The 57,135-nt window shown below is 41.1% G+C and carries 64 protein-coding genes and 1 riboswitch (2 of these 65 only partly in view); of the genes, 51 read left to right on the forward strand and 13 right to left on the reverse strand.

Translation table 11 applies throughout. The annotated features are described in order from the left end of the window. The 3 genes in view from ACWF5P_RS09440 to ACWF5P_RS09450 are tightly spaced (at most 32 nt apart) and all read left to right on the forward strand, a layout consistent with a single transcriptional unit that may run on beyond the window. On the forward strand, positions 1-258 hold the 3' portion of the coding sequence (locus tag ACWF5P_RS09440; RefSeq protein ID WP_101222497.1) for an ABC transporter substrate-binding protein. The gene continues 738 nt to the left of window position 1, outside the view; 258 of the gene's 996 nt are visible here — the last part of the coding sequence; its start codon lies beyond the left edge, outside the window; it ends in the stop codon at positions 256-258. 32 nt (positions 259-290) lie between these two features. Beyond that, the gene (locus ACWF5P_RS09445) at positions 291-1,322 is read left to right on the forward strand and encodes an ABC transporter permease (protein ID WP_054400237.1); all 1,032 of its coding nucleotides are present in this window, start codon (positions 291-293) and stop codon (positions 1,320-1,322) included. Then, entirely contained in the window at positions 1,297-2,091 is a 795-nt protein-coding gene (locus tag ACWF5P_RS09450) for an ABC transporter ATP-binding protein (protein WP_101222496.1), read from the forward strand. The genes ACWF5P_RS09445 and ACWF5P_RS09450 overlap by 26 nt, the downstream gene beginning before the upstream one ends. 168 nt (positions 2,092-2,259) lie before the next feature. Here the strand turns inward: ACWF5P_RS09450 and ACWF5P_RS09455 are convergent, their stop codons facing one another. Further along, positions 2,260-2,802: a MerR family transcriptional regulator gene (locus ACWF5P_RS09455; protein WP_434167363.1), complete on the reverse strand. Its 543-nt coding sequence runs from the start codon at positions 2,800-2,802 to the stop codon at positions 2,260-2,262. Positions 2,803-3,085: 283 nt separating this feature from the next. Between ACWF5P_RS09455 and ACWF5P_RS09460 the strand changes: the two genes are divergently transcribed. Beyond that, on the forward strand, positions 3,086-3,517 hold the full coding sequence (locus ACWF5P_RS09460; RefSeq protein ID WP_434167362.1) for a VOC family protein: 432 nt from the start codon (positions 3,086-3,088) through the stop codon (positions 3,515-3,517). 72 nt (positions 3,518-3,589) lie between these two features. Here the strand turns inward: ACWF5P_RS09460 and proC are convergent, their stop codons facing one another. Beyond that, a complete protein-coding gene (gene proC, locus ACWF5P_RS09465) occupies positions 3,590-4,435 on the reverse strand; it encodes a pyrroline-5-carboxylate reductase (RefSeq protein WP_057278877.1) in 846 nt (281 codons plus the stop codon). A 513-nt stretch (positions 4,436-4,948) separates the two neighbouring features. On the opposite strand from proC, the gene ACWF5P_RS09470 reads away from it, so the two are divergent. From ACWF5P_RS09470 to ACWF5P_RS09480, 3 genes are all read left to right on the forward strand, one after another. Next, positions 4,949-5,917, forward strand: coding sequence for an MBL fold metallo-hydrolase (locus ACWF5P_RS09470; protein WP_434167361.1), 969 nt, complete (start codon positions 4,949-4,951; stop codon positions 5,915-5,917). Between the two features lie 23 nt (positions 5,918-5,940). Further along, on the forward strand, positions 5,941-6,732 hold the full coding sequence (locus ACWF5P_RS09475; RefSeq protein ID WP_434167360.1) for an SDR family NAD(P)-dependent oxidoreductase: 792 nt from the start codon (positions 5,941-5,943) through the stop codon (positions 6,730-6,732). Between the two features lie 157 nt (positions 6,733-6,889). After that, positions 6,890-7,417, forward strand: a complete 528-nt coding sequence (locus ACWF5P_RS09480) for a DUF3221 domain-containing protein (protein WP_101222489.1) — start codon at positions 6,890-6,892, stop codon at positions 7,415-7,417. A 50-nt stretch (positions 7,418-7,467) separates the two neighbouring features. Here the strand turns inward: ACWF5P_RS09480 and ACWF5P_RS09485 are convergent, their stop codons facing one another. Further along, entirely contained in the window at positions 7,468-8,127 is a 660-nt protein-coding gene (locus ACWF5P_RS09485; protein ID WP_452444814.1) for a C40 family peptidase, read from the reverse strand. A 412-nt stretch (positions 8,128-8,539) separates the two neighbouring features. Here ACWF5P_RS09485 and ACWF5P_RS09490 point away from each other — a divergent pair, with 412 nt between their 5' ends. From ACWF5P_RS09490 to ACWF5P_RS09500, 3 genes are all read left to right on the forward strand, one after another. Next, the gene (locus ACWF5P_RS09490; RefSeq protein WP_101222487.1) at positions 8,540-9,799 is read left to right on the forward strand and encodes a Y-family DNA polymerase; all 1,260 of its coding nucleotides are present in this window, start codon (positions 8,540-8,542) and stop codon (positions 9,797-9,799) included. A gap of 26 nt (positions 9,800-9,825) precedes the next feature. Then, positions 9,826-10,158 carry a YolD-like family protein gene (locus ACWF5P_RS09495; RefSeq protein WP_101222486.1) on the forward strand — a complete coding sequence of 111 codons (333 nt, stop codon included), beginning with the start codon at positions 9,826-9,828 and terminating at the stop codon, positions 10,156-10,158. A gap of 209 nt (positions 10,159-10,367) precedes the next feature. Further along, entirely contained in the window at positions 10,368-10,691 is a 324-nt protein-coding gene (locus ACWF5P_RS09500) for an iron-sulfur cluster biosynthesis family protein (protein WP_101222485.1), read from the forward strand. Positions 10,692-10,734: 43 nt separating this feature from the next. Here the strand turns inward: ACWF5P_RS09500 and ACWF5P_RS09505 are convergent, their stop codons facing one another. Next, positions 10,735-11,634 (reverse strand): alpha/beta fold hydrolase, encoded by a 900-nt coding sequence (locus tag ACWF5P_RS09505; protein ID WP_434167358.1) that lies wholly within the window; start codon positions 11,632-11,634, stop codon positions 10,735-10,737. Between the two features lie 130 nt (positions 11,635-11,764). On the opposite strand from ACWF5P_RS09505, the gene ACWF5P_RS09510 reads away from it, so the two are divergent. Both ACWF5P_RS09510 and ACWF5P_RS09515 read left to right on the forward strand, forming a co-directional pair. After that, the gene (locus ACWF5P_RS09510; protein ID WP_101222483.1) at positions 11,765-12,025 is read left to right on the forward strand and encodes a YqkE family protein; all 261 of its coding nucleotides are present in this window, start codon (positions 11,765-11,767) and stop codon (positions 12,023-12,025) included. A gap of 163 nt (positions 12,026-12,188) precedes the next feature. Next, positions 12,189-12,626 (forward strand): transcriptional regulator, SarA/Rot family, encoded by a 438-nt coding sequence (locus ACWF5P_RS09515; RefSeq protein WP_434169696.1) that lies wholly within the window; start codon positions 12,189-12,191, stop codon positions 12,624-12,626. Between the two features lie 45 nt (positions 12,627-12,671). On the opposite strand, the gene ACWF5P_RS09520 is transcribed toward ACWF5P_RS09515, so the two are convergent. From ACWF5P_RS09520 to mciZ, 3 genes are all read right to left on the reverse strand, one after another. Beyond that, a complete protein-coding gene (locus tag ACWF5P_RS09520) occupies positions 12,672-13,097 on the reverse strand; it encodes an Ohr family peroxiredoxin (RefSeq protein WP_434169695.1) in 426 nt (141 codons plus the stop codon). 258 nt (positions 13,098-13,355) lie between these two features. Continuing rightward, positions 13,356-14,264 carry an aldo/keto reductase gene (locus ACWF5P_RS09525; protein ID WP_427572087.1) on the reverse strand — a complete coding sequence of 303 codons (909 nt, stop codon included), beginning with the start codon at positions 14,262-14,264 and terminating at the stop codon, positions 13,356-13,358. Between the two features lie 56 nt (positions 14,265-14,320). Continuing rightward, the gene (gene mciZ / locus ACWF5P_RS09530; RefSeq protein ID WP_076365517.1) at positions 14,321-14,482 is read right to left on the reverse strand and encodes a Z-ring formation inhibitor MciZ; all 162 of its coding nucleotides are present in this window, start codon (positions 14,480-14,482) and stop codon (positions 14,321-14,323) included. Positions 14,483-14,557: 75 nt separating this feature from the next. Here mciZ and ACWF5P_RS09535 point away from each other — a divergent pair, with 75 nt between their 5' ends. Beyond that, positions 14,558-15,109, forward strand: coding sequence for an NUDIX hydrolase (locus ACWF5P_RS09535; RefSeq protein ID WP_452444815.1), 552 nt, complete (start codon positions 14,558-14,560; stop codon positions 15,107-15,109). Next, on the forward strand, positions 15,110-16,291 hold the full coding sequence (locus ACWF5P_RS09540; RefSeq protein ID WP_101222478.1) for an endonuclease Q family protein: 1,182 nt from the start codon (positions 15,110-15,112) through the stop codon (positions 16,289-16,291). A gap of 37 nt (positions 16,292-16,328) precedes the next feature. Here ACWF5P_RS09540 and ACWF5P_RS09545 read toward each other — a convergent pair whose 3' ends face one another. Further along, positions 16,329-16,892, reverse strand: coding sequence for a GNAT family N-acetyltransferase (locus tag ACWF5P_RS09545; protein ID WP_452444816.1), 564 nt, complete (start codon positions 16,890-16,892; stop codon positions 16,329-16,331). Positions 16,893-17,031: 139 nt separating this feature from the next. Between ACWF5P_RS09545 and spoIIM the strand changes: the two genes are divergently transcribed. The 17 genes from spoIIM to lysA all read left to right on the forward strand — a co-directional run bounded on the left by spoIIM (position 17,032) and on the right by lysA (position 32,761). After that, positions 17,032-17,679, forward strand: a complete 648-nt coding sequence (gene spoIIM / locus ACWF5P_RS09550) for a stage II sporulation protein M (RefSeq protein ID WP_101222476.1) — start codon at positions 17,032-17,034, stop codon at positions 17,677-17,679. Positions 17,680-17,798: 119 nt separating this feature from the next. Continuing rightward, complete coding sequence (fur, locus tag ACWF5P_RS09555) at positions 17,799-18,257, forward strand: ferric iron uptake transcriptional regulator (protein ID WP_101223459.1); 459 nt, start codon at positions 17,799-17,801, stop codon at positions 18,255-18,257. A 159-nt stretch (positions 18,258-18,416) separates the two neighbouring features. After that, positions 18,417-18,644: a YqzK family protein gene (locus tag ACWF5P_RS09560; protein WP_101223458.1), complete on the forward strand. Its 228-nt coding sequence runs from the start codon at positions 18,417-18,419 to the stop codon at positions 18,642-18,644. 5 nt (positions 18,645-18,649) lie between these two features. After that, positions 18,650-19,543: a site-specific tyrosine recombinase XerD gene (xerD, locus tag ACWF5P_RS09565; RefSeq protein WP_452444817.1), complete on the forward strand. Its 894-nt coding sequence runs from the start codon at positions 18,650-18,652 to the stop codon at positions 19,541-19,543. 284 nt (positions 19,544-19,827) lie between these two features. Then, on the forward strand, positions 19,828-21,030 hold the full coding sequence (gene deoB / locus ACWF5P_RS09570; RefSeq protein ID WP_101222474.1) for a phosphopentomutase: 1,203 nt from the start codon (positions 19,828-19,830) through the stop codon (positions 21,028-21,030). Next, positions 21,031-21,843: a purine-nucleoside phosphorylase gene (locus tag ACWF5P_RS09575; protein WP_101222473.1), complete on the forward strand. Its 813-nt coding sequence runs from the start codon at positions 21,031-21,033 to the stop codon at positions 21,841-21,843. A gap of 66 nt (positions 21,844-21,909) precedes the next feature. Continuing rightward, positions 21,910-23,214, forward strand: coding sequence for a pyrimidine-nucleoside phosphorylase (locus ACWF5P_RS09580; RefSeq protein WP_434167356.1), 1,305 nt, complete (start codon positions 21,910-21,912; stop codon positions 23,212-23,214). A 206-nt stretch (positions 23,215-23,420) separates the two neighbouring features. After that, positions 23,421-24,587 carry a serine hydrolase gene (locus tag ACWF5P_RS09585; protein WP_434167355.1) on the forward strand — a complete coding sequence of 389 codons (1,167 nt, stop codon included), beginning with the start codon at positions 23,421-23,423 and terminating at the stop codon, positions 24,585-24,587. 131 nt (positions 24,588-24,718) lie between these two features. Further along, positions 24,719-25,069, forward strand: a complete 351-nt coding sequence (gene spoIIAA / locus ACWF5P_RS09590; RefSeq protein WP_034308142.1) for an anti-sigma F factor antagonist — start codon at positions 24,719-24,721, stop codon at positions 25,067-25,069. A 1-nt stretch (position 25,070) separates the two neighbouring features. Then, complete coding sequence (gene spoIIAB / locus ACWF5P_RS09595; protein ID WP_053346844.1) at positions 25,071-25,511, forward strand: anti-sigma F factor; 441 nt, start codon at positions 25,071-25,073, stop codon at positions 25,509-25,511. Between the two features lie 13 nt (positions 25,512-25,524). After that, complete coding sequence (sigF, locus tag ACWF5P_RS09600) at positions 25,525-26,292, forward strand: RNA polymerase sporulation sigma factor SigF (RefSeq protein ID WP_101222470.1); 768 nt, start codon at positions 25,525-25,527, stop codon at positions 26,290-26,292. 291 nt (positions 26,293-26,583) lie between these two features. Next, complete coding sequence (locus ACWF5P_RS09605) at positions 26,584-27,873, forward strand: NCS2 family permease (protein WP_230177095.1); 1,290 nt, start codon at positions 26,584-26,586, stop codon at positions 27,871-27,873. Positions 27,874-28,025: 152 nt separating this feature from the next. Next, positions 28,026-28,649 (forward strand): stage V sporulation protein AA, encoded by a 624-nt coding sequence (locus ACWF5P_RS09610; RefSeq protein ID WP_363320591.1) that lies wholly within the window; start codon positions 28,026-28,028, stop codon positions 28,647-28,649. Next, on the forward strand, positions 28,639-29,061 hold the full coding sequence (locus ACWF5P_RS09615; protein ID WP_034308131.1) for a stage V sporulation protein AB: 423 nt from the start codon (positions 28,639-28,641) through the stop codon (positions 29,059-29,061). The genes ACWF5P_RS09610 and ACWF5P_RS09615 overlap by 11 nt, the downstream gene beginning before the upstream one ends. Positions 29,062-29,104: 43 nt before the next feature. Next, positions 29,105-29,686: a stage V sporulation protein AE gene (locus ACWF5P_RS09620; RefSeq protein WP_057278873.1), complete on the forward strand. Its 582-nt coding sequence runs from the start codon at positions 29,105-29,107 to the stop codon at positions 29,684-29,686. 4 nt (positions 29,687-29,690) lie between these two features. Then, on the forward strand, positions 29,691-31,157 hold the full coding sequence (locus ACWF5P_RS09625; RefSeq protein WP_434169694.1) for a spore germination protein: 1,467 nt from the start codon (positions 29,691-29,693) through the stop codon (positions 31,155-31,157). A gap of 275 nt (positions 31,158-31,432) precedes the next feature. Next, the gene (gene lysA / locus ACWF5P_RS09630) at positions 31,433-32,761 is read left to right on the forward strand and encodes a diaminopimelate decarboxylase (protein WP_402938249.1); all 1,329 of its coding nucleotides are present in this window, start codon (positions 31,433-31,435) and stop codon (positions 32,759-32,761) included. Between the two features lie 38 nt (positions 32,762-32,799). On the opposite strand, the gene ACWF5P_RS09635 is transcribed toward lysA, so the two are convergent. Then, entirely contained in the window at positions 32,800-33,669 is an 870-nt protein-coding gene (locus tag ACWF5P_RS09635) for a DUF1002 domain-containing protein (RefSeq protein ID WP_230176973.1), read from the reverse strand. A 580-nt stretch (positions 33,670-34,249) separates the two neighbouring features. On the opposite strand from ACWF5P_RS09635, the gene ACWF5P_RS09640 reads away from it, so the two are divergent. Then, entirely contained in the window at positions 34,250-34,594 is a 345-nt protein-coding gene (locus ACWF5P_RS09640) for a GNAT family N-acetyltransferase (protein WP_101222466.1), read from the forward strand. Positions 34,595-34,622: 28 nt separating this feature from the next. On the opposite strand, the gene ACWF5P_RS09645 is transcribed toward ACWF5P_RS09640, so the two are convergent. Together ACWF5P_RS09645 and ACWF5P_RS09650 are read right to left on the reverse strand one after the other, a co-directional pair. Beyond that, positions 34,623-35,159, reverse strand: a complete 537-nt coding sequence (locus tag ACWF5P_RS09645) for a DUF309 domain-containing protein (RefSeq protein ID WP_434167354.1) — start codon at positions 35,157-35,159, stop codon at positions 34,623-34,625. Positions 35,160-35,325: 166 nt separating this feature from the next. Then, on the reverse strand, positions 35,326-35,418 hold the full coding sequence (locus ACWF5P_RS09650) for a YjcZ family sporulation protein (RefSeq protein WP_081108854.1): 93 nt from the start codon (positions 35,416-35,418) through the stop codon (positions 35,326-35,328). A gap of 214 nt (positions 35,419-35,632) precedes the next feature. Between ACWF5P_RS09650 and ACWF5P_RS09655 the strand changes: the two genes are divergently transcribed. The 18 genes from ACWF5P_RS09655 (at position 35,633) to ACWF5P_RS09740 (ending at position 54,008) form a co-directional block, all read left to right on the forward strand. Further along, complete coding sequence (locus ACWF5P_RS09655) at positions 35,633-36,400, forward strand: segregation/condensation protein A (protein ID WP_434167353.1); 768 nt, start codon at positions 35,633-35,635, stop codon at positions 36,398-36,400. Further along, positions 36,387-36,968 carry an SMC-Scp complex subunit ScpB gene (scpB, locus tag ACWF5P_RS09660; RefSeq protein ID WP_076365560.1) on the forward strand — a complete coding sequence of 194 codons (582 nt, stop codon included), beginning with the start codon at positions 36,387-36,389 and terminating at the stop codon, positions 36,966-36,968. The genes ACWF5P_RS09655 and scpB overlap by 14 nt, the downstream gene beginning before the upstream one ends. Positions 36,969-37,023: 55 nt before the next feature. Next, on the forward strand, positions 37,024-37,440 hold the full coding sequence (locus ACWF5P_RS09665) for a hypothetical protein (protein WP_402897485.1): 417 nt from the start codon (positions 37,024-37,026) through the stop codon (positions 37,438-37,440). A gap of 22 nt (positions 37,441-37,462) precedes the next feature. Beyond that, a complete protein-coding gene (locus ACWF5P_RS09670) occupies positions 37,463-37,951 on the forward strand; it encodes a YpuI family protein (RefSeq protein WP_101222461.1) in 489 nt (162 codons plus the stop codon). A gap of 121 nt (positions 37,952-38,072) precedes the next feature. Further along, positions 38,073-38,948 carry a Fe-Mn family superoxide dismutase gene (locus ACWF5P_RS09675; RefSeq protein ID WP_434167352.1) on the forward strand — a complete coding sequence of 292 codons (876 nt, stop codon included), beginning with the start codon at positions 38,073-38,075 and terminating at the stop codon, positions 38,946-38,948. A gap of 837 nt (positions 38,949-39,785) precedes the next feature. Beyond that, positions 39,786-40,349 carry an alkyl hydroperoxide reductase subunit C gene (gene ahpC / locus ACWF5P_RS09680; protein ID WP_034308115.1) on the forward strand — a complete coding sequence of 188 codons (564 nt, stop codon included), beginning with the start codon at positions 39,786-39,788 and terminating at the stop codon, positions 40,347-40,349. A 178-nt stretch (positions 40,350-40,527) separates the two neighbouring features. Beyond that, complete coding sequence (locus ACWF5P_RS09685; protein WP_434167351.1) at positions 40,528-42,174, forward strand: FAD-dependent oxidoreductase; 1,647 nt, start codon at positions 40,528-40,530, stop codon at positions 42,172-42,174. Between the two features lie 159 nt (positions 42,175-42,333). Then, complete coding sequence (locus tag ACWF5P_RS09690) at positions 42,334-43,494, forward strand: serine hydrolase (protein ID WP_434167350.1); 1,161 nt, start codon at positions 42,334-42,336, stop codon at positions 43,492-43,494. Further along, positions 43,487-44,080, forward strand: a complete 594-nt coding sequence (locus tag ACWF5P_RS09695) for a nucleoside recognition domain-containing protein (RefSeq protein WP_101222457.1) — start codon at positions 43,487-43,489, stop codon at positions 44,078-44,080. Before ACWF5P_RS09690 ends, ACWF5P_RS09695 begins: the two co-directional genes overlap by 8 nt. Positions 44,081-44,093: 13 nt before the next feature. After that, positions 44,094-44,621 carry a spore maturation protein gene (locus ACWF5P_RS09700; RefSeq protein WP_397315852.1) on the forward strand — a complete coding sequence of 176 codons (528 nt, stop codon included), beginning with the start codon at positions 44,094-44,096 and terminating at the stop codon, positions 44,619-44,621. A gap of 302 nt (positions 44,622-44,923) precedes the next feature. Then, positions 44,924-45,664, forward strand: a complete 741-nt coding sequence (rluB, locus tag ACWF5P_RS09705) for a 23S rRNA pseudouridine(2605) synthase RluB (protein WP_034308106.1) — start codon at positions 44,924-44,926, stop codon at positions 45,662-45,664. A 208-nt stretch (positions 45,665-45,872) separates the two neighbouring features. Continuing rightward, a complete protein-coding gene (gene resA / locus ACWF5P_RS09710) occupies positions 45,873-46,403 on the forward strand; it encodes a thiol-disulfide oxidoreductase ResA (protein WP_144478468.1) in 531 nt (176 codons plus the stop codon). An 18-nt stretch (positions 46,404-46,421) separates the two neighbouring features. After that, positions 46,422-48,071, forward strand: a complete 1,650-nt coding sequence (gene resB / locus ACWF5P_RS09715; RefSeq protein WP_101222454.1) for a cytochrome c biogenesis protein ResB — start codon at positions 46,422-46,424, stop codon at positions 48,069-48,071. After that, positions 48,064-49,242, forward strand: coding sequence for a c-type cytochrome biogenesis protein CcsB (gene ccsB, locus ACWF5P_RS09720; RefSeq protein WP_434167349.1), 1,179 nt, complete (start codon positions 48,064-48,066; stop codon positions 49,240-49,242). Before resB ends, ccsB begins: the two co-directional genes overlap by 8 nt. A gap of 295 nt (positions 49,243-49,537) precedes the next feature. Then, positions 49,538-50,254 (forward strand): response regulator, encoded by a 717-nt coding sequence (locus ACWF5P_RS09725; protein ID WP_101222452.1) that lies wholly within the window; start codon positions 49,538-49,540, stop codon positions 50,252-50,254. Continuing rightward, complete coding sequence (locus ACWF5P_RS09730) at positions 50,251-52,044, forward strand: ATP-binding protein (protein WP_101222451.1); 1,794 nt, start codon at positions 50,251-50,253, stop codon at positions 52,042-52,044. The genes ACWF5P_RS09725 and ACWF5P_RS09730 overlap by 4 nt, the downstream gene beginning before the upstream one ends. A gap of 214 nt (positions 52,045-52,258) precedes the next feature. Next, positions 52,259-52,819: an RNA polymerase sigma factor SigX gene (gene sigX, locus ACWF5P_RS09735; RefSeq protein WP_101223453.1), complete on the forward strand. Its 561-nt coding sequence runs from the start codon at positions 52,259-52,261 to the stop codon at positions 52,817-52,819. Then, complete coding sequence (locus ACWF5P_RS09740; protein WP_434167348.1) at positions 52,785-54,008, forward strand: hypothetical protein; 1,224 nt, start codon at positions 52,785-52,787, stop codon at positions 54,006-54,008. The genes sigX and ACWF5P_RS09740 overlap by 35 nt, the downstream gene beginning before the upstream one ends. 132 nt (positions 54,009-54,140) lie before the next feature. On the opposite strand, the gene serA is transcribed toward ACWF5P_RS09740, so the two are convergent. Further along, positions 54,141-55,715: a phosphoglycerate dehydrogenase gene (gene serA, locus ACWF5P_RS09745; protein ID WP_434167347.1), complete on the reverse strand. Its 1,575-nt coding sequence runs from the start codon at positions 55,713-55,715 to the stop codon at positions 54,141-54,143. Between the two features lie 340 nt (positions 55,716-56,055). Continuing rightward, positions 56,056-56,191: riboswitch (FMN riboswitch) on the forward strand. A gap of 165 nt (positions 56,192-56,356) precedes the next feature. On the opposite strand from serA, the gene ACWF5P_RS09750 reads away from it, so the two are divergent. Further along, a complete protein-coding gene (locus ACWF5P_RS09750; RefSeq protein WP_434167346.1) occupies positions 56,357-56,938 on the forward strand; it encodes an ECF transporter S component in 582 nt (193 codons plus the stop codon). A gap of 123 nt (positions 56,939-57,061) precedes the next feature. On the opposite strand, the gene ACWF5P_RS09755 is transcribed toward ACWF5P_RS09750, so the two are convergent. Beyond that, on the reverse strand, positions 57,062-57,135 hold the 3' end of the coding sequence (locus tag ACWF5P_RS09755) for a ferredoxin (RefSeq protein ID WP_133347639.1). It continues 175 nt past the right edge of the window; the window shows 74 of its 249 coding nt (coding positions 176-249); the start codon falls outside the window, past its right edge; the stop codon is at positions 57,062-57,064.

The following is a 57,135-nucleotide window of genomic DNA, read 5'->3' on the forward strand; positions in this document are numbered from 1 at the left end:
CAAGATATCCCATTGTTTGTCGGCGAACTTGATTCCGTGAATGCTGGCGGTTTTGCAGCATATGGCTTCAGTTACTATGACATTGGTTATGAAGCGGGGCAAAAAGCGGTTGAAATCCTGAAGGATGGTAAAAAACCTGGAGATATCCCGGTTCAATATCCACAAAAACTGAAATTGGTCATCAATGAAAAAGCAGCAAAAGATATGGGTGTTGAAATAAAAGAAGAATGGAAAGCAGATGCTGAGTTTGTAAAATAAACTCTGCTTTTGTTCGGGGAAGGAAGAAAAAAATGTTCTCAGCCTTATTCAACTCTTTTGAGTCGGGAATGATTTATGCGATCATGGCACTAGGTGTTTATTTAACATTCAGGATTCTCGACTTCCCGGATATGACTGTGGAAGGCAGTTTTGTGACAGGGGCCTCTGTTGCCGCGATTATGATCGTTAACGGTTACTCGCCGATCGTTGCCACGTTGAGTGCCATGGTGGCAGGGTTCATCGCTGGGACGATAACGGGGTTCCTGCATACGAAAGGGAAAATCAATCCTCTCTTGGCGGGTATCTTAATGATGATTGCGCTCTACTCGATCAATTTGAGGATCATGGGTGCATCCAACATTCCGTTGCTTTCCCAAACAACCATTATCACGAATATCCAGGATGCCTGGGCTGGCACCGGGTTGGACAATTTGTTGAATGGTCTTTTATCATTCGTGGGTCTCGGTGACAGCCTGCCGAAAACGTGGGCCATATTAATCGTTATGCTGATTGTGGCTGTAGTCATCCAAGCAGGAATGTCAGCCTTTTTAAAAACGGAAATTGGTCTTGCCTTACGGGCGACTGGTGATAATGAGGCCATGGTCAAGAGTTTTTCCGCCCATACCGGCAACATGAAGATCCTGGGACTTGCAATCGGAAATGCACTAGTGGCTTTTTCGGGTTCCTTGGTTGCCCAATATAACGGTTTTAGCGATATAGGCATGGGGATTGGAATCATTGTCATCGGATTGGCATCCGTCATAATCGGTGAGGCTCTATTTGGTGCAAAAACGATTGCACGTGCTACGCTGGCAGTCATAGGAGGGGCGATCATTTACCGAATCGTCGTAACTTTGGCACTTCGCGTTGAATTCCTTGAAACGGGTGATGTTAAATTAATTACGGCACTTATTGTGGTCGGGGCACTTGTCATTCCTAAAATTTCTGATAAGCAAAAGGAAAAAAACCGGAAGAAAAGGCGGCTTAAAGAAATACAGATGCGCCATGATGGGACTTTACCGAAAGGGAGGGAAGAATATGCTTCAGTTAAATCAGATTTATAAAGTTTTCAATGAGGGAACGCCAGATGAAAAGTTAGCCCTTGGAAATCTGGAACTGCAGATGACAAAAGGTGAATTTGTAACAGTCATCGGAAGTAATGGAGCAGGTAAATCGACGTTGATGAATATGATTTCCGGTAAAATTCTCCCTGATGCAGGTGAAGTCATCATCGATGGTGAAAACGTATCGGCCATTGAAGAACATGCTCGTGCCAAAATGATTGGCCGTGTTTTTCAGGATCCCATGCTGGGGACGGCACCACATATGACTATTGAAGAAAATATGGCGATTGCCTATGGCAGAACCAATAAAAGAGGTTTAGGCTTTGGGGTGACGAAAAAACGGAAAGAACTTTTTAAAGAGTGTTTGGGCACCCTTCATTTAGGCTTGGAAAATCGGATGACTGCAAAAGTGGGATTATTATCAGGAGGGGAGCGCCAGGCACTATCATTGCTGATGGCGACCTTCACCGACCCTAAAATCCTGCTACTTGACGAACATACAGCAGCACTTGATCCTTCACGGGCAGAGCTCGTTACAAACCTGACAAAGGAAATTGTCGAAAAGAACCAGTTAACGACGTTGATGGTGACTCATAATATGCAGCAGGCAATCGATCTTGGAAATTCCTTGATTATGATGGATAAGGGACAGATCATTTTTGAAGCCAGAGGCGCTGAAAAGCAGAAGCTAACCGTCGAAAAACTGCTTAACGAATTCCAGCGCATTAAAGGCGAAAAAATGCTCAATGACCGTGCAGTGTTGATTTAAGATGATGAAAAGGCCCGACCCAGATAGATTAATATTGGGTCAGGGCCTTTTTATTTTGGGGTAATTAATAAGGTCAGGTCCTATTACTGAAGTCCTGTTACTGAAGAAATGTTTTGCTTAAGAAAAATGGCTATCGTGGGTGTTCATGAGCAATCTTGAAAAACGATGTCAATCGCTGTCGGCTGTGCTCCATGATGAACTATCGTTCTTTCTGTTTCCAAAAATCATTTTTATGAATGGCCTTTTCTTCGTCTTTTTAGTGGCAGCAGCTTCTTCAGCCGCGAGGAAATAATCAAAGTTTTGACCCATTGGTTTTTCTAGCGCTTCGATACGGGCTTCAAGCTTCTTAACGAGTTTGTGCATTTCTTCCATTTCACTTCTGTGCTGTAAAAGCTGATAGGATACAACATCGTCCGCTTTTGTTTTCAGGCCATTTTCAAGCCTGTTGACCCGTTCAAGCAGTTGATCATTCGGTTCGGGGTGTTTCTGGATGGTTGCTTTTCTAAGCTTCTTCTCTGAGATGCTGACCTTTTGGAGAATGATGCCCTCGTTCAGCTGATCTTGGATTTTTCTCAATAATGCAATGTCTTCATCCGAAAACTGGTAGTGGCCAAGCTGATTCCGTTCTACTTCCATGTTCAATTGGGTGACCCAGCGTTGAATCGTACTATGGGAAACATTCAGTAACCGGGCAACTGCACTTGTATTCATCGAGATTCCCCCTTTTGGTTGTTGAATTCGATAAGTATAAGGAAATTCCTTTACAGTTGACAAAACATGTATTCATTCGGCAAAGAAAGTGGAATTCCTACGTAATTTGCATGAGGGGCAATCCAAGGTGGAATTCCATGTGGACAGCTTTTTGTAAATGGTAGCGTTGTTAGGAACTTTTAGAAGCATTTGTGATGGCATGGATGATGGTAATCAAGCTAAAAAGGGAAATGTGATGCAGATGTCGAATTTACCCTTAAAACATGGAAAAAGGAGGACCAGTATGAACAGGATCAACATTATTACTTTAGGTGTCAGGGATATTGCTGAATCATTAAGGTTTTACCGGGACGGGTTGGGATTTCATACAACGGTTAAAGAGGACGAACCCGCAATCGTTTTTTTTAATAATGCCGGAACGAAACTTGCTTTGTATCCTTTAGAGGAGCTAGCAAAAGACATCAATGAGAAAGAACAGCCTAAGAAAAATGGTTTCCCGGGACTTACGCTTGCTTATAATGCTAAATCAATTGAAGAAGTGGATGATGTGATCAACAAAGCTGAAAAGGCCGGGGGAACAATCGAGAAATCACCTCAGGATGTTTTTTGGGGAGGGTACAGCGGATATTTTTCAGACCCCGATGGTTACTATTGGGAGGTTGCGTATTCGAAGGATTGGAGTTTTGATGAAAATGATATGCTGATTATAAAGTAACGCACACTTCGGAAGGGTTACCCCTTAGAAAAAAAGGGCTGTTGCCTTGCAACAGCCGATCATCATCATGCCTTACTGCGAAACGACATATTTGGCTAGTTCTTTACTTATTTGATTGCCCATCCGCTTCGATTGCTCAGTCGCTTCTTGTACACAGGCAATGAATGCTTCTTCCACTTGATGTGCTTGAAGTGCTTTCAGACCTGCTTCAGTCGTTCCGCCTGGTGAAGTTACTTCCTTTCTTAGTACGGCAGGCGTTTTAGGTGATTTCTGTAACATATCGGCCGCACCCATCAGTGTCTGGAGAATCAATTGCTTAGCGGTTTCGGAATCGAGACCTATTTTTTCTGCTGATTTTTCCAATGCCTCGACCAAGTAATAAATATAAGCCGGACCGCTGCCAGATAAGCCTGTTACCGCATCTAGCTGGGTTTCTTCGACAACTGCCACTGTACCTACCGTTTCAAAAAGGGTAATCGCCGTTTGTAATTGCGCTTCTTTCGTATGACAGTTAGCCGCAAGGGCCGTTGCTGATTTCCCTACAGCTGCCGATGTATTAGGCATGGCACGGACAATCGAGAACCGTTTGTTGGCGATACCTTCCAAGCTTGTTGTATGAACCCCGGCAACAACGGAAATGAACAGCATTTCTTCACGAATATATTCTTTTATTGATTGCATTGTTTCTAAAATATCTTTCGGTTTCACCGCCAGCACGACAAGGTTGGCATCCTGTACTAATAGCTGCAGCGATCTTGTGGCAGTTACACCATATTGGTTCTTTAAATAATCGAACCGATCATCATTTGATTTATTTGTTACAAAAATATTTGCCGGTTCAATTACCTGTTGGGTCACCAGCCCCGAAATGATTGCTTCTGCCATCGATCCAGCTCCGATAAATGCGATTTTCTTCATATTTCCCGCTCCTTTTTCTTTTAAAGTTTTCGGCCTTTTTTAAAAAAACAAAAAGACCCCTCATCCAATAAAGGACGAAAGGTCTAGCTTCCGTGGTACCACCTTTGTTCAACTTTCCCATAATAAATAAACAGAAAAGCTGCACTTGAATCCTCTAACGCGGGAATTACGTCAGGTTTTCCTGAAGGCTCATAAGGTAGGTTCAATAATGAGGGGGCGATGAAGCCTTTCAGCACATTCCGAGCTTCACTCTCTTTACGCCATCAATAATTTACTTGGCCTTAATCAAAGCCATGCCGTCTTTAATTACTTGTGATTATGAAGGATAAATTAGCACTCTGTCAATGATAATATATGCATGGACGAGAAAAAATAGACATGAATTATGTGAAAATAATGACAGTAATTAAAAATACATGTAAAATGGTAATTATACATGATAAGTATACTTAGAATTCTGTTTAGTGTATAAAAAGTTTTATATAAATATAATTTTCTAAGGTGGAAAAGATTATGGTGAATTGGAATGGAGATATTGCAAAAATTACTTTGCCTACGCCGTTTGCAGTGGGTGATGTGAATGTTTATGTAGTTAAAGGGGATGCTTTAACGCTAATCGATACTGGAGTGAAAACAAAACGATCAAAAGAAGCCTTGACTAATGGGCTTGGGGATTTGGGTCTGAAACTGACTGATATCGAACAAATCATTTTAACCCATCATCATCCTGATCATGCTGGTGGACTCGATTTCTTTGAAAAAGAGATCCCGGTTTATGGACACAAAAACAATCAGCGCTGGCTGACCATCAGTGATGAATTCCTAGAAACCCATAATCGTTTTTTCCTTGATTATGCCGCAAAGTTCGGAGTGGCAGAAGAGCTGAAAAATAAACTGATCCACAATCGCGACGAAATCAGTTTCCTTAGTGAACGGAAGCTGCATGGATATTTGGCTGAGGGAGATGAACTTCCTGGTCTTCCAGGCTGGAAAGTGATCGAGACTCCAGGGCATGCGCAAAGCCATTTATCCTTTTACCGCGAAAGTGACGGGGTCATGATCGTTGGCGATCATTTGCTTGCCAAGATCTCACCTAATCCATTAATGGAACCACCTTTACTTCCCGGAGGCATGAGGCCTCGTCCGTTACTGCAGTATAATGCATCACTTCAGAAATTATTGGATTTTTCCATATCCACCGTTTACTCCGGACATGGATCTGAAGTGGATGGTGATGCGGTTGCCGACTTGATTCACTATAGATTCGAGCGGCAGCATAACCGTGCCATGCAGGTGAAAAGCATGCTTCAAGATAAGCCTTTATCGGTCTTTGAAGTATGTCAGCAGTTGTTTCCGAAAGTATACCTTCAGGAAGTGGGCCTGACACTTTCGGAAACGGTCGGTCAGCTGGACTATTTAGAAGACTTGGGTGAAGTCGAAACAGAAATTCAATCAGGGGTCATTCTGTATTCAATCGCTTAATGTTTGCAAGGAGGCTCACTTTTTTGAATAAGTTGCAAGGCAAAGTCATTGTTATTACTGGAGCTTCCGGAGGGATTGGCAAGGAAGTTGCCATTCAAAGTGCAAAGCAGGGGGGGCGTCTAGTCCTCTTGGCCAGAAGTATGGATAAATTACTACAGCTAAGGAATGAATTGATCACCCGATATGGAATTGATGCATATGCCTATAAGCTTGACGTGGCAGACACTGATCAGGTGGCAAATGTATTTAATGACATCCATGCGCAAATAGGTGAAGTGGATGTGTTGGTCAACAATGCCGGTTTCGGCACGTTTAAAGAAGCGCAGGATACGGAATTAAATGAAACGAAAGCAATGTTTGCTGTCAACGTCATTGGATTGATGGCCTGCACAAAGCAGGTTCTTCCGTATATGAAGCAGAGAAAATCGGGGCATATCATCAATATCGCTTCACAGGCCGGTAAAATCGCCACTCCTAAATCAACATTGTACTCATCGACTAAGTTCGCGGTTCTTGGCTATTCAAACGCACTTCGGCTTGAGCTGATGGAAGATCATGTTTTTGTGACCACCGTTAATCCTGGCCCCATAGAAACGAATTTCTTTAACATTGCCGATGAATCAGGTACATATTTAAAAAATGTTGAAAAATTCATGCTTAAGCCTGGAGATGTCGCTGCTAAAATCGTATCGGCGATGCTGACCAATAAGAGGGAAATCAATCTCCCTGGCTGGATGAATTTTGCTGGGAAATGGTATAACATGTTTCCAAAAATCACCGAAACATTAGGAAAAAAAGCATTTTTTAAAAAGTAAGCAACTTTCGATGTCGGACAAGGCGAAAGATGGTCTAATATAATAGACAAAAGGGGAATGTCGATGACATTCCCCTTTTTTGAAATAACCGAAGTTTTCATATGAATTGGTAACTATTTCATGGGGGATCCGTCTATTTCTAGTAGGAGGGATTTGTATGAAGAGGATTGTAAACCTTTATATATCCATATTCGTTGCCTTTATTCTGGGTAGCTGTCAATCCCCTGATTGGAACAGGGATGATGCCGTCGGTAAGGGGGAAGAAGGTTTCATTACGGATCTTGACGATAAAAGGATTTTGATTAAAAGGACGTATTATAAGGTGACCACTGATACATCCATTCAAGATCAACATGGTAACGCTCTCGATTATTCCGACCTGGAAATCGGGATGAAAGTGAAACCATGGCACCGGGGCGGGGTGAAGAAATCATTTCCTGGGAAAGCGGAAGCGGAACTGATTCTTGTTTTGACGGATGTAAAAAGCTTGGCCGAACAAAGGGCGGTCACTGCTGCCCTCAATCATGTCAGTAAAGCGGAAAGTCAGCGATTCATGGTTCTCGAAGTCGTCCATTTACCGTCAGAGCATGTTTATAATATCGAAATGATGAACCGTTCCAACTTGGACGCTTCATTCATGGTGACAGTTGAGGATTTAACGGATGAAATATTATATATAAAATAAAACAACCGGGCTGAATCACTATGAATTCTGTCCGGTTGTTTTATGGGATTTTATAAAGTTTTCGCACCTAAATATTTTGGTTTCCAATAAGAATTATCCATATCCGTGATGGTTATTCCTTTAGAAGAAGTAGCACTGATGAATTGACCATTTCCGATATAGATACCAACATGGGATACCCCTGTTCTTCCAGAAGAAGTATCAAAGAATACAAGGTCACCCTTAGCTGGTGAAGATACTTTTAAACCTGTATTGGAATAAAGCAAGGATGTTGTACGCGGTAAGGTGATTCCTTGTGATTTCTGGAATACGTAATAGACGAAGCCTGAGCAGTCAAATCCAGTTGGTGTTGTACCGCCCCATTTGTAGGGTTTGCCTATTAAGGTTTTTGCATAGCTGATCAAGCTTGTATTATTGACCTTATAAACACCAAGCTTATTAAATGTGTTACGGCCCGCAATTCCGTCGGCAGTCAGCCCTTTAGATTTTTGGAATTTTTTTACTGCTGATACAGAATAGGTGCCGTAATATGTAGTCAGTGAACCTGAATATGTGAAATAACCTTTGGTTTTTAAAAGTTGTTGTAGTTGTTTGACATCACTATGTGTCATTCCGGGTCTGAGGGTTTGATCTCCAATATTTGCAAAGGCTTGCAGCGGGGTTAGCATCATGGCAGAAGCAACAGCAGCTGAAGCGATCCATTTCTTCATAATTTTCATTTCCTCTCTATCTATCTCTCTATATTCTTAACAATATTATCCTACAATACCATTATGACAATTAGACATAATTTTGGTTACAGTTTTATTACAAAAAATGAGTAGTAAGACTAAATTTAAAATAGACGAAAGACTGTTGAAAAGGGTGAAAAAAATTAAAAAAACTAAGTATAAGGATCCATTAAAAATTATTCAAGCTACGAATTGATTCTTTTTAAAAAAACTATTTGGATATTAAGTTTAAATATGGTATTTTAACCATTTTTAGTATCTATTATATTTTTCAAGGAAATTACATTAAAAAGTAGAAATTTGTATGAAAACTTCCATTGAATAAGAACGTATATTCGGTTAAAGTTATGAATATAATAAAAGCGAACATATATTCTTGTTAGGGTGAGAAGTGATGGATTATGGGACGATGCCGAAACAATCAATTATGTGTATCGATATGAAAAGTTTTTATGCAAGCTGTTCAGCGGTCATGCTTGGTCTGGACCCGCTTGATTGTTATCTGGCGGTGGTTGGTGATTTGAAGAGGACAGGGAGCATTGTGCTTGCGGCTTCTCCAAAGATGAAGAAGGAATTTGGCATCAAGACAGGTTCGCGGATGTTTGAGATCCCGAATGATCCGAGGATTGTCGTCGTTGAACCTAAAATGGCGACCTATTTAAGGGTTTCGACGGAAATCACCCGCTTGTTCAACCGTTATGTGCCCAAAGAAGCGATTCACGTATATAGTGTGGACGAAAGTTTTGTGAAAGTCGATGGTGCCGCTTCTTTATGGGGAGATGCCCGGATGATAGCTGAAAAGATAAAGGATGAAATCGAACGGGAATTACAGCTCCCCTGTGCCATTGGAATTGGACCGAACATGCTTATGGCAAAACTTTGCCTTGATTTGGAAGCCAAACATAATGGGATTGCAGAATGGAAGTATGAGGATGTGCCAAGCAAACTTTGGCCGATTTCCCCACTTCGTGAAATGTGGGGGATCGGCAGGCGCGTAGAAAAAACCCTTCATGGAATGGGAATATTCACGGTTGGACAGCTTGCCAATTATGATCTTGAATTACTTGAAGCGAAGTTTGGAATTATGGGCAATCAGCTTTACCACCATGCTTGGGGAATAGATTTATCCGATATGGGGGCAGCGATCATCGAAGGGCAGGTAAGCTTCGGCAAAAGTCAAATCCTGCTGCGGGATTATAAGGAGGAGCATGAGGTAAAGCAGGTCATGCTGGAAATTTGCGAAGAAGTTGGAAGAAGGGCACGCACCCATCGCAAGGCAGGAAGGACGGTGAGCCTAAGCATTGGTTACAGCAAGGATGAGTTCGGCGGAGGTTTCCAACGTTCGCGTTCAATTAGCGAACCGACCAACATTACGATGGAGCTATATAAAGTTTGCCTGGAGCTTTTTCATGAGAACTATAAGCAAAAAACGGTTCGGAGCATAGAGGTCAGGCTCTCGAATATTGTGGATGATAACGAAATGCAGCTGACTTTATTCGATGCTTCGCGCTGGAAGAAGCGGGAATTGAGTTACACGGTTGATCGAATCCGCCATAAATATGGAGCCAAATCGTTATTGCGTGCCGTTTCGTATACAGAAGCAGGTACAGCCGTTTACCGAAGCAAGCTGCTTGGTGGTCATAAGGCGTAAGGTTGACTTTGAAGGGAGGGAAAAGAATGATACGTGATCGCGGCCGTATCAAATGGACATCGATGATGTTGCCGGAGCATGTGAAGATGCTTCGGGATTGGGTGGTGGAGGATGGCTATGAAACGAAACGCATCCTGGATGAGCAGCAACTGGAAGAAATGAATGCGGTAATGGGGGAAGCGATGGAGGAAAGAAAGGATGTCACGATTGCTCATTATGAAGGCAACCGGTATCAGCTGTTAATCGGCAGGATCCATTATTATAATGAGCTCACCCAAAAGCTTCATATCGTCGATCGGTTTCAGCAGGCTCACTATATCAGGCTTTCCGATATCGCGGATGTAAGGATAATGGAATGATGAGCGGAAGGGCTGTTCCCAAGGGACAGCCTTTCAAAACGGTATCGTGATGAAAGGTATCACGGAGGAGTATGAGAATCGGCATTTGTTAGCACGGTTAATGAAGAAAGTGATTTTCGTGTCGGCTGAAGCTTGCAAAGGAAGGCAGTTTCTTTAACAGAAGCGTATTTATCGTTTATAATGGGGGAAACATCGGGAGGCGTGCAATCATGTATATTGAATGGACGGAAACAGCGGCTGAGAAAATGGCCGATAAGGTACAGGGACAAGAAGGATATTTACAGTTGAAATATGATACTGATGGCTGTGGCTGCGTGGTAAGCGGTGTGACCGCGCTATGGTGGGTCAACGAACCTGAAGAAGGTACCGAAAAAGTGGAAACAAACGGGATTCCACTATATGTGGAGAAATCAAAAATGATTTTTCTTGATGAGGTCATGAAAATAGACTTTGTTCCGGAAGCGAACAGCTTTCAATTAAAAAGTCCGAATCAAATCTTGAATCCAAGGATGAGTTATTTTAATAAAATCTGACTAAAAAGCAAAGAGGGGATCTTGGATACCCTCTTTTTTCTTCTCAGACAAGTTTTAGAAACTGATCGATTTGATCTTCATATTCTTTTGGATTTTCATTATAAGATTGAGCGTGGGCCCCTTTTTTAGCGATGTAAAGCTGCTTTGGGCCCTCTTTTGCTGCATATAATTCCGCTGTCATGGAAGCGGGAATGAAACTGTCATTTTCACTATGGATGAAGAGCACCGGGTTTCGGATATTTTTTATATAATCGATTGGGGACACTTCGTTGGTCCAATATCCGTCACGGAGTTTGATGAACATACGCCCAAGCGGAAACACTGTCCAGGAAGGAAATGGGACTTCATGCTTGAGCTGGTGTTTGATTTGATCCTCGAAATTTGAAAATGGACAGTCGGCAACGTAAAAATTAGCACCGTCTTCAAGCATTCCGGCATATAAAAGCAGGGTTACGGCCCCCATGGATTCACCATGAATGCCAATATGAAGGTCGGGACCTTTACGTCTTTTCAATTCATCGATTACGGCCTTCAGGTCGAATTTTTCATAATGTCCGTAACTGCTCGTCTTGCCACCGGAATCCCCATGCCGGCGGTGGTCATAAATGATTGCGTTGAAGCCCCGCTTAAGAAAAATATTCATGTACTTAATCGAATTGACTTTGTTTTCCGTCACACCATGAGAAATGATCACCCACTTATTGGTGTCATGCGGTTCGATAAACAAGCATTTCAAGGAATATCCGGATGGTGACGATACCCAAATTTCCGTTTTAGGCAGATTATCAAAATCCTCCCGGATCAGGCGTTTAGCCATGATTTCACGATTCTGGATAAAATCATCTTCCTTCTTTTTCATGTACATGATCCGATTGGAAAAATAAATGCCGACGCCGATGATATACGATAGGATTCCGGCGAGTGTAAACCACCATTTCTTCATGAAAGGTCCTCCTAGGTTGATTTTCTTTATTTTACCATGTGGGAAATGGGAAAACACTGTTGAAAACGATGACGAGGAAAACGGCAGTCGTGATATAATAATTTCATAAATGGGCAGGGAGGTATTAAGGATGAAAAAGAAACAGCCGCGAAATCAAACTCAAAGCAAAAACCAAGATAAAGATTCATCTTCATTGAAACTTGGTGATATGATCAATCAAGATATCATGTCCCAGCTTCGTCAAAAGCAAAAGGAACTTAATGAGGCTGAACAAGAAAAAAGGGCAGCGGAAGAAGAAAAGAAACGCGAAGAAAGAAAGCGGCGGGAGAAGAATAAATCATTTGAAGAACTATTGGGTGAAAGCAATCTGAACTGGAAGAACTATAAATGAAGGACAGGGAGCAGTTTAAGTTTTAAGTGGGCTGGCTCCCTTTTTCTGTTCAGGAAGACCATTCCTTGCTGATATTCCTTTATTTTATAAAGTATAACGATTATATTAAAGATAAGTTCGATATGCTTTCATATCGGATGGACTACTATTAGCTGGTGATATGATGCAAAATAAAATAGAAAAAGTACTGGAAGACCAATTATGTTTCCTGCTTTATGCAAGTTCGCGGGAAATGACGAAGAAATATAAACCGCTGCTTGATAAACTTGAAGTGACATATCCTCAATATCTTGTCCTGCTTCTATTATGGGAACAGGATACACTTACAGTAAAAAAACTTGGGGAGCTCCTTGCCCTCGACTCAGGAACGCTTACTCCCATGTTGAAACGAATGGAGCAGAATGGCTTGATTGTCCGTGAACGTTCGACTGAAGATGAACGGTCTGTCATGATCAAGCTGACGGAAAAGGGACTTGGTTTACAGGAAGAGGCCTGCTTCATTCCCGATCGCATTTCAGCTATGTCGGGTGATGATAAGAAGGTGCTTGAGGATTTAAAAGCTTCACTGCTCCAACTATTGAAAACTTTACAGCAATTTTAGCAAAGAAAAGACGCTTGGGGTTCCCCAAGCGTCTTTTTGTCGGATTTAATCTACATCTATTTCAAAGGCGACGTCCACATTGCCGTTGATTGCTTTTGAATAAGGACACATTTGATGTGCTTTATGAACAAGGGTTTCGAATGTCGCCTTATCGACCCCGGAACCCTTCACAGCCAAAGTTACAGCCAAGCTGTACTGATGCATCTCACCCATCAATAGGCTGACGCTTGCGGTGACCTTGGAATTGAAGGGAACGCGTTCAATTTTACCAACTGATTGCAAAGCACTATCAAAACATGCAGCATATCCAGCTGCAAAAAGCTGTTCCGGATTAGATGCTTCAGGCATCTGTTTAGCCCTTGGTGTTCCAGGCATCGCAATATCAACCGTGAAGTTGCCGTCAGCAGAAATTGCCGTTCCTTCTCTTCCACCATCAACTGTTACAGACGTTGTAAATAATGTTTTTGTCATCATTTTTTCTCCCTTTATCTTTTTATTTTTAATTGTGCACAACTGAATTGTACAATATTAATTTTGGGATGTCCAATGAAAAGTTTAAAACCGTTAAATGGGTTTGGAAAGGAATTAGAATGATCGGAAACTTGAAAGCTGTACAGAAGAGAGTATGGCGAAAAAAACGATGGAATGGAAAAAGGCTGCCTATCACGTTGTTAAACGGAGATAGTGCAGCCTAATTTATTTGAAACATTTAGTTTAGTTCCATTCTTTTTAATCCCGGTGACTTTCATATTTGTTCGCTTTGGTCAACTGCTTTAAGATATCCAACTCGGTTTTGGACAGTGAAGGACTGTTAGCGGCCTGGCAGTTCTCACGGAGCTGCTGTACTGAGCTTGCTCCTGGTACAACGGTAGCGACGCTTGGATGGGACAATACATATTGAAGTGCCGTTTCATTCAACTTCCTATCGGAAAGTTTGTCCTTTATTTCCGGAAGCAAATCTTTAAGTTCGTGATAGCTATAGTCAAGGTATCCATCCTCATTTGCCTTTTCAAGCATTTTTTCACTGAGCAGCCCTTTGGCAAGGGGGCCACGGGCAATAATGCTGATCTGTTTGTTGGCCAAAAGGGACATCCACTCTTCTGGGCGGCGGTCGAGTAGATTAAACTGCATCATCACGGAATCAAGCTTAGACTTTTCCGTGAATTCCTTGATCACATTCGGACGAATCGAGGAAATTCCATAATATCGGATATAGCCTTCTTTTTTCAAATCTTCAAATGCTTCTACCGTTTCTCCGATATTGTCTGAAATGGTGCCGCCATGTAACTGATAAAGATCAATATAGTCAGTTCCCAATCTCTTTAAGCTATCTTTTACTGCCGTTTTAATATATTCGCCAGATGGATCCCAGCTCCAGGAATCTTTGTTTTCATTCCAGCGGTTTCCGACCTTGGTGGCTATGTATACCTTATCGCGGACCGATTTTAAATTCTTTCCGACGATTTCTTCATTCATGCCGAAATCATATAAGTCAGCAGTATCAAAATAATTGATTCCTTCATCTAAAGCGGCCTGTATGATTTCGGATGCCTGATTTTCAACAGTCCCCAATGACATGCATCCGAGCCCGATTTCAGAAACTAGCAAGTCTGAATTTCCTAGTCTGCGTTTTTTCATGTTATCCACTCCCTTACATTTCATTGTAAAGGAGAAATCCATTTCACTCAAAGAATTCACTTGATCCGTTTTAAAGGAGTGGGCGGCACCTGATCGTGTATGTCGGCTATCCAATCATTGATATAGACATATTGATTTTGCAATTGTTTTAGTTTTTGAAGGATTTCCCAACTCTTTCCGGATAAAGTAACGCTTTTTTCCAGTACGTAAACTTTCATTAAATCGCCCTCCATCTCTATTATGGTAAAATGTATGAGGAATCATGCTGCAATTAGAACAGAGGAGTGGTCAGGATGAAAAAATTTGAAGAAAAAACGCTGTCTTCGGAAAAAATCTTCACAGGAAAGGTAATCAGCCTGCAAGTGGATGATGTAGAGCTTCCTGATGGGAAAACGGGTAAACGTGAAATAATCAAGCATCCGGGAGCGGTTGCCATCATAGCTCTCACGGCAGAAAATAAAATCATCATGGTTGAACAGTACCGTAAAGCGCTGGAGAGAAGCTTGGTGGAAATTCCTGCAGGAAAGCTGGAAAAAGGCGAAGAACCGGTTCTGTCGGCTAAACGGGAGCTGGAAGAGGAGACAGGTTATGAATGTGAAAAAATGGAGCACATCATATCCTTCTATACATCGCCAGGTTTCGCCGATGAATTGGTCCACCTATATGTGGCCCACAATTTGAAAAAGAAAGAAAATGCAGCCCCGCTGGATGAAGATGAATTCGTCGAGATGATTGAACTCACGCTGGAGGAAGCCCAAACTTATATGTATGAAGGGAAGATCAAAGATGCCAAAACGGCATATGCAGTTCAGTATCTACAGTTGAAAAAGGTGATGAAATCGTAAATGAAAGAGTTTTACGCTGACCTGCATATCCATATAGGCAGAACGAGAAGCGGAAGGGCCGTGAAAATAACAGGTGCTAAAACGTTAACCTTCAGCAATGTGCTGCAAGTGGCAAGTGAAAGGAAGGGCCTTGATCTAATCGGGATAATCGATTGCCATTCTCCTGAAATTATCGAAGAAATCGAAGCGGGGATGCTGGACGGCGAAATCACGGAGAAGATTGAAGGAGGACTTCAATACAAGAATACAACCATCATTCCAGGCTCGGAGATTGAAATTTATGATCAGAATTGTAATGGACCGATCCATGTCCTCGCTTATTTTCCCACTATAAAAGCGATGAAGGAATTCTCCTCATGGATGAGCGGACATGTTAAAAATATTACCTTGAGCTCCCAAAGGATTTATTGTGATGGAAGAACACTGCAAAAGATCGTGAAATCACTGGGCGGCCTGTTTATCCCGGCACATGTTTTCACCCCATTTAAAAGCTTATATGGAAAAGGGGTGCGATCCAGTCTTACAGAAGTATTCGATCCGGAGCTGATTGATGCCATCGAACTTGGTTTAAGTTCTGATACAGAAATGGTCAAGGATATCGAGGAGTTGGACTCCTATGTATTCGTAACAAATTCCGATGCCCATTCGCTTGGGAAAATCGCTCGGGAATATCAAAAAGTCCTGCTTGAGGAACCAAGTTTCAATGAGCTGGCAAAAGCCCTTAAAGAAAAAGGGAATCGTAAGGTGACCGTTAATTATGGATTGAACCCCTTATTGGGAAAGTATCATCAAACTGTATGTTCAGGGTGCTTACACCAGGTATTGAGGGATAGTGAACAATGTCCCGAATGCGGTAATAAATCCATTATAAAAGGGGTATCGTCCAGGATTGAAGAGCTCTCCATTTCCGGGACGGACGGAAGAAATGGCAGGGAAAGGCCGCCGTATATCCACCAAGTACCACTTGATTTCATCCCGGGACTCGGTCCTAAATCCATGGAAAAACTGCTGGTGGCATTTGGAACAGAGATGAATATCCTACATGAAGTTACGCTTGAACAGCTCAAGGAAATCGTTCCTGAAAAATTGGCGGGCTATATCGATTCTGCCAGAAAAGGGACGCTATCTTTTGAAGTGGGGGGCGGAGGAAAGTACGGAAAGGTCAAAAAGGAATTAACCTGAAAAAAGTCCTGACAGATGGAGATCTGTCAGGGCTTTTTTAGTTAGTTGTTTTTGCATAAATGGAGGTGTCCCGCACTTCCTTGCCATCTGCACTAAGAAAGTCATTACGCAAAATTCCTTCAAGGATATACCCCAGCTTTTCGGGAATCCGTTTGCTGGCGATATTATTAGGATCACAGCGGATCTCGACCCGCTTTGCTCCATAATGGTAAAAGGCGAATTTGGTTAACTTTTCTACCGCCTCCGTTATGTAGCCTTGTTTACTGTATCTCGTATCAATCCAATAGCCAATTTCGAATTTGGGGATATCCCAGTTAATTCGGTGCAGACCGGTGGAGCCGATGAATTGATCGTCTTCTTTCCTATAAATATGGAGTCTGATATCCTCTTTTAAAATGAAATCCGAAAAGGACTTAAGGACATTCTGTTCAGAAGTTTCCAAAGAAACATCTTGATGGGCAAACGGCAGCCATTGTTTCAATTCAGGTTTGGAATGGACAATGGCCTCGTGAACGTCCAGGCCATCGCCAGGCTGACAGGGCCTTAGATATAATCGTGGGGTTTCGATTTTTTCGGGGAAATCCATTAATATAGCTTTCATATCCTGCCTCCATATCGTTAGTATGGAAAATTATAACATGAATTGAGCTCAATGTGTTCGGCTGAGGGAGAAAGTTTTCTTAGCATAAATGAGAGAGTGAAAACATAGATTCTAGTAAGCGGAGTTGGGAGGATGAAAGATGAAAAAAAAATCTGTCGTACAAAATGCCGTAATGAAACATATTAACGAACATTCCTCATTATATGTCTTTATCACTGTGCTTTTTTTGATGGGTGTCATTTTTGGGGCAATATTGGTGAATAGTTTGAGCTTTACCCAAAAGGAAGACTTGTTCTATTATTTATCGCAATTTTTCGGACAAGTATCCAAAGGTGAATTTGCCTCTTCGCATGATATGTTCAGCCAAAGTATTATGCATAATATAAAATATATCGGGGTCATCTGGATTCTCGGAATATCGGTCATCGGTTTGCCAGTCATCCTGGTTTTGTTATTTATAAAAGGGATGGTTGTTGGATTCACAGTCGGCTTTTTAGTCAATCAAATGGGATGGAGCGGTTTTTTATTATCGTTTGTCGCTATTTTGCCCCAAAACATATTCATCGTCCCGATATTCATCGTGATAACCGTGCTTGCCGTCTCGCTATCAATGAAAATGATCAGCCGGATTTTCCTAAAGCAGGTTCGTGAACCGCTGAAGCCGATAATTTCACGGTATATTTTCTCATTGATCTTGTCGGGAATATTTTTGATTACAGCTGCTGCATTTGAAGCGTACCTATCCCCTTCTTTAATGAAAAATGTCGTAAGTTTATTGGGTCATTGATTGAAATTTGCCGTTCCCGCAAATTTTTTTATCATTAACAAGAAATCTATTTTGACAGTTTTCCCTCTTTTGATATAATGGATAGGATAGCGGCGCGGGAGGGAATATTAGGTATGGAAATAGAAAACAGAATTGATAGGATAAAAAAGCAGTTACACTCGTCCAGCTACAAATTAACGCCTCAGCGAGAAGCGACCGTCCGCGTTTTACTTGAGCATGAAGAGGATCATTTAAGCGCAGAAGACGTTTACCTCCTTGTCAAAGAAAAGTCGCCGGAAATTGGATTGGCAACAGTTTACCGTACACTAGAGTTGCTGACTGAATTGAAGATAGTAGATAAAATTAACTTTGGAGACGGGGTTTCCCGTTATGATTTAAGACAAGAAGGAGCTGCGCATTTCCATCATCATCTTGTTTGTGTGGAATGTGGTGCGGTAGATGAGATTCAGGAAGACCTACTTGAAGACGTAGAAGACATTGTGGAACGCGACTGGAACTTCAAGATAAAAGACCATAGATTAACCTTTCATGGCATTTGTCATCGATGTCATGACAAAGAAGAAAATAAAGGTGAATGAAGTCGGACCTTTTCCATTTAATGGAGAAGGTTTTCTGCATTTTTAAAACCTATTTTCTCAAGTAAGAGTTGTTTTTGTTTTCTCCTTTCCGAAACACGTATAAAACTTGTCCTGTTGGGCATAGATTGATACAAAGGATCGAATGGGAGGGGAAAGATGATGAAAACATCATTATCGCTTGTTTTGCATACGGCTAAAGTGATGATTCTCTTTGTTAGCTTCACTGTTCTTTTTTATATAGGAATGGTATGGTTAAATCAGGAATATCAAGATTATCATCGTTATGATGAACCGAAAGGCATGGCTGTAAAAGTATCGAAGGCAGTAGATACGGGTGATGATGCATGGCTTGAACGCTTAATGTTGTTTTATTTAAACGGGGAGTAATGAATATGGAGAATCAAATTAGGGATTTCATTCATTTTTTAACCATTGAAAAAGGGCTTGCCAAGAATACGCTCGTTTCGTATGAGCGTGACTTAAGATCATATTGGAGCTTTCTGAAAGAAGCTGAAGCCATCGAAAATTGGAATGATTCACGGCGGGTCAACATCCTGCATTTTCTCGTGCATTTGAAGGATCAAGGGAAATCATCGAAGACGGTGGCGCGTCATATAGCCTCCATTCGGTCTTTTCATCAATTTCTTCTAAGGGAAAAAGTAACCGATCAGGATCCGTCCATACATATAGAAACGCCAAAACCAGAACGAAGTCTTCCAAAGGTATTAAGCATGGAAGAGGTTGAAGCACTATTGGAAGCCCCAAAGAAAATGGATGAATTCGGCTTACGCGATAAGGCGATGCTAGAACTGATGTATGCGACGGGTATGCGTGTCAGTGAGTTGATATCCATGGATGTAAGTGATGTCCATGCATCCATGGGTTTTGTCCGTTGTGTAGGGAAAGGAAATAAAGAGAGAATCATTCCGATTGGCCAAACTGCATTGGGTGCGATTGAACATTATATGGAAAGTTCCCGGGGAAAAATGGCCAGCCCTAAGCACAGGACAGATTCACTTTTTTTGAATCATCATGGAAACAGGCTGACAAGGCAGGGATTTTGGAAAATTCTAAAAAAACTTGTAAAATCGGCACAAATTGAAAAAGAAATTACACCGCATACACTAAGACATTCTTTCGCGACACATCTATTGATGAACGGGGCTGATTTACGTGCCGTCCAAGAAATGCTTGGTCATGCGGATATTTCGACAACTCAAATTTATACACATATTACGAACGTACGGATCAAGGATGTATATTCAAAATTCCATCCGCGCGCTTAAAAGAATAGTAGAATGATAGAAAGGTTGTGAATTTAACTGCGAAGCGGTTGAAGGAGCAGCCTTTTTATTTCAGTAAGGCTACTGATGATTCTAAAGCATGCTCTAGTGTCAGTTTGTTTATTCCGAAATATATTATTTGTCTCCATCATGGTAATCGTTTACAATGTAGAGAGGTCAGACTTCTGACGTTCTCGCAGTTTCATTTAAAATGAAGAGTAAATGAGCAGAATAAGGGTATTATAGAGAGTATAAAAAGTGATTTACTATTTTAGGAGGAATGACTTATGAAAGGGAATTCAGCATTTAATCGAATATTTGTAATAGTTATGGATTCAGTTGGAATTGGTGAAGCACCTGATGCAGATTTATTCGGTGATAAAGGGGCGGATACACTCGGCCATATCGCAGAAAGAATGAATGGATTGAACATGCCGACTCTCGCAAAATTGGGTTTAGGCAATATCCGTGAAATCAAGGGGATTGAAAAAGCTCAGCAACCTCTCGCATACTATACGAAAATGAAGGAAGCCTCTACAGGAAAAGATACGATGACTGGACATTGGGAAATCATGGGTTTGAACATATCAACTCCATTCCGTGTATTTCCGGATGGTTTCCCGGAATTATTAGTCAATGAACTCGAGGCGAAGATGGGTCGGGGAATTATTGGGAACGTCCCTGCAAGCGGCACGGAAATCATTGAGAGGCTCGGCGAGGAACATATGAAAACGGGTGCGCTGATCGTATATACATCAGCAGATTCCGTATTACAGATTGCTGCACATGAAGACATCGTCCCGATAGACGAATTGTACAAGATTTGTGAAATTGCCCGTGAAGTGACAATGGCTGATGAGTTCAAGGTTGGACGCGTGATTGCCAGACCTTTCACAGGTGAACCAGGAAACTTCAAAAGAACGCCTAATCGTCATGATTATGCATTGAAGCCTTTCAATCGGACAGTAATGGATGAATTGAAAGATTCTGGATATGACGTGCTCGCAATCGGGAAGATCTCGGATATCTTTGATGGGGAAGGCGTCACTGAATCATTAAGGACCGTATCCAATATGGATGGAATGGATAAATTAATCCAAACGGTAGAACAGGATTTTAAAGGGTTAAGTTTCCTTAATCTAGTCGACTTCGATGCTTTATACGGTCACCGCCGCGATCCAGAGGGATACGGAAAGGCATTGGAAGAATTCGATGCTAGGATGCCGGAAGTCCTTGATAAACTGAAAGAGGATGATTTATTGATCATCACTGCCGATCACGGGAATGATCCGGTCCATGAAGGAACCGATCATACACGTGAATATGTACCTTTATTAGTCTATTCCAAACGATTTACAGAAGGTGCCGAACTCCCGATAAGAGATACATTTGCTGATATCGGGGCGACGGTCGCTGCTAACTTTGATGTGAAAATGCCTGCCTACGGGAAAAATATATTGGGCGATCTAAATTTAGGGGAGATTAAATAGATGTTTAATAAAATAGAAACTGCTGCGTCATTCATAAAAAGTAAAATTGAAGGCTCTCCGGAGATAGGCCTGATTCTTGGTTCCGGACTTGGAGTATTGGCAGATGAAATTGAAAATCCCATTACGATTCCATACCACGAAATCCCGGAATTCCCGGTATCGACTGTTGAAGGACACGCTGGACAGCTTGTCATTGGACAATTAAGTGGCAAAAAAGTTGTAGCCATGCAAGGGCGTTTCCACTTTTATGAGGGTTACTCCATGGAGAAGGTCACTTTTCCTGTACGTGTAATGAAACTTCTTGGTGTTAAGCAGTTAATTGTAACGAATGCTGCCGGAAGCGTTAATGAAAGCTATGAACCAGGTGACTTGATGCTCATTACGGATCATATTAATTTAATGGGGGCAAACCCATTGATTGGTCCTAATGAAGAGCGTTTCGGTCCTAGATTCCCTGATATGTCGGAAGCTTATAATAAAGACCTTCGGTCACAAGCGAAAAAAATAGCAGCTTCACTAGGATTGGATATTAAAGAAGGTGTCTATATCGGGAATACAGGACCGACCTATGAGACACCTGCAGAAGTGAAAATGGCACGGATCCTTGGCGGGGATGCAGTTGGTATGTCGACAGTTCCGGAAGTTATCGTAGCAAGGCATAGCGATATGAAAGTGCTCGGAATCTCATGCCTTACCAATATGGCCGCAGGCATTCTGGATCAGCCTTTGTCGCATGAAGAGGTAATTGAAACGACGGAAAAAGTGAAAAGCAGCTTTCTGGAATTTGTTAAGCACATCGTTAAAGACATATAAAACGGACCAAAAAATACAAGTACACCTAAAGAGAAGCGGTGTCCTTAAAAAAGTGGGGATTCTAATATGAGAATGGTAGATTTAATCGAGAAAAAGCGTGATGGAAAGGCTCTTACTACAGAAGAAATACAGTTCGTCATCAAAGGGTTTACCGACGGATCGATTCCGGATTACCAAATGAGCGCTTGGTCAATGGCTGTTTACTTCAAAGGCATGAATGAGCAGGAACGTGCTGATTTAACCATGGCAATGGTCGAATCAGGAGATCAAATTGATTTATCGATGATTGAAGGAATTAAGGTCGATAAACATTCAACAGGCGGTGTTGGTGATACGACAACATTAGTGCTTGGGCCATTGGTTGCTGCTGTAGGTGTTCCAGTGGCAAAGATGTCAGGACGCGGTCTTGGCCATACAGGCGGAACGATCGATAAGTTGGAGTCTGTAAAGGGATTTCATGTCGAAATAGAAAACGACGAGTTCATACGACTTGTTAATAAAAATAAGATAGCTGTCATTGGACAAAGTGGTAACCTGACTCCAGCCGACAAAAAGCTATATGCATTGCGTGATGTTACGGCTACCGTTAACAGTATCGGTTTGATTGCTGGCTCGATCATGAGTAAGAAAATCGCAGCTGGTGCTGATGCAATCGTACTTGATGTTAAAACGGGAGCGGGCGCTTTCATGAAAACGCTTGAAGATTCCGAAGAGTTGGCGCATGCAATGGTTAGCATCGGAAACAATGTAGGGCGAAATACGATGGCTGTCATTTCCGATATGAGCCAACCGTTGGGTTACGCAATCGGAAATGCTTTAGAAGTGAAGGAAGCCATCGATACACTTAAAGGAGAAGGACCGGAAGATTTAACGGAACTTTCTTTAACACTAGGAAGCCATATGGTATACCTTGCCAAAAAGGCAAGTTCTCTGAAGGAAGCAAGAACCTTGCTGGAAAATGCGATTAAGGATGGTTCTGCACTTAACTCATTCAAGGTTTTCCTAGAAGCGCAGGGAGGCGATGGTTCGGTTGTGGATCAGCCGGAAAAACTGCCGCAGGCTGCCCATACTTTCGAGCTGGAAGCGAAAGAGGACGGATATGTATCGGAGATCATCGCTGATGAAGTAGGAACGGCAGCCATGCTGTTAGGTGCCGGGCGGGCGACTAAGGAATCAGAGATTGATTTGGCAGTCGGACTGGTACTTCGTAAAAAAATAGGGGAAACCGTGGCAAAAGGTGAATCCCTTGTGACGATTTACAGCAACTTTGAAGATGTTTCAAAGGTAAAAGAAAAATTGTATGAAAGCATTGCGATTTCAAAAGAGAAAGTAGAAAAACCTACATTGATCTATAAAGAGATCATGGAATAAATATTTTCCAAAAAAGGCCGCGCTTTTGCGTGGCCTTTTTACGTTTATTTCATTGAATGTTTAAAAGAGGATGCCCATGCGCATCCTCTTTTAATTTGGTTCACTTTGTTACCCTATATCCAGTATATGTTCAAAATTCATCTTTATTTGTATAAAAATGGGTTTAATGGAAAAAATAAATCCTATAAAGATTGGAGGGTATGGAGATGAAGCGGATTCTTTCTCTATTTTTAACCGTATTGGTAGCAATGGGTTTTAGCGTCCCATATACAAAAGCAGCTGAGGAAAAAGGAGTCGAATTGGCGGCAAATGCTAAATCGGCTATTTTGATTGAACGGGATACAGGTACTGTTCTCTATGATAAAAATGCAGACGTTCGTCTTTCGCCGGCAAGCATGACGAAAATCATGACAATGCTGCTGATCATGGAAGCGATCGATAAAGGCGAACTTAGCATGAAGGAGAAAATCAGGACTAGTGAGTATGCAGCATCAATGGGCGGTTCCCAGATCTTCCTCGAGCCAGGTGAAGAAATGACCACAGAACAAATGCTCAAGGGCATTTCGATTGGTTCGGCAAATGATGCATCGGTGGCGATGGCAGAACGTCTAGCTGGATCGGAAGAAGAGTTTGTTAGAAAAATGAACAAAAAGGCGAAAGACCTCGGGTTGAAAAATACAAAGTTCCAAAACGCAACAGGCCTTCCTGTTAAAGATCATTACAGTTCGGCACATGATATGTCGATCATGGCGAAGGAATTATTGAAATACGATACGATTACAAGGTTCACGGGTACATATGAAGATTATCTCCGTGAAAATACCGAAAAGAAATTCTGGCTAGTCAACACGAACAGATTAGTGAAATTTTACCCTGGGGTCGATGGACTGAAGACAGGATTCACAAATGAAGCGAAGTATTGTTTGACAGCGACCGCAAAAAAAGGGAATATGCGTGTCATTGCCGTCGTTTTCGGAGCCGTTTCTCCTAAGGAACGAAATGCTCAGGTCACAAAGATGTTAGATTATGCATTTTCACAATATATCACATACCCGATTTATAAACGCGGCGAAGTGTTAGGTGAAGCAAAGGTAAGTAAAGGCGACAAGAAATCGGTGGTGGGTGTGACAAGTGAACCTATTTCAGTTTTGACAGCCAAAAATGGAACGGCAAAGGACTTTACAAAAAAAATCACGCTTGATAAAGATTTGGATGCCCCGATTAAAAAAGGTGATGAAATTGGTACGCTTGAATTGAAGAAAAACGGCAAGGTGTATGTCGAATCTCCGATTGTTGCGAAGGAAACTGTTGAAAATGCCAGCTGGTGGCAATTGTATAAACGGGCTTTCGGCATGTTTACCCAAGCGAAATAGAATAAATTGTCGCAATGCCTGTTAATCGTACTAATTTAGGCGAAACTCCACTAGTTTTGCTAGTAAGGAGGAATCGGCAGGTGAAAAAGAGAATTTGACTCTTTATAAGACAGTGAAGGAGGCTGTATATAATGAGTCTTACGATTAATATGGAGGCGAAAAATCGCGTATTGTGCATTCGTCTCAAAGGTGATTTAGATCATCATACAGCAGAAAAATTGAAAAACCAGGCAGAGGCAGCCATTCAAAAGCATAATATCAAACATATCATCCTAAACATGGAAGAGTTGGATTTTATGGACAGTTCAGGGCTTGGAGTTATTTTAGGGCGCTATAAGCAGGTGAATAAAAAGCAAGGTGAAATGGTGGTATGTGCAATTTCTCCGGCAGTAAAGCGGTTATTTGAGATGTCAGGGTTGTTTAAAATTGTTAAAATGGAACTATCCGAAAAAAACGCTTTGCAAAGACTGGGGGTTGCCTAAAATGAAAAATAAAATGGAAACGAAATTTTCTGCACTTAGCCAAAATGAATCTTTTGCCAGGGTAACTGTTGCGGCTTTCATTGCCCAATTGGACCCGACGATGGATGAATTGACAGAGATCAAGACTGTCGTGTCAGAAGCCGTTACGAATTCGATTATCCATGGGTATGAGAGTGACCCGGAAGGTTGGGTATACATTTCAGTGATCATCGAAGGCGATACTGTGGAATTGACCATCCGGGATGAGGGACTGGGCATTGAAGACGTCGAGGAGGCTAAACAGCCGTTATTTACGACAAAACCCGAACTTGAACGTTCCGGAATGGGATTCACCATCATGGAAAACTTCATGGATGAAATCAATATAATTTCCCATAAGGGCGAAGGCACGATCATTCGATTAAAAAAGCACTTAACTACAAGCAGAGCTTTGTGCAATTAAGGGAGACTTGCATATGGATGTGGAGGTTAAAAACGAGAAGGGCAAGAAAGGCCAGCCCCATTTAAAAGATGAGGAATTGCGGAATTTAATCCAACGCAGCCAGAGCGGTGACCAAGATGCGAGAAATCTGATTGTCAACAGCAATCTGAGGCTTGTATGGTCAGTAGTGCAAAGATTCCTCAATCGAGGTTACGAACCGGATGACCTTTATCAAATAGGCTGTATTGGTCTGTTAAAGTCCGTGGATAAATTTGACTTATCGTTTGAAGTGAAATTCTCAACGTATGCTGTGCCTATGATCATTGGTGAAATCCAACGTTTTATCCGTGATGACGGAACGGTTAAAGTAAGCCGGTCATTAAAGGAAATGGCGAATAAAATTCGCAGGGCCAAAGAGGAGCTTTCAAAGACGTATGGCCGAGTTCCGACTGTCAATGAATTGGCGGAACATCTAGAGCTGTCGCCAGAGGAAATCATCATGGCCCAAGAAGCTAGCAGGAGCCCTTCATCCATCCATGAAACGGTTTACGAAAATGATGGAGATCCGATTACTCTTCTTGACCAGATTGCCGACAATAATGAAACCTCCTGGTTCGATCAAATTGCTTTGAAAGAAGCCATACAAGAATTGAATGAACGTGAAAGGCTGATTGTTTTCCTGAGGTATTATAAAGATCAGACGCAATCGGAAGTGGCGGCAAGGCTTGGCATCTCCCAAGTCCAGGTGTCAAGGCTGGAAAAGAAGATTCTTCAGCAAATGAAAAACCACATGAATCAATGATTCATGTGGTTTTTCATTGAGCTTGAAAATAAATGATTGATTTTAGGAAAAAGTAAAAGTGGTTCTTATTAAGTAGAATGAAAATATGAGCGGGGTCGAATTTTTTAGTTGAATTTAGGATTAAAAACGAATATTATAGTAAAGGTCGCGTTTTTCATTCGTTTTTTTAGCTTTCTTTTAATCAATATTGATTAGGAAAAACGTTGATGCAGTACAATATTAGGACACCTTGTCTTTTCGTGCAAACGGTTGTCGGTGTTTCCTTTAGATCTGGAGGTCTAAAATATGTTTATGGAAAAGTTTTTCTCCCTGAAAGAAAATGGGACGGATGTCCGTACAGAAGTCATGGCGGGTGTTACGACATTTTTAACTATGGTTTATATCCTAATCGTGAATCCGGCTTTATTGTCTTCAATCGGAATACCATTTGAGCAAGTTTTCATGGCAACGGTCATATCAGCGGTGATCGGTACCCTTATCATGGGACTCGTTGCAAAATACCCGATTGCGATAGCACCAGGGATGGGTTTGAATGCGTATTTTGCCAGCGTAGTGGGTGCTCAGGGTCTTTCATACCAGACCGTATTCGGTACGGTTTTCATTGCTGGTTTGCTATTTCTGCTAATTAGCGTGACAAGCTTGCGTAAAATGATAATTGATGCGATTCCTAATTCATTAAAATATGGCATCACATCAGGAATTGGTTTATTCATTGCGTTTATCGGATTAAAAAATGCAGGAATCGTAGTTCCTAATGAATCAACTATGGTGACGCTTGGGGATTTGCATCAGCCTGGAACCGTTTTAGCATTAGCAGGCTTATTCATTACCTTGATTTTTATGGCCCGTAATATTAAAGGGGCAATTTTCATTGGTATGATCGTTACGGCAATCATTGGCTACTTTATCGGTTTGCTCAACTTCGATGGGGTCTTATCTGTACCTCCAACACCAGTATTTTTTGATATCGATATTGCCGGGGTCTTTACGAATTCTTTATATTCAATTGTTTTCGCCTTTTTACTTGTGACGATTTTTGATACGACAGGAACCTTGATTGGCGTGACGGAACAGGCAGGACTAACGAAGGATGGGAAAATCCCCCGTGCCAAGAAAGCCTTTTTAGGTGATGCGATTGCGACGACGGTCGGCTCGATGTTTGGTACAAGCCCTTCGACTGCCTATGTTGAATCAAGTACGGGAGTGGCTGCTGGCGGACGTACGGGATTAACCTCTACAGTCGTGGCAATCTTGTTTGCTGCATCGATTTTCTTTTCTCCATTGATATCGGCAATTTCTTCAGTTCAAGCAATCACAGCTCCTGTTTTGATCATCGTGGGATGTTTCATGATGGAAGGGCTGGCAAAAGTCAATTGGAAAATTTTCGATGAGGCATTTCCTGCATTTGCGATCATTTTAACGATGCCGCTTACTTCAAGTATATCTACAGGCATTGCAATCGGGTTCATTACTTATCCCCTTATGAAGGTATTTAGTGGAAAAGGAAAATCCGTACATCCGCTCATTTATATTTTTGGATTGATATTTTTGGTTCAGCTGATTTTCTTCCCCACTCATTAAAGTATGAATCTAAATCAAAAAGACATGCTGTCATTGCAGCATGTCTTTTTTTGTTTTCAAATTAGTAATATATGGACATGGTTCACTTCCTGCATTTTCAAACTGCTTCCAATCCATACTACTAGCATAAGGAAATAAAAGGTCGGGATGTGATGATAGTGGCAGTTGTATATATCAGGATGAGGAACCGTGTACAAGTAAAGGGAAATCAAACGGTGAGGATAAAAGATATTGCAAGGATAATCGGACCTGAAGAAGTGATCACCTTAATTGAAGAAATCATATTATTAACGGTCAAGAAGGAAGATAGGAATATTATTGTCATTGATTTGGCTCAAGTTATCATGGCCATCCGCAAGGTGGATTCGACTATTGAAGTGGAGACATTCGGGCCATCTCAAACGATCATCGAAATCATCCTCTCGAAAAAGAAAATGTCATACCTGACATTCGCCTTAGTTTGGTTTTTATTATTTGTCGGCGGCGGAATGACGATAATGAATTTTCATGTGGATGTCAGCATGGGGGAAGTGCATCAAAAAATCTTTACTATAATAACGGGAAAAGTGGATGATAAGCCGTTATTGATTCAAATCCCATATAGCTTCGGCCTTGGTATGGGCATGATTCTATTTTTTAATCACTTCTTTAAAAAACGCTTCAATGAGGAACCTAGTCCGCTCGAGGTTGAAATGTTCAACTATCAGCAGGATTTGGACCGTTATGTAATCATGAATGAAAATAAGGAAAACGTGCGCCACCTTGATGACCGGTAAAATCATCTTCGGAATCTTTGTCGGTTTAGCTGGGGGTTTTGCGACAGGTGCCGGTTTTGTAGCGTTTTTAACTGTACTTGGGGTGATTCCAAGACTGACTCAGCTGACAAAAACAATGAAAATGATACATTACTACGAAGGAGCCATCATTGCCGGAGTTGTCGCAGGAACATGGTTAGGATTACAGGAAACGGAACTTTCCCTCCCGCATTTTTTATTAATTCCGATCGGTTTGGCTGACGGGATATTTAATGGGATGCTTGCGGCAGCCTTAACTGAAGTCCTGAATGTATTTCCGGTTCTTTCAAAACGAATCGGAATTCAAGAGAAGATCATATATCTGTTAATGGCACTCGTATTGGGAAAAATAGCCGGATCATTATTCCAATGGATTTATTTTGTCGATTTATAAGGGTATGAGGTAACTATTCCTGATGATGAAAGGTAGGCCCAAGATGGTGACCAAACGAAAAGTGATATTGATTACGGATGGAGATGAGTATGCGAAACGGGCTGTCGAGCATGTAGCCAAGGAAATAGGGGGAAGATGTATCTCCATGTCCCAAGGTAATCCATCACGATATACGGGCTTGGAGTTAGTTGAATTAATAAAAAAGGCGAAGTATGATCCTGTATTGGTCATGTTTGATGATAGCGGTTTTATAGGAGAAGGATCAGGCGAACAGGCAATGAAGGTAGTTGCCGGACATCCTGATATTGATGTCCTTGGCGTGATAGCGGTCGCTTCAAAGACTAGAAGGGAAGAATGGACCAAGGTGGATATCTGTATTGACCGTGATGGTAATTTGACACCGAACGGGGTTGATAAATACGGCGCCGAGGAATTTGAACTGGGCAAGATAACAGGAGATACGGTTTATTGCATCGATCAATTACATGTTCCCATAGTAGTTGGGATAGGGGATATCGGAAAAATGTCCCATCAGGACGATTTTAAAAGAGGAGCACCGATAACGAAGCTAGCGGTGGAAATCATATTGGAAAGGAGTGGTCATGATGACTTCAGAAAAACCTGAAAACATGATGCCGATTCCGAGTAGGGTAGCGGAAGTTGACGCATACATGGAAGAGAAAGTGGGTCTAGGCGTCAGCTTCGACTTAGGAGTAAGAAAGATAAAGGTCTTAAGAAAAGATGTGCATATTTACTATATAAACGGGCTGACGGATACAGAGTACATCATTGATATCCTCGATTCTCTTATTCATAACAAAAATGCCGATATCGTGTCTACTAAAGTTTTTGATGTAGTCAAAGACTTACTCGTACACCAATCCGTTCAGGAAATAAAGACGATGGATGAGCTTGTTGATCAGGTATTATCCGGTTTAATCGTCGTTGTTGTTGATGGTAAACCAATAGGATTGGTTGTGGATGTCAGGAGTTATCCTGGGAGACAGCCAGTAGAACCCGATACGGAAAAAGTCGTCCGTGGATCAAGGGATGGTTTTGTCGAGAATATCATCATTAACACAGCGATAACCAGACGGAGAATCCGGGATGAAAGATTACGTTTCGAAATGCTGCATGTAGGGGAACGATCGAAATCGGATATATCCATCGGCTACATTAAAGATATTGCCGATCCCGATTTAATAGAAATCGTTCGTAAGGAATTGAATAATATTGAGGTTGATGGCATAACGATGTCTGATAAAACGATCGAAGAGTTCATCGTCAATCAAAAGTATAATCCATACCCGCTTGTCAGATACACGGAACGGGCTGATGTGGCGGCAACGCATTTGCTTGAGGGGCATGTCCTTATTTATGTGGATACTTCACCGAGTGTCATCATTACTCCGTCCACTCTTTTCCATCACATGCAACACGCTGAGGAGTATCGGCAGGCACCTGCCGTTGGGACCTTGGTGCGCTGGGTCCGGTTTCTCGGGATCTTTGTTTCGTTATTCTTGCTGCCGATTTGGTTATTGTTTTGTTTAGAGCCTTCCCTCCTGCCGGAAAAGTTCGAGTATATCGGGCCGAATGAAAAAACGCATATACCCATAGTGGTCCAAATCTTCATATCCGATATTGGGATAGAATTTCTAAGGATGGCAGCCGTTCATACTCCGACCCCGCTTTCAACGGCGATGGGCTTGGTTGCGGCAGTTTTGATAGGGCAAATAGCGATAGATGTTGGCCTCTTTGTTCCTGAAGTGGTTCTCTACGCTTCAGTGGCTACAATCGGTACATTTGTCACTCCGAGTTTAGAACTAGGGGTTGCGAATAAAATTTCCCGTTTGGCACTGCTAGTTTTGGTCGCTATATTTAAAGTGCCTGGCCTAGTCATAGGCATCACGCTCTACATTATTATGCTTACTAGCATAAAAACGTTAAATACACCTTATTTATGGCCGCTTCTACCGTTTCAGCCGAAAGCCTTGTCACATATAATATTTAGAAGACCTTATCCAGGTTCTATAGAACGTCCGAGTATTGTACATCCCCAGGATTTATATAGGCAGCCAAGAAAATCTAAAGGTTGATGTTGTCGAAAAGTTGTGGTAATTTAATTTTATTCGGATAAAGCGGTAAAGTTAGGATTCACAAAGAGATAAAGCTACTATGACTCTTTGGAGTTTAAACCAATCTGTCTTTCCCTTCGAACTACTAAGCAGTCATAGAGGACAATATTTACATGGGATAATCGATTAGGATGAGGCTTGTTCATATAGAGAACCTTTTACAGCAGGGTTTCTTTATTTGAGGCTGCCTCATTTCTTATTAATCTTTAGTTTTAAGTCAGGAAGGTGAGGCTATCATGCATTTGTACGGAACCAGTGGTGTCAATGAACGTGGACATCTGGAGATTGGCGGAGTGGACACGATCGAATTGATCGAACAATTTGGCACACCATTATATGTTTATGATGTAGAGCTAATTCGCGAACGGGCAAGAGGGTTTAAGAGAACTTTTGAGGAATTGGGGATTTCGGCTCAAGTTGCTTACGCAAGTAAGGCCTTTTCTTCGATTGCCATGATCCAGTTGGCTGAGCAAGAAGGACTTTCTCTCGATGTTGTCTCAGCGGGGGAATTGTATACGGCAATTAAGGCAAATTTCCCAACAGAACGGATTCACTTTCATGGAAATAACAAAAGTGAAGAAGAGCTACATATGGCTTTGGATTATGACATTGGCTGTATAGTAGTCGATAATTTTTCAGAGTTGACACTGTTGGAAGAAATTTGTACAAACCGTGAACAAAAGGTGAAAATCCTTCTTCGTGTAACACCGGGTATTGAAGCCCATACGCATGATTATATTTTGACAGGGCAAGAAGATTCGAAATTTGGTTTTGATCTTATTAATGGCCAGGCCGAAGCAGCCCTTAGGCAAGCGCTGCAAAGTGAATTCCTGGAAGTTCTAGGGCTGCACTGCCATATAGGTTCCCAGATCTTTCAAACGACAGGTTTCCTTCTCGCGGCCCAAAAAATTATTGGCAAGCTGAATGATTGGCACGATTCGGTAGGGTATCAACCAAAGGTATTGAATCTTGGAGGGGGATTCGGGATTCGATATACACAAGAGGATGATCCGCTACCGGCGTCTCAATATGTTGAGGAAATCGTTAGGGAAGTGCAGAACCTGATTGCTGATTCCGATTTAGTAATGCCTGAAATCTGGATTGAACCTGGCCGTTCTTTAGTCGGAGATGCCGGTGTGACGTTGTACAAGGTCGGTTCTGAAAAGGAAGTTCCTAATGTCCGTAAATATATTGCCGTTGATGGGGGCATGAGTGATAATATACGTCCAGCTCTTTATGAGGCGAAGTATGATGCAATTCTGGCAAACCGGCCGCTTGACCCTGTAGAAGAGACAGTGTCCATTGCCGGGAAATGCTGTGAAAGCGGAGATATGCTGATTTGGGATTTACCATTGCCAAAAGCCGGCCGCGGTGATGTTTTGGCGGTATTTTGTACAGGGGCATATGGATATTCCATGTCGAATAATTACAATCGGATTCCGAGACCGGCAGTCGTCTTTGCCGAAAATGGAGAAGCCCGGTTGGTCATCAAACGCGAGACGTACGAAGATCTTATCCATTTGGATTTGGCCCTTCATGAAGAGGCAGTCGTCAATAAAGAATAGAAAAAAGGATGGCATTGGCCATCCTTTTTTTATTGGAGTCAACTGAAAAGTGACTTGATCGCGTCTATTAAACTACTGAAGACTTCTTTCAATTTATCCAGAAATGATTGACCCTCTTCGGATTCAAGAAAATTGGAAAGCTTATCTTTAGCTGCAGTAAGCTGATCACCGACAGCGTTCCAATCAATATCCAATTCTTTTAGTTTATTGAATAAATCAATTAAACTTTGGACTTGAGCATCATTTAAGGTGATTCCAAGGTCTTTTGCTGAAGACTCGACAACCTCGCGGACCTCCTCAGTATTGGCTGGTGGATTTGCAGCCATTTCCTCTTTGATTTTCGTTACAAGTGCAGAGGCTTCTTCTGTACCGATTTCGTCACCCAATTTTGCTGTTTTCACCATTTCTTCATTCGCTGCCTGTTTCACATCTTCAGGAATCTTCTTATCGGCAGAGATTTCATAGGCTTTAATGACCCCTGTCAAAGCCGCTGTACCGGAGACGGGTATTGGCGCTGTGACATAAACGGTAGCATCCTTTACTCCAGCTGTTGCCAGTGCATTGATATACATTTCATCGGAAACCCAGTTAATGTTTTTCGACTCCAATTTAAGTCCGGTCCCTTTTTCCTCCAAAGTAATCGCAGAAGATGAAATCGCTTTTGTACCGATCAGACGGCTAGCAATATAGTCTCCTAAGTATTCATGTTCCTCCGCATTTGTAACCGTAAGGACCTCAACATCATTAGGTGCTTTCATTTCTGATAAAATCATATTTTTTTGTTCATTCGTCAGATTCTCACCAAGTGTGACGATCATTTCACCAACAGCTGCATCTGCAAAAGCCTTATATGGCAATAATAGGCATAATAAAATGGTTACAATGACCCATTTATTCATTTTTTTCATGATAATCCTCCTTAACTTTTCCTGCTGAATTGGGAATCTTTCAATAAAAGGGCGGCACTTTAAATCAGATTCATAGTATTTGACGAAACAAAGGATAAAAAAGATACATATTTTCTAGAAAAAATTTATATAGCCCAAGATAGCTACGTTTTTTTAACGAAAAAGTTCGCTGTATCTTTGTCTTTTATACCTAAGAGGGCATTCTATGAACCTAGATCACTTTACCAATGTAGTAAAATCGAAGCAAGATTGCAAGGATATTTGTCAGATTGTGTTAAGTTATAGTAGAATGAATTCGTTATTTAAATATTTGGACCATTCATAAAGGGAGTATGGGATGAGGAAAAGTAATAAGACTCTTTTACTTATGATGCTTATTATCGCTTTGATGTGGGGAATCGTTTACTGGCTGTTTATCGCTTAGCACATAGCACATCGATAAATCAAGTGCTGAAAGTGATGTTGAAACGAACGAGGTTTTTATGTATGATGTAAATGTTATATGTGAGGATTATTATTCAAAGCAAATTAATTGGAAACAGGAAGATAATAAAAACGTTATTTAGTAACGAGGGATATTATGTTGATTAAGTATAAGAAAAGTTATGAGAAGTTTGCCATGGGATTATTATCTTTCATGCCAAATGAAAAAGAGATAAAAACACTTCGGAATACGATGAAGAATTATGAAACGGATGAAAATCTACAGCTGTTCTTATGGAAAGATGAAGAGATTACGGGCTTGATTGGAATAGAAGTCTCTCCAAACCACATTGAGATACAACATATATCTGTAAATCCATCCTTCCGGAAGCAAGGTATAGGTAAAACGATGGTCAGGGCCATCAAGGAGCAATATCCTGACAAAGAATTAAAAGCAAATGAGTTTACCGAAAGCTTTCTTGACAGATGTGAAGAATTCTGAATATGAAAGTTGGAAAGGAGGACCACCTTTAAGGGCGGTCCTCCTTTCTTGTTTTTCGAAGGGATAGCTGCCGAGCCCTTTCAGAAATGACATCCGAACGGTCTCGCATTAGATGCTTATCGACTATGGAGGAATTAGCCATGTCGCTGTCTGCACCCCATATGTACCCTTCTTGCAAACACATGGTCTGGCAAATTTCGATCAAGCCTTGATCCGCAATAGGCAGATTAATGCTTTCATATGGCTTTTGAGATAACATTCGCTCATGTGTGTCCTCGAGCAATTTGTACAGTCGTTCTGGATCGAGTCCCAACTCCAGGAGCTCGGCCTTTTTATGGTGGAGATTTGATAGGGCTTTAGACAGGGTCCTTGCAGCCCCTTTTTTGTTTCCCCTACGATCATGATACAGGGCAACCGCAATTTGAATGAGCCCGACCAAATGAGAGTCACGCTCTTTTGGTGCGGTTTCTTTCCAATATTCTTCAAGAATTTCATGACATTCGAAGTAATCCCTAGTCCCATGGAAATGGACTAGGAAAGAAAGGTAGTCTTCCGCGTAATTCAATAGGAGCACCCCTTTTGTTTGATGGAATTATCTAAGGTAAGGCAAATAACATTTTCTTATAGCCTAACACCCACTATGTATACTCACCAAGTTTAGCATAGAATTTTTTCTTGGAAAATAAAGAAAGCCGATTGCAAGGCAATCAGCTTGATTCATCAGCCTTCATTTAACACCAAGAAGCACCGACGATAACTAATAAAATGAACAATACTACAATAAACGCGAATCCGCCGCCGTGTCCAAAACCACCTGCACCCATAATGAGTACCTCCTTTGTTCTGCTATTCTTACATTTCTAGGTTATGTTGGATTTCGGAATGTGATTGGGCATCAACCCATTTGTCGGAAATCCATTAAAGAACTTTTCTGAGGACAGTAAATTATTATTTGGATAAAGGGCGGCAATCCACTATACTTGATAAGTAAAAGAAATAGGCCTTTATCGGCCAATTAGATTTAAATGAGGTAATTTAATGGGTTATAATATTAAAATTGACGCTTTCGAAGGTCCGATGGATTTACTCCTGCATTTGATTAATCGCCTGGAAATAGACATCTATGATATTCCGATGGCTGACATAACAGATCAATACCTAGGGTACATCCATACGATGCAGCATCTGGAATTGGATGTGGCCAGCGAATATCTGGTGATGGCTGCAACACTGCTTGCCATCAAGAGTAAAATGTTGCTTCCAAAGCATGAAGATGAACAATTGATTGATGAAGATGGGGAAATATTTGAGGAAGATCCACGGGACGAGCTTGTGGAAAAACTATTAGAATATAAAAAGTATAAATATGCAGCCGAAGAATTTAAAGGGATGGAAGAAGAACGCAGCTTGCTGTTCACTAAACCCCCAAGTGATTTATCTGTTTATGTTAAAGAAGCGGAAAGTGATAAACAAGAGTTTAATATAAGTCTATATGATATGTTGGGTGCTCTGCAAAAACTGCTGCGAAGGCAAAAAATTCAAAAGCCGCTATACACGAAAGTAACGAAACAAGAGATATCGATCGAGAAACGAATGGATGAAATCATGATTGAGTTACAATCAATAAAAGGGAAGAAAAGTTTTTTTGAACTGTTTTCGCTCCCGGTTAAGGAGCATATCGTCATTACTTTCATGGCGGTGCTGGAACTGATGAAACTAAATGAAATCATCGTTGAACAGGAAGATAACTTTTCGGAAATCATGATTGCTGCTAAGGAAGGTGTAGAACCAGTTGGAAGTTATTAATTGGAAAGGGATTCTTGAGGCATTATTGTTTGCTGCCGGAGATGAAGGGCTCTCCGTCAAACAAATTGCCTCTGTCCTGGAAATTACGGAATATCAAGCAACGGACATCGTTGAAAGTTTGAAGGAAGAATATATATCTGATGTACGCGGGATTCAGGTGATCGAAATAGCGGGTGTTTATCAAATGACGACAAAGAAAGAGCACTCGGATTACTTGAAAAGACTAGTGGAAACATCAAGCACTCAAGGCTTGTCCCAGGCTGCCTTGGAAACACTCGCAATCATTGCCTATAAGCAGCCGATTACCAGAGCGGAAATTGATGAAATTCGGGGAGTGAAAACGGAACGCCCCATTCATACACTTGTCACTAAAGTCTTAATAAAAGAGGTCGGCCGTGCTGAAGGCTCCGGCCGGGCTTATTTATATGGGACAACAAAAGAGTTTTTGGATTACTTCGGCCTGAATTCCATAGATGAATTACCGCCACTAGCCGATAATTCGGATGATAGCTTTGAAAATGGTGAAGCCGATCTGTTTTTTGAAAAATTTCAGCAAACAATCGAATAACATTTTTCTTTAAATTGTGATAATATAGAAAAAAATGAATGCGGGGGGATTGCGGGTGCAAATTGTAGCATGCAATGGATTTGGGCTTGAAAAGTCAAAGTCAAATTCACCTGAGGATTTTTTTAATCGATCCGTTATACAATACATAAAGGATGGAGAAGAAAAGACGCTGAATGTACTGTATCTTCGCTATTTTGATGAGATGGTAACTCGTTGGACCCCATATCCCGCCAATCCCATATTCAAAAGCCCTAACAGGGATATTTATATGGCTGATATCATTGCCATGGTCTGTTTACTCAAGGACCCGAGCCTGGTTAACCGAAAACGTATATATATAAATGCAGAAAAAGAGCTGGCTGGTTATTTCGAAAATATAGATTTTGAAAAATTGGAGAAAGTGTTTATATCTATTGACCAAGCTAAACCATATGATATAGAATCACATGTTGACTATTATATTCAATCTTAATCATTTTGAGGAGGGTTCACGGTTGGGGAATACATTGGTAAAATCTCAGCTTGAGGATGTAAAAGGCTTTTTAGAAACGACAGTGGCTCAGCTAGAGGAATTTATAAATGAGACGACCTATTCTAAGCTGCAAGAAGAAAAAAGCGGGGATGAAACCTATTATAAAGGGATTCTTTCTAGTTTAAGAAGAATGCTTGTAAGTTGTGAAGAGGGCTTGGAGGCTTGCCAAATCGTTCTGAAAAATGATGTTTTCAATAAAGCTGCAGCTGAAAAGACGCTTTATAGAATTTATCATCAATGTATCGAAGAATACTTTTCCCCAAAATCAGATCGGTGGTTTGAGGACAGCAGATCTGCCTATACAGGGAAAAACTCGATTAAATTTCACCAAAGTGTACCTGACAGCATAATAACCATTCTGAAGGCAGTGGAAAGTGGATTCCAGACCATGCGTGAAGAATTGGAGTTTTATGAAACGGATTACCGGACGAAAATGTTACAGTCAAGATAATGAAACAGCTAGGCTTAATAGGCCTAGCTGTTTTTTTTATCTATAAATGGAATCTCCGCTTATTCGAAACATAAAATACTTTGATGATTTATGTGCATAAAGGCTAAGAGGAGGTTGCAAGATGTCTGATGTAAGAGATTATGCTAAAGAGGTAAGTGATTGGGTTGATGGAGTGATGGAATATCTTGAGAAGATCGATATCACCGATTCGCCATTGCTGTCAAATATTGAACGGCTTTCCGAGATGACAAAAGATATGGATGCAGAAGAAATGGATTATGAGGATATGGTCCTGATTGAAGAAGAGATGGCTCGGGTTTACGAGGAAATTGAAGAGCTCGCTAGGGAATTCAATATACAGGAAAGGCAATCGGTGCCGATTGGGAAGCATACGCTACCGCCGTTACCTTATTCCTATGATGCGTTGGAGCCGACGATTTCGAGGGAAATCATGTATCTGCACCATGATAAGCATCATCAAGCATATGTCGATGGTCTGAATAAAGCGGAATTGATGATGAAAAAAGCGAGGGAAACAAAAGATTTTTCCTTGTTGAAACATTGGGAAAAGGAAGCAGCCTTTCATGGGTCAGGCCATTATCTCCATACGCTGTTCTGGGAAGAGATGATCCCGGGAGGGGGCGGACAGCCAAGGGGGGATTTACTTAACCAGATTGAGAAGGATTTTGGAAGCTTTGCCGCTTTTAAAAGTCATTTTAGTGAAGCTGCCAAACAAGTGGAAGGTGTTGGCTGGGCGATTTTAGTCTGGGTTCCGCGTGCGCGGCGGCTAGAAATACTTCAATCGGAATTGCATATGGTTTTGACTCAGTGGGATACAATCCCGATCCTTGTTCTTGATGTATGGGAACATGCTTATTACCTGCAATATAAAAATAATCGGGCAGCCTATGTGGACAAATGGTGGGACATTGTAAACTGGCCGAAAACAGCCGTAAGGTTCACCGAAGCGAAAAAGCTTATTTGGAAAATGCAATAACAGATAAAATATAGTAAAGTTTTTGGAGAACCAAATACAAATACAGAGCCGTAAAGGTTCGTTCCGGACTGTAGACAAACTCGATGAAAACTCAGTTTGCCTGCAGTTTTTTATTTGAAAAGTTCCGCCGACTGTCTGCCAAGCAAAATCAAAGCAAGCGCCTTTGGTGTCTCTGCTAGCCAGTTTTTTGGCAGTAGTGTCGTAAATTTCTCAATTCAATGAAGATGACGGTAAAAACCATAAAGACCGGAGAGCTTTTTCCGACCCGCAGCACTGTCGTGGGACGTTAACGCAGTTTATCGACCTAAACTACACTTTATTCGACCTACCTCGCACTTTATTCGACCGTCGAGGCACTATATTCGACCGTTCACAAATTTTTTTCGACCTTCACCTTACTATTTGGAATCCGAACAACATTTTGCCACCAAACTGAAACGAGCCTAAAAGGTTCGTGTTTTTTTGCCTGAAATTTTGTATCAAGAATTTTTTAGGGAAATTATGGCAAGGATATAAAGGAGAACCTGCTAATTTAATTTTAAAGCGACTTATGATTCTCATTTGGATATTATAATTAGATTGAAAGGGAGATGATATCATCTCACGAAATAGTGAGTACATGTCTTATTTAAATCCTTGAAATAACATTGGAAATGTGTTATTACTGCATATCTGAAGTACTATGGGTTTTTAAAAATAATTAATTTATATCAATATAAAAACTGTGACCAATTTGTGAACTTAAAAATTATTAAGGTATATTTATTGACTAGTTTCTATTTAATAATTATTATAAATAGGAGCAGATAAAAAAATTAGCTATTGGAGGAATTTATTATGTCATTAATCAATAAACAAGTTGAAGATTTTAAAGTACAAGCTTACCATGCAGGAGAGTTCAAAGAAGTTACACTTGAAGATGTTAAAGGAAAATGGGCAGTATTCTTTTTCTACCCAGCTGACTTCTCTTTCGTATGTCCAACTGAATTAGCTGATCTTCAAGATAACTATGAAACATTCAAGGAAATCGGTTGTGAAGTTTACTCAGTTTCAACAGATACTCATTTCAGCCACAAAGGATGGGCTGATGCTACTGATACAATCGGTAAAATCCAATATCCAATGCTAGCTGACCCGGCAAACGTTTTATCCCGTCAATTCGGTGTATTGATTGAAGAAGATGGCTTGGCTCTACGTGGAACTTTCATCGTAAATCCAGAAGGACAAATTAAAGCATACGAAGTCAATGATTTAGGAATTGGCCGTAATGCAGAAGAACTTGTAAGAAAAGTTCAAGCTGCACAATTCGTAGCGGAACATGGAGATAAAGTTTGCCCTGCAAAATGGACTCCAGGTGAAGATACACTTGAACCAAGCCTAGACCTTGTAGGTAAACTTTAATTTTTAATGGGAGGGTCCGTTTCTAAAGGTAATGGACATACCCAGCATTGATTACGATTACTGGACAATTCGTCCGAAATGATCTAATGACAAAAGGCACTTACCTAAAATAAGTGCCTTTTGTTTTTCAAAATAATCATTTTAGCACGTTATAATCATTCAGCAAGGAGCACAAAAGATGAAAAAAATATATGATTTATTAATTATTGGTGGCGGTCCTGCAGGCCTCTCAGCAGGTGTTTATGCAGGAAGAGCCAAGCTAAAAACAATAATCCTAGAAAAAGGAACTGGCGGCGGACAAGCTGCAACTACGTCGGAAATAGCCAATTATCCTGGTATCCGTCATATATCGGGCCCTAGGTTAGTTGAAGAAATGAAGCTTCAAAATGAAGATTTTGGCGTTGAGTTCGCCAAAGCCGATGTAACGGGCGTGGATTTCTCCGGTGAGGTGAAAGTCGTAAAAACCCTTGGAGGGGACTACCATGCACGCGCCGTCATCATTGCAACGGGTGCTTCTCCAAGAACACTAGGATTTCCAGGTGAAGAGGAATTTACCGGCCGCGGTGTAGCTTATTGTTCAACATGTGATGGTGAATTCTTTGAAGGGTTGGAAGTTTTCGTTATCGGGGCAGGATATGCAGCTGCTGAAGAAGCTATTTTCCTGACACGCTTTGCAACAAAAGTTACAATCATCGCCCGGGAATCAAGCTTCTCGTGTGCCCCGTCCATTGTTGATAAAGTAATGGCAAATGATAAGATTGAAGTGAAATTCAATACGGAAATCCTTGGGGTATATGGAGACGGGATGATTCAAAGTGCCCGTTTCATCAATAATGCGACTAAAGAAGAGTTTGAATATAAGGCGAAGGAAGAAGACAGTACGTTTGGCGTATTCGTTTTCATAGGTTACGAGCCGAAAACAGAGATTTTCAATGGCCATATCGAAATGGATGATGCTGGTTACATTTTAACCGATGATGATATGAAGACTAGTGTGAAGGGTGTTTATGCAGCGGGCGACCTAAGACCCAAATCCTTGCGCCAGATTATCACGGCTGTATCTGATGGAGCGATTGCAGCAACGGATGCCGGTAAATATATTACAGAAGAAAAAGATCGCCTGGGAATCAAAGATGAACCTGAAGTTGAGAAACCGGCGAAAAAAGAACAGGCCGCTGTCCCAGCAGGCAAGAGCGCTTTATTGAGTGATGCGTTACGTGGCCAATTAAAGGGAATCTTCGGCAAGATGGAGAGCGACGTTACATTAGTGTCCATCGTCGATGAAAGTTTGCCAAAATCAGTCGAATTGCGAGACTTCTTGTTGGATGTTGCGGAATTAGGAGATAAGCTCCATCTTGAGTTATACAACAAAGGGGAAAATACGGAAATTGAAGAAAAAATCAATGCAGATAAGTTCCCTGTCGTTTCCCTCTTAAATTCGAATGGTGAATACAGTGGCGTCAAATACCACGGTGTACCAGGCGGCCATGAGTTGAATTCCTTCATTCTGGCTATCTATAACCTGGCCGGACCTGGTCAAGCATTGGATTCAGTCGTATTGAATTCAATCAAGGGTATCAGTAAAAAAGCGAACATTAAGGTTATGGTTTCATTGGCATGTCACTACTGTCCTGACGTTGTAGTGGGCGCTCAGCGCATAGCGATTGAAAACCCTAACGTTGAAGCTGAAATGGTCGATATAAGCAATTTCCAGGAAATCAAGAAGAAATATAAAGTCATGAGCGTGCCGGCCATGATCATCAATGATGAAGAAGTGGTATTCGGAGCTAAGAAAATTGATGAAATCGCTGCATTATTAGTATGATAGAACACTAAATCGATAGGGGTCCCCTATCGATTTTTTTTTATGGGAAATCACTGAGAAAATCAGTAGATGACATGAAGGATTACATTCTTTTATTCATAACCCTTGTCCCTTTGCATAAACTTGTACAAAAACAAGTAAAGAGACGAGGGGGCACTCATGCGTTTTCCATATAAAGGGTTATCAAGTTTGTGTATCGTCATTCTCCTGTTGTCTTTTATGGCTCCTGTACAAAGCGCCAAAGCAAATGTATCCGTAAGTGCCCATAGTGCGATATTAATGGATGAGGATAGCGGAAGGGTCATTTATGAAGTGAATGCCCATGAAAAGAACCGTATTGCAAGCATTACGAAAATAATGACGGCTATCTTGGCTATTGAATCGGGACAAATGGATGAAAAAGTGAAGGTAAGCAGCAATGCCTTCGGGACGGAGGGCTCTTCCCTTTATTTAAAAGAAGGAGAAAAAATTAAGCTCGAAGATTTGGTTTATGGCTTGATGCTTCGTTCAGGTAATGATGCAGCAGTCGCGATCAGCGAAAAGGTTGGCGGAAGCCTGGATGGATTCGTCTGGATGATGAATCAAAAAGCTGAAGAAATCGGAATGAAAAATACCCATTTTTCAAATCCACATGGTTTGGATAATACGAAGAACCATTATTCAACCGCATATGATATGGCCATACTCACTCGTTATGCCATGCAAAATAAAACGTATGTAAAGATTGCCGGCACAAAGGAACACAGGGCACCTAATTCCACAGAACAATGGGATTATGTATGGAAGAACAAAAACCGTTTGCTTACACAACTATATGAGTATTGCACAGGTGGGAAAACAGGTTATACCAAACTAGCAAAACGTACCTTGGTCACGACGGCAACAAAAAACGAACATGACCTGATTGCTGTGACATTGAATGGCCCGGATGATTGGAATGATCATATTCAAATGTACGAATCCGCCTTTAAGGATTATAAGCCGACAGAAATTTTACCCGAAGGCATGGTAAAAAATATGGAAAATGAAATATATAAAGGGCATGTCTACATTAAAAATGATTTTTCGTACCCACTGACAAAAGAAGAGAGAGAAATGGTCAATGTGAAAATGAAATTGCTGAAGCCCCAGAAGGCTTGGAAAGATAAAAGGAAAATCCCGGAAGTGGTTGGCAGAGCATCCATCTATCTCGATGGAAAGAAAATAGGCACTCGTTCGATTTTTTATGGGGAAGCAAAAGAAAGCTTCAAGCAACAATCATTCCAATCTTCATGGGCTGAGGTATTTGAAGCGGTATTGGGAATCGGACGAAATGGTTAATTACATTTGGTTCGGGATGTTTGTGATCGGTATTGTCTTTGGCATGGTTAATGGGACGATGGAACAGGTGAATGAAGCTCTTTTTGTCAGCGCAAAGGAAGCGGTCACCCTTTGTCTGGGATTGATGAGCATACTAGTTTTTTGGCTGGGCCTGATGAAAATAGCGGAGGAGTCGGGGCTGTTAGATAAACTATCCAACTTGTTCAAGCCATTCATGAGATGGCTGTTCCCAGAAGTTCCTCCTAATCATCCCGCTATGGGGTATATACTTTCCAATATGATGGCAAACACATTCGGATTGGGGAATGCAGCTACGCCTCTTGGTATAAAAGCCATGGAACAGCTAAAGAAACTAAATGGAGGAAAAGCAACGGTCAGCCGCTCGATGGTCACTTTTTTAGCAATCAATACCTCAAGCGTAACGTTGATTCCAACTACTGTCATAGCGATCCGCATGAATTACGATGCCCACTCCCCGACGGACATCGTTTTTCCGACCATAATAGCAACGGCCATTTCTGCCGTTGGAGGAATCGCGATAGATCGATATTTTTATTACAGGAGAAAGAGGAACGGGAGGGAATAGGATGTTGCACTGGATGACCACCATTTCGATTTGGATGATACCGATTTTGATACTCTGCATATTACTCTACGGCACATTGAAAAGAGTTCCCACCTATGAGACCTTCGTTGAGGGGGGGAAAGAAGGAATCAGCATGTCTTTTTCCCTCATCCCTTTCCTGGTAGGGATGCTTGTGGCGATTTCAGTATTTAGAGCATCAGGGGCGTTGGATTTCATTGTACAATCACTGCAGCCCTTGCTTTCCTTTCTTCATTTTCCGTCTGAGGTTTTACCCCTTGCGATTATTAGACCAATATCCGGAACCGCCGCTTTAGGAATCACCAGCGACCTGATATCGGTTTATGGACCGGATTCCTTTATTGGGCGCTTGGCTGCCACGATTCAGGGAAGTACAGATACCACCTTCTATGTATTGACCGTTTATTTTGGAGCCGTCGGAATCAAAAAAATGGGTGATGCCCTTAAGGTCGGCCTATTGGCAGACTTGATCGGAATCATAGCTGCCGTTATTGTCGTCACACTGGTTTTCGGTATGAATTAAAGGTAGGGAAATGGGCGATTCCATTTCTTTTTTTTTGTCTTTTTTCTTAAAATTAGTCCTCCATTAATAGGGTTCATTCAAAATTTCATCAAAAGAAACATTTTTTTGTATGGAAAAATAAGCTATGTTACACTCATTATGGAAACCAACCCATTTAACCGTCCCATTATTGGTGTAATAATAAAAGAAAAGCTCTTAATAGCGAAAAACCTTTTGTTTTTGCCTCTCAATATGTAATAATTGTATGATTGTGTATGTATAGACAATAACAAACGAATGATTATACTATGGGGTGAAGATAGATGGAACGATTACAAAAGGTGATAGCACATGCTGGACTGGCTTCCCGCCGTAAAGCAGAAGAGTTGATTTTAGAAGGTAAGGTAAAAGTGAACGGCAAAGTAGTGAAGGAATTAGGTGTGAAGGTAGGGCCTAATGATAAGGTCGAGGTTAATGAAGTCCCGCTTGAAAAAGAAGCCCCGGTTTATTTCCTATTCTATAAACCGCGCGGCGTCATTTCGGCAGTTTCTGATGATAAGAACAGAAAAGTCGTAACGGACTTTTTCCCTTACATCAATGAACGGATTTATCCAGTTGGCCGATTGGATTACGATACTTCGGGCTTATTGATTTTAACGAATGACGGAGAATTTGCAAACACGTTAATGCATCCGAAGCATGAAGTGGATAAAGTGTATGTGGCAAAAGTGAAAGGAATGCCTTTGCGTGAAAGCTTGAAAAAGCTGGATAAAGGTATCAAGTTGGAGGATGGCAAGACTGCTCCAGCCAAGACAAGGGTATTGTCTACCGACAAGAAAAAGGAAACGGCCATCGTTGAAATCACAATACATGAAGGCAGGAACAGGCAAGTCCGCCGGATGTTCGAAGCAATTGGCCATCCCGTCATTAAATTGAAGAGGGAACAATATGGTTTCTTGACATTGGACGGTTTAACAGCAGGAGATTCCCGGGAGCTGACTCCACATGAAGTTAAATTAATGCGGACATTAGCAACGACCGAACCTAAACAGCGGAGAATGTAGACAAGATTTTTTCCTGTATTGATAGGTTGAAACCACTACCCCATTCTTCTCCTGGAAGAATGGGTGGTGGAAAACAACCTGTAAATACCTTTTCCTTCATGAATCGGGAAAGAATGTCACAAAACCTTCAGAAATGTAAATAAAAAGGACATGGCGTTAAATGGTATAATGGTATGGTTAAATTTAGTGTGGCCTTAGGAGGATCTCTATGGATAAGAAGAAGCGACGCCTAATTAGCAGAACCATCATTCTCCTGCTTTTAGGTGCAGCTTTAGTGTTTGCCCTTTATACGAACTTCACTAAAGATAAGAATGAAAGCCTGAGAAAAGGATCCGATGCACCCAATTTCGTCTTGACTGATATGGAAGGCAAAGAGCATAAACTTTCCGATTACAAGGGAAAAGGCGTCTTCCTGAACTTTTGGGGTACATATTGCAAGCCGTGTGAATATGAAATGCCTTATATGGAAAATCAATATAAAAACTTTAAAGACCAGGGCGTTGAGATATTGGCGGTTAATGTCGGGGAATCTGACTATGCTGTCAATAATTTCATTACAAAGCATGATCTTACCTTTCCTGTCATGATCGATAAAGGTAGGGAAGTGGAAAATGCTTATCGCGTGGATATATTGCCTGTCACCTTTTTGGTTGATAAAGAGGGGAAAGTGATAGATATCATCACTGGAGCTTTGACAGAAGAGAGCATCCAAAAGCATATGGAGAGAATTAAACCATAATATTGGGGAGTTTTTGACATGAAAGAAGTAAAATGCGATTGTGGTCATGTAAATCCGTTTGGCACAAAGATTTGTGGGAAATGCGGTATGGTGCTTGATAACGAAAAAGAGAACAAGCTTATTGATATGAGATATGAAGGAAGTGCCAGGCGTTCACAAACATATAAAAAAACGATCATCGATAAAATATGGAACTTCTTTTCTTCCGTTAAGGTCGGGGTGACGCTCATTGTCATTGCCTTGATCGCTTCGGCTATCGGGACGATTCTACCCCAGGAAATGTACATTCCTTCAACAGCTACGCCTGCAGAGCATTATGAACTGGAATACGGCTGGTTCGGAATGGTGTATTATGAACTCGGGTTTCATAACTTGTATAGCTCATGGTGGTATTTGATTATCATAGGCATGCTGGGCATATCACTATTGATTGCCAGTATCGACCGGTTCTTTCCGTTATATCGATCGTTAAAAAAACAAGGGGTCACACGTCATGACGGGTTCATGAAACGTCAGCGGATTTATGGGGTGACAAAGCTTGAAGACCAAGATATAAACCTTGAAGGAGTAAAGGATAGACTAAAAAGGCAGCGTTATCATATACGAGAGGAAAACGGTCATATACTTGCCGAAAAGGGTCGTTTTTCACGTTGGGGACCCTATGTAAATCATATTGGACTTATCATTTTCTTAATTGGAGCATTATTGCGTTCCGTCCCTGGGATGTATATCGACAAAGTACTTTGGCTGCGTGAAGGCGAGAGAAAAGAAATCCCGGGTACAAATGGTGAATACTACCTCCAGAATAATGAATTTACCTTAGAGGTGTATGACAAAGAGAATGAAGAAGATGAGCAGTACAGTGCTGCAATTGATAAAACCGGTACGATCGCAAAAACCTATCAATCCGATGTTACGCTCTATGAGCGCAAGGGAGAAACCTTACCAGGGGAAAAAGTGGACCTTGATAAGCTTAAAGATTACAAAATCAAAGTCAATGAACCTCTGAAACATGATCATTATGCTCTCTACCAAGTAGACTATAAATTGGATGAGCTCAGTACGATGGCTTTTAATTTGATAAATAAAAAAACCGAAGAGAAATATGGCAGCTTAAAGGTTGATTTGAATAATCCTCAAAAGAAATACGAGTTGAAAGAAGGATATTCCGTTGACTTGATCAGTTACTTCCCAGATTTCGAGTTCGATGAAAAAGGCGAGCCTAGAACGATATCGAAGATTCCGAATAATCCAGCATTTATCTTTAAAATGCATACTCCGGATAAGCCAGAGGGTGAAGTCAGTTTCGTGGCGATTAAGGAGACTGTGGAGCCCTTAGGGGAAAACACTTATAAAATGGCTTTTAATGGTGTGGAAACCCAAGATGTCACGGCTTTGACCGTCAGGAAGGATTTAACGCTTTGGATCCTATTCACTGGTGGGATTATCTTCATGATCGGCGTTGTCCAAGGGTCTTATTGGAATCACCGGCGTATATGGATTAAAAGGAAAGATGATGAGATACTTTTGGCCGGCCATACAAACAAAAACTGGCATGGCATTAAAAGAGATATAAAACAAGCGATAGAATCAACATCACTTTCCGAACCAATGGATCAACTTGAAGAGGAGAAATCTTCTAGTAAGGGGGAAGTTTTAAATGGCTGAATTAAGCAGTAACCTTTTATATGCCGCTTTCATTTTATATCTGACCGCTACCTTTTTATTTGGGGGATCGATCAAGGATAAACGCGGGGCGGAGGAAAAGAAACAAAACAAATGGGCTAAGCTGGGCATTTTCATTACTATTATCGGATTTGCAGCGCAAATTGGGTATTTCATCACAAGATGGATTGCTGCAGGGCATGCCCCGGTAAGTAACCTGTTTGAATTTACGACCTTTTTCGGAATGATGCTGGTCGGTGCTTTCATATTAATTTATTTTCTTTATAAAACACCTGCCCTTGGGCTATTCGCTTTACCGATCGCATTATTGATAATCGCTTATGCAAGTATGTTCCCAACAGAAATTTCGCCACTCATTCCTGCTTTGCAGAGCGATTGGCTTCATATTCATGTAACGACTGCTGCGGCAGGACAGTCAATCCTTGCCATAAGTTTCGTTACTGCCATCATTTATTTAATCAAATTCGTCGATCAGACACAATCAAGCAAAAGAACGTTCTGGCTTGAAGCCATCATGTTTACATTAGTCTGCACCCTCGGTTTCGTCATCATCACTTCTTCTTTTGCTGCCATGGGTTATAAGGCAAATTTTGATTGGGTCGATAAAAATGGTGTAGAGGTCAAACAGGAATTCAACCTGCCGGCATTGGTAGGTCCCAATGAAGGGAAACTTATCGAGACGGATCGGTTTGAACCTCTGGTGGACATGCCTGCACTGATCAATGCCAAGAAACTGAATACTGTAATTTGGTCAATCGGTGCGGGACTCGTCCTGTACGGTTTAATAAGGTTGATCGCTCGCAAAAGAGTGGCGGCATTGATTAAACCGATCGTTAAAAATGTGAATTTGAATTTATTGGACGAGATTAGTTATCGTTCGGTCCTTATCGGTTTTCCGATCTTTACACTCGGTGCCCTCATTTTTGCAATGATCTGGGCTCAAGTGGCCTGGACACGATTCTGGGGCTGGGATCCGAAAGAAGTCTGGGCACTGGTTACTTGGTTGTTTTATGCGGCTTTCTTGCATCTCCGCATGTCAAAGGGGTGGCAAGGGGAAAAATCAGCTTGGCTTGCCGTAATCGGTTTTGCCATCATAATGTTTAACTTGATATTCGTAAATCTTGTTATTGCTGGTTTGCATTCATATGCTTGATTCTGTATTGTAATATTTAGATGAAGGGGGTCTTTTGATAGAAACGTCGAGGAGTAGGCTTATCGATTTTTCTGGAAAATGCCCCCTTTTTTGTCGCTCCCTTTAAAAAACAATATTTCGTTGAAATAGCATTTAAGAATTCTAAGTGGGCGGTCAAAGTCTTTTTTTGTGACAAAATGGTGAAAGGTTCATGGAAGCCATGCGAAATACGCTCTTTATCGTACTTTGTGAGGAAAAAGTATTAGTCATGGAAGTTTTCATTTTGTAGAATATATGATAGGAGGCTGATTACATAATGTATAACGCTATTAAAATTCTCGTGGTGGATGATGAGGAAAGAATCCGCCGGCTGTTAAAGATGTATTTGGAAAGAGAAGAATACATGATCGATGAAGCTGAAAATGGAGATGTGGCTTTAACAAAAGCCCTTGAAAATGATTATGATTTAATTTTATTGGATATTATGATGCCTGGTAAAGATGGAATCGAAGTTTGCCGTGAATTAAGGGAAAAGAAAACGACACCGATTATCATGCTGACTGCTAAAGGTGAAGAAGTGAACCGCGTTCAAGGGTTCGAAGTGGGTACCGATGATTATATCGTAAAGCCTTTCAGTCCGCGTGAAGTGGTGTTAAGGGTTAAGGCTTTATTACGTCGATCATCAAGCACAAGTTACATGCAGACGGAAACGACGGCAAAAGATGTGATCGTCTTCCCACATCTAACCATTGATAATGATGCCCACCGTGTACTTGCAGATAACAAAGAGGTTTCATTAACACCAAAAGAATATGAATTATTATATTTCTTGGCGAAATCCCCAGATAAGGTTTTCGATCGGGAGCAATTGTTAAAAGAAGTGTGGCACTATGAATTCTTTGGAGATCTTCGAACTGTAGACACGCATGTTAAACGCTTACGTGAAAAATTAAACCGCATATCCGAAAACGCAGCAAAGATGATTGTCACCGTTTGGGGTGTAGGTTACAAGTTCGAAGTCGTTAATGACTGATGCTATGGGGCAGTGTTGTAGGGAAGCTATGGGCAACGATCCTATTGCTCGTGTCGTTTGTATTAATCGTGTTAACTGTTCTGCTGGTCGAATTCTTTGAGAATTTCCAAATTGAAAATATTGAAAATGATTTAACCAAAACCGCTGAACAAATCATTAAGGTTACCAATGAACATCAGGGATCCAGCAATGAGGTTTTACAAATAGCTTCGGAACTAATAGGCAACGAAGCGAAGATGATCATTCTAAATGATGACAAAATGATATTCTCATCCATCGGAGGAGATAAGGAGTTCGAAATCACACCGGAACTCATAAAAAATGATTCCGAATTACTCAAGGTTTTTACAGAAAGAAAGACTGTGAAAAAGGAAATGGCGCTTTCCGATGATGCGGGTAACGAGGAATTGTCAGCAATCGTAGTAGGCATTCCACTTGAATTGAATGGGGAACAGGATGAAGTATTTCTATTTCAATCGTTGGAGTCCATGGAAGAAACCACAAAATCCACTACACAGTTCATTTTATTGGCAGCAGGCATCGCCATTATTTTGACAACGATTTTTGCTTTCTTTTTATCCACAAGAATTAATGCCCCATTGGTGAAGATGAGGGAAGCCGCTCTAGCGATTGCCCGGGGGAAATTTGATACAAAGGTTCCAATTCTGACTCAAGATGAAATCGGTGAGCTGGCCATAGCGTTTAATCAGATGAGGAAGCAGCTGAAATTCAATATGAATGCACTTAGTCAGGAAAAGGAACATCTCTCAAGCATTCTTAGCAGTATGGCAGATGGGGTCATTACCTTCAATAAAGATGGCACAATTCTTGAAACGAATCCGCCTGCGGAAAGGTTCCTGCAATCCTGGTACTTTGAAAAGGGCTATAACCGGGAAGATAATGTGAATGTCCCGTTGGTTTTAATGAATCTTTTTGATGAATCAGAATCCTTCGATAAGGAGAAGGTCGGTGAAATTACCTTGCAGGGCCGAGATTGGGGATTGATTGTCAGTCCCCTATACACAAATGCCGACAATATACGGGGAGCGGTGGCCATCATACGGGATATGAGTGATGAAAGACGTATGGACAAACTTAGGACTGATTTCATAGCTAATGTCTCGCATGAGTTAAGAACGCCGATTTCAATGTTGCAGGGATATAGTGAAGCGATCGTAGATGACATTGCGAGCAGTGAAGAGGAAAAGGTGGAAATGGCCCGCATCATCTATGATGAGTCTTTGAGAATGGGACGGTTGGTCAATGATCTGCTCGATCTTGCTAAATTGGAATCGGGTAAAATGAACCTTAGCTATGAATGCGTACCTATTTCTCCTTATTTAAAGAGGATTACAAGTAAGTTTTCCGGGCTAGCTAAAGAAAAAGGGATCACAATTTCAGCCAGTCTTGAAGATGATCAAATTCAATGGCATTTCGATCCGGACCGTATTGAACAGGTTTTGACCAATTTAATTGATAATGCGATTCGTCATACTCCTCCAGGAGGTAACATTGATGTCATTCAGAGGACAAGTGATCGAAGGGGTCTGATCATTGATGTGAAGGACTCTGGATCTGGAATTCCCGAAGAAGATTTACCTTTTGTATTCGAGAGGTTTTATAAAGCGGATAAAGCAAGGACCCGCGGGCGTTCGGGCACCGGATTGGGTTTGGCAATCGTAAAAAATATAATCAATGCCCATGATGGCTTCATATCGGTAAACAGTTTACCTAATAAAGGGACAACGTTCAGTTTTATCCTGCCTCGAATTTTGGAGAATGCTGAATGAATGACGGGTGGCTTGCCAAAAAATCTTGTTTCATAAGGAACTGAGAAGACAAAGGCAATTGGATTTCTTTCCAACTTGCCTTTGTTTTTTTTGAGGAAACAGTAAAGTCCCGAATATGTGGAAATTAACGGAATTTTATAATAATATAAAAGCCGAAGTATGTAACTTTTATTTAGGATTGACGACTATATTTATGAACGGATGTGGGGAAATGATGGATTCCGTTTTCCACGATCTTTATGAGAAATATCATCAGGAAATTTATCAATTCATTTTTTATATGACCAAGAATCGAGAAACGGCTGAGGACCTTGTTCAGGAGGTCTATATCCGGGTGATGAAGGCGTATGAACGCTTCGAAGGAAAGAGCAGTGAAAAAACGTGGATGTATTCGATTGCTAGAAATGTGACGATTGATTATTTTCGGAAACAAAAAGGGTGGAAAGACAAAATCTTCCCCAACTTTGATTGGGATAGGCAATTGATAAAAGATAAAGAACCCATTCCCGAAGAAGTGGCTATCATGAACGATGAAATCCAAGATATTTATCAATGCCTAAACCGGTGTACCACGAATCAAAGATCCGTCATCATTTTACGATATATTCAGGGATTGTCCATTACGGAAACTGCTGAAGTATTGAATTGGAGTGAAAGTAAGGTAAAAACAACCCAGCACCGTGCTTTGAAGGCTATTAAAAAGTTGATGGAGGATTTATCAGGAAAGGAGGGCCACCGCATTGAGAAGGTCCCGTTGGAAAGAAAGCGAAATTGAAGACTTGCTCCGAGAGCTTCCGAAATTTAAAGATGACCGAACCAAGGCAGAGGTGTTTGCGAGAATACATGATAAAAAGAGAAAGAAACACTGGATACCTCTAATTGCGGGTGTTGCCTCCTTATTCTTAATGGTTGTTTTGGCATCATCGTTAATTATCGAAAAAAAAGGAACGACAAGTCAAGAGGACAGCGGCAGTAGTGGGAAATTATCTCTATCTGAAAATAAGGAAACGGCAGATCATGAACGGCAGGATGCAAGCAACAAAGAAATTCCTCCAGAAGATAAACAGGATTATCAAGAGTTTTCGAGTAAGCAAGCAAAAATTGAATCTAAAGACGAGGTTTCAGAAATGGAACCCGGAAAAGGGAAAAAGGAAAAAAACTTTGCACAAGCGATTTATCAAAATGACCTTAACGATGCATCGATCATTACGATGGGGATCCCAGATGATCAAATGAATTTCATCGTTCCCATTTCAATTAAACTCAAACATTACGATCAAAGTGATACATTGAAACAGTTAGTTAATCAAATGTCCGATATCAATGAAGAGCAATATGGGCTATCTGATTATTTTCCACTTGATATAAAGATTAGCCAAGGAAACGATACGGCCACTGCTCATATTGACTTTCAAGAAAAAAGCCAACTATTGGATGAAGATACACTTTTTCTCCATTCGTTGGAGGAAACTCTTTCCTATAATAATATAGAGAAAATGACATTTTCTACAGATGGTGAGCAAGGTGCCATGTTTGCGCATGCGGGATATTTAAAGGAGTTGGATATACCTCATCAAAAAAATCGCACATACCTGCTTTACCAGAAGGATGAGTCCTCCCCAAGGTTTCTTGTTCCAAGCAATATGGGATATCAGGACTTTGATGAAGCGCTGCAGGCTGGAAAAGGGGAGGCAGACATCGAGGGAATTTCACCTGCAATCCCGCCTGACCTGAAATGGGAAAGGATAAGCTCGAATGGAGATCTTGTGATCATTCAATTATCAGATCAAGCTGCTATTGAAAATAGTGAGGAATCCCTTCAAGCTTTAGAAGCCATCCTCTTCATAGCTAAGGATTTTGGTTTTGAAAAAGTGAAGTTTGAAAATGCTCCAATTGAAGAGGTAGGCCAGCTGAATTTAACTGAAGACATATTGGTGCCCAAAGCTCCGAACCAAGTGAATTGATGCAGCGGGCTTAGGTTTAATAAATATGAAGGTTTTTCATATGATGGTGTGTTATAAACACACTGTCCATGGTAAGCAAAAGCCCCTTGCATTTACAGAAAAAGTGCCCGCGCTGACGGGCACTTTTTTGTCTTATAATGAAATACGGGCCATGAATGTAATTTCTTCTGTTTCCATTAAAAATTGTTTCATGTTATCCTCCAATGGTAAATCAAAGCTCAAAACCATGATGGCTTCCCCGCCAGCTTCTTTACGGCCAACCTGCATGGTGGCGATATTCACTCCGTGATCACCCAGGACCTTACCTACGTTACCGATTACACCAGGTTTATCGGTATGCTGGATATAAAGTAAATTCGGTTCTGGATGAAAGTCGATTTTGAAACCATTCAAACTTACAATTCGAGAACCGTAATTTTCGATATAGGTCCCACTGATTGTTAATTCACGGTGGTCACCTTTTACTTTAAGGCTGATCAAATTCGAGTAACCTAAAGAGTCCGTAGAGATTTTTTCACCAACGGTTATGCCACGCTCTTTTGCGATCAACAAGGCATTCACTTCATTTACAGATGCATCGACTCTTGATCTGAAAAAGCCGGAGATTAGACTTTTTGTAAGAATCGCTGTATCGAAATCCAATGATTCTCCGGCATACGTAACGGAGATCTCCTGAATTCCTTCATTCATGCACTGAGAAGCAATGGATCCCATTTGCTGAACAAGTTGATAGAATGGCTGTACCTTTTCAAAAACTTCTTTAGATATGGCTGGCAGGTTGATCGAACTTGAGACTGGATTTCCTTCGAAATAGGTCAATACCTCCTGGGCAACCTGTACGGCAACATTTAATTGGGCTTCTTTAGTTGAAGCACCCAGATGAGGTGTAGCAATGACGCTATCCAGTTCAAGCAGTTTATGGCCAATTGGAGGTTCTTCGACGAAAACGTCCAGTGCCGCCCCTGCGACATGTCCTTGAACTAACATTTCATATAAATCATCTTCGTCCAGAATACCGCCCCGGGCGCAGTTAAGTACATAAACCCCTTTTTTACAGGTAAGCAGTTTTTCTTTATTGATTAATCCTCTAGTTTCTTTCGTAAGTGGTGTATGAACAGTAATGATGTCTGCTTTAGGAAGCAATTCATCTAACGGCAGGGCAGTTACGGACATTTTCTTTGCACGATCGACAGTAAGGAACGGGTCATAGACAATGACATCCATGCCGAATACCTTAGCGCGTTTGGCAATTTCCCCTCCGATACGTCCAAAGCCAACTATTCCTAATGTTTTACCACGAAGTTCAGTACCCGTATATGAAGAACGTTTCCACTCCCCATTCTTCAGTGAAGCATAAGCTTGCGGAATGTGGCGCATTAATGAAGCCATCATGGCGAATGTATGTTCAGCTGTTGAAATGGTGTTGCCGTCAGGTGCGTTAACCACGACAATCCCGCGTTTTGTCGCCGAGGGGATATCTATGTTATCAACACCGACACCAGCGCGTGCTATAATTTTTAGCTGCGGCATACGGTTCATTAAATCCTCTGAAACCTTCGTAGCACTTCTTACAAGAATTGCATCAATCTGATCAAGTTCGTTTGCAGCTTCCTCTACGGTCTTTTGAATGAGATGAATATTGGATGCCTCAGATAGCGGTCCGAGTCCTTCTGGTTTAATGGCGTCTGCTACTAAAATCCGATACACGACTTAACACCTTCCTAGGAAAAAAATTATCTTAAATTTCAGTTAATTTTACAATTGAAATGCTGAATATGTCAATTTGGCTTAACTGGATGTAAGCGCTTAATAGAATGGTGATCTTCTGATCATCTGTTTAATGTCGCGATATAAATGGCTTTATCAAGGATTGAATAGTATAAAAAAAATTTTCATTATTTCGAATTTTCATTTTTGTATCCACTATTTATTTTAAGCCATTCACTGTGACGATCGATAATCATCCTGAATGAATCAACTGAGAAAAAAAGTGCTATCAAAAAACAGGTAATTCAGATATAATGGAAAGTATAAAAAAATTTTATAGATCTATCTTCGGGGCGGGGCGCAATTCCCCACCGGCGGTGATGAAGAGTTTCTTCTTCTAAGCCCGCGAGCCTTACAAGGCAGGATTTGGTGCAATTCCAAAGCCGACAGTATAGTCTGGATGGGAGAAGATGGAGGTTCCTGAGTGCGTTTCAACAGTTATTTGCTGAACGTTTGTTTGATGTAACCTTTAATTTATCCCTTTAATTCTATTGGAATTAAAGGTTTTTTTATTGAACATCAACATATTTTGGAACCCTAACCTCTTTTTCAGGTAGATCGGAAAAGAAGGAGAGAGACCTATGAAAAAGAACAAAGTGAAAAAAACGGTCACACTTGCCATGATGGGAAGCATTTCTTATTTATTGATGCTTTTAAATTTCCCGTTTCCGGGATTCCCGCCTTTTCTCAATGTTGATTTTAGCGACATACCAGCACTGATGGCGGCATTGATTTTCGGACCGATGGCTGGAATTCTAGTCGAGTTCATTAAGAACCTATTGGATTTAGTCATGACAGGGACCTTGACTGCTGTACCTGTGGGGCATATTGCTAACTTCATAGCCGGAATACTGTTTGTCTTGCCGACTTATTATGTATTTCAGAAAATCAATTCAAAAAAAGGGATGACATTCGCTTTACTTGCGGGAACAGTTTCCATGGCAGTATTCATGAGTGTTTTAAACTATTATGTCTTCTTACCGGCTTATACCTTCTTTATGGGATGGGATGCAATGTCGGCACCCGAGTCAAGAGAGCTCGTTACGACGGCAATCTTGCCTTTCAATGTGATAAAAGGCGTACTCATCACATCCGTATTCATGTTGCTGTTCATTAAATTACAGACATGGATCAATAAACAAACATTATATAAGAATGCTTAATGGCATTAACGATAGAAATAAAAAAACAACCGGATATTTGTATTCGGTTGTTTTTTTATGCCTGTTTCATTTTGGAATGGGATGGCAAAAAAAAGCCATTTTCGATTGAAAATGGCTTGTACGTTATTCGAATTTAAGTGCATCTCCGTCAAATGCCTCGTCAGCAACTTTAATAGAATCCGTTGGGCATCCTTCAA

It is taken from the genome of Peribacillus sp. NPDC055009 (assembly GCF_053608705.1).

Excerpts from the sequence above, each read along its gene's own strand:
- ACWF5P_RS09445 (WP_054400237.1), top strand. The coding sequence starts at position 291 with ATGTTCTCAGCCTTATTCAACTCTTTTGAGTCGGGAATGATTTATGCG.
- ACWF5P_RS09450 (WP_101222496.1), top strand. The coding sequence starts at position 1,297 with ATGCTTCAGTTAAATCAGATTTATAAAGTTTTCAATGAGGGAACGCCA.
- ACWF5P_RS09455 (WP_434167363.1), bottom strand. The coding sequence starts at position 2,802 with ATGAATACAAGTGCAGTTGCCCGGTTACTGAATGTTTCCCATAGTACG.
- ACWF5P_RS09460 (WP_434167362.1), top strand. The coding sequence starts at position 3,086 with ATGAACAGGATCAACATTATTACTTTAGGTGTCAGGGATATTGCTGAA.
- proC (WP_057278877.1), bottom strand. The coding sequence starts at position 4,435 with ATGAAGAAAATCGCATTTATCGGAGCTGGATCGATGGCAGAAGCAATC.
- ACWF5P_RS09470 (WP_434167361.1), top strand. The coding sequence starts at position 4,949 with ATGGTGAATTGGAATGGAGATATTGCAAAAATTACTTTGCCTACGCCG.
- ACWF5P_RS09480 (WP_101222489.1), top strand. The coding sequence starts at position 6,890 with ATGAAGAGGATTGTAAACCTTTATATATCCATATTCGTTGCCTTTATT.
- ACWF5P_RS09485 (WP_452444814.1), bottom strand. The coding sequence starts at position 8,127 with ATGAAGAAATGGATCGCTTCAGCTGCTGTTGCTTCTGCCATGATGCTA.
- ACWF5P_RS09495 (WP_101222486.1), top strand. The coding sequence starts at position 9,826 with ATGATACGTGATCGCGGCCGTATCAAATGGACATCGATGATGTTGCCG.
- ACWF5P_RS09500 (WP_101222485.1), top strand. The coding sequence starts at position 10,368 with ATGTATATTGAATGGACGGAAACAGCGGCTGAGAAAATGGCCGATAAG.
- ACWF5P_RS09505 (WP_434167358.1), bottom strand. The coding sequence starts at position 11,634 with ATGAAGAAATGGTGGTTTACACTCGCCGGAATCCTATCGTATATCATC.
- ACWF5P_RS09510 (WP_101222483.1), top strand. The coding sequence starts at position 11,765 with ATGAAAAAGAAACAGCCGCGAAATCAAACTCAAAGCAAAAACCAAGAT.
- ACWF5P_RS09515 (WP_434169696.1), top strand. The coding sequence starts at position 12,189 with ATGCAAAATAAAATAGAAAAAGTACTGGAAGACCAATTATGTTTCCTG.
- ACWF5P_RS09520 (WP_434169695.1), bottom strand. The coding sequence starts at position 13,097 with ATGACAAAAACATTATTTACAACGTCTGTAACAGTTGATGGTGGAAGA.
- ACWF5P_RS09525 (WP_427572087.1), bottom strand. The coding sequence starts at position 14,264 with ATGAAAAAACGCAGACTAGGAAATTCAGACTTGCTAGTTTCTGAAATC.
- mciZ (WP_076365517.1), bottom strand. The coding sequence starts at position 14,482 with ATGAAAGTTTACGTACTGGAAAAAAGCGTTACTTTATCCGGAAAGAGT.
- ACWF5P_RS09535 (WP_452444815.1), top strand. The coding sequence starts at position 14,558 with ATGAAAAAATTTGAAGAAAAAACGCTGTCTTCGGAAAAAATCTTCACA.
- ACWF5P_RS09540 (WP_101222478.1), top strand. The coding sequence starts at position 15,110 with ATGAAAGAGTTTTACGCTGACCTGCATATCCATATAGGCAGAACGAGA.
- ACWF5P_RS09545 (WP_452444816.1), bottom strand. The coding sequence starts at position 16,892 with ATGAAAGCTATATTAATGGATTTCCCCGAAAAAATCGAAACCCCACGA.
- spoIIM (WP_101222476.1), top strand. The coding sequence starts at position 17,032 with ATGAAAAAAAAATCTGTCGTACAAAATGCCGTAATGAAACATATTAAC.
- ACWF5P_RS09560 (WP_101223458.1), top strand. The coding sequence starts at position 18,417 with ATGAAAACATCATTATCGCTTGTTTTGCATACGGCTAAAGTGATGATT.
- xerD (WP_452444817.1), top strand. The coding sequence starts at position 18,650 with ATGGAGAATCAAATTAGGGATTTCATTCATTTTTTAACCATTGAAAAA.
- deoB (WP_101222474.1), top strand. The coding sequence starts at position 19,828 with ATGAAAGGGAATTCAGCATTTAATCGAATATTTGTAATAGTTATGGAT.
- ACWF5P_RS09575 (WP_101222473.1), top strand. The coding sequence starts at position 21,031 with ATGTTTAATAAAATAGAAACTGCTGCGTCATTCATAAAAAGTAAAATT.
- ACWF5P_RS09580 (WP_434167356.1), top strand. The coding sequence starts at position 21,910 with ATGAGAATGGTAGATTTAATCGAGAAAAAGCGTGATGGAAAGGCTCTT.
- ACWF5P_RS09585 (WP_434167355.1), top strand. The coding sequence starts at position 23,421 with ATGAAGCGGATTCTTTCTCTATTTTTAACCGTATTGGTAGCAATGGGT.
- spoIIAA (WP_034308142.1), top strand. The coding sequence starts at position 24,719 with ATGAGTCTTACGATTAATATGGAGGCGAAAAATCGCGTATTGTGCATT.
- spoIIAB (WP_053346844.1), top strand. The coding sequence starts at position 25,071 with ATGAAAAATAAAATGGAAACGAAATTTTCTGCACTTAGCCAAAATGAA.
- sigF (WP_101222470.1), top strand. The coding sequence starts at position 25,525 with ATGGATGTGGAGGTTAAAAACGAGAAGGGCAAGAAAGGCCAGCCCCAT.
- ACWF5P_RS09605 (WP_230177095.1), top strand. The coding sequence starts at position 26,584 with ATGGAAAAGTTTTTCTCCCTGAAAGAAAATGGGACGGATGTCCGTACA.
- ACWF5P_RS09610 (WP_363320591.1), top strand. The coding sequence starts at position 28,026 with ATGATAGTGGCAGTTGTATATATCAGGATGAGGAACCGTGTACAAGTA.
- ACWF5P_RS09615 (WP_034308131.1), top strand. The coding sequence starts at position 28,639 with ATGACCGGTAAAATCATCTTCGGAATCTTTGTCGGTTTAGCTGGGGGT.
- ACWF5P_RS09620 (WP_057278873.1), top strand. The coding sequence starts at position 29,105 with ATGGTGACCAAACGAAAAGTGATATTGATTACGGATGGAGATGAGTAT.
- ACWF5P_RS09625 (WP_434169694.1), top strand. The coding sequence starts at position 29,691 with ATGATGCCGATTCCGAGTAGGGTAGCGGAAGTTGACGCATACATGGAA.
- lysA (WP_402938249.1), top strand. The coding sequence starts at position 31,433 with ATGCATTTGTACGGAACCAGTGGTGTCAATGAACGTGGACATCTGGAG.
- ACWF5P_RS09635 (WP_230176973.1), bottom strand. The coding sequence starts at position 33,669 with ATGAAAAAAATGAATAAATGGGTCATTGTAACCATTTTATTATGCCTA.
- ACWF5P_RS09640 (WP_101222466.1), top strand. The coding sequence starts at position 34,250 with ATGTTGATTAAGTATAAGAAAAGTTATGAGAAGTTTGCCATGGGATTA.
- ACWF5P_RS09650 (WP_081108854.1), bottom strand. The coding sequence starts at position 35,418 with ATGGGTGCAGGTGGTTTTGGACACGGCGGCGGATTCGCGTTTATTGTA.
- ACWF5P_RS09655 (WP_434167353.1), top strand. The coding sequence starts at position 35,633 with ATGGGTTATAATATTAAAATTGACGCTTTCGAAGGTCCGATGGATTTA.
- ACWF5P_RS09675 (WP_434167352.1), top strand. The coding sequence starts at position 38,073 with ATGTCTGATGTAAGAGATTATGCTAAAGAGGTAAGTGATTGGGTTGAT.
- ahpC (WP_034308115.1), top strand. The coding sequence starts at position 39,786 with ATGTCATTAATCAATAAACAAGTTGAAGATTTTAAAGTACAAGCTTAC.
- ACWF5P_RS09685 (WP_434167351.1), top strand. The coding sequence starts at position 40,528 with ATGAAAAAAATATATGATTTATTAATTATTGGTGGCGGTCCTGCAGGC.
- ACWF5P_RS09690 (WP_434167350.1), top strand. The coding sequence starts at position 42,334 with ATGCGTTTTCCATATAAAGGGTTATCAAGTTTGTGTATCGTCATTCTC.
- ACWF5P_RS09695 (WP_101222457.1), top strand. The coding sequence starts at position 43,487 with ATGGTTAATTACATTTGGTTCGGGATGTTTGTGATCGGTATTGTCTTT.
- ACWF5P_RS09700 (WP_397315852.1), top strand. The coding sequence starts at position 44,094 with ATGACCACCATTTCGATTTGGATGATACCGATTTTGATACTCTGCATA.
- rluB (WP_034308106.1), top strand. The coding sequence starts at position 44,924 with ATGGAACGATTACAAAAGGTGATAGCACATGCTGGACTGGCTTCCCGC.
- resA (WP_144478468.1), top strand. The coding sequence starts at position 45,873 with ATGGATAAGAAGAAGCGACGCCTAATTAGCAGAACCATCATTCTCCTG.
- resB (WP_101222454.1), top strand. The coding sequence starts at position 46,422 with ATGAAAGAAGTAAAATGCGATTGTGGTCATGTAAATCCGTTTGGCACA.
- ccsB (WP_434167349.1), top strand. The coding sequence starts at position 48,064 with ATGGCTGAATTAAGCAGTAACCTTTTATATGCCGCTTTCATTTTATAT.
- ACWF5P_RS09725 (WP_101222452.1), top strand. The coding sequence starts at position 49,538 with ATGTATAACGCTATTAAAATTCTCGTGGTGGATGATGAGGAAAGAATC.
- sigX (WP_101223453.1), top strand. The coding sequence starts at position 52,259 with ATGGATTCCGTTTTCCACGATCTTTATGAGAAATATCATCAGGAAATT.
- ACWF5P_RS09750 (WP_434167346.1), top strand. The coding sequence starts at position 56,357 with ATGAAAAAGAACAAAGTGAAAAAAACGGTCACACTTGCCATGATGGGA.